Source organism: Paracoccus marinus (genome assembly GCF_007018965.1).
GTDB classification, from domain to species: Bacteria; Pseudomonadota; Alphaproteobacteria; order Rhodobacterales; family Rhodobacteraceae; genus Paracoccus; species Paracoccus marinus.
Map to the genome: position 1 here is coordinate 1 of NZ_VJYZ01000020.1, position 54047 is coordinate 54047.

57 protein-coding genes and 3 tRNA genes (1 of these 60 running past the window's edge) are annotated in these 54047 nt (G+C 70.6%); 29 read left to right on the top strand and 31 right to left on the bottom strand.

The window, feature by feature from the left end:
• Positions 1-514 precede the first annotated feature (514 nt).
• Positions 515-589 (bottom strand) — tRNA-Asn (locus tag FNF32_RS10240).
• Between the two features lie 77 nt (positions 590-666).
• Positions 667-1530, bottom strand: coding sequence for an MBL fold metallo-hydrolase (locus tag FNF32_RS10245; protein ID WP_131675365.1), 864 nt, complete (start codon positions 1528-1530; stop codon positions 667-669).
• A gap of 34 nt (positions 1531-1564) precedes the next feature.
• On the opposite strand from FNF32_RS10245, the gene FNF32_RS10250 reads away from it, so the two are divergent.
• Positions 1565-2914 (top strand): sensor histidine kinase, encoded by a 1350-nt coding sequence (locus FNF32_RS10250; protein ID WP_143796624.1) that lies wholly within the window; start codon positions 1565-1567, stop codon positions 2912-2914.
• Positions 2915-2948: 34 nt separating this feature from the next.
• On the opposite strand, the gene rnd is transcribed toward FNF32_RS10250, so the two are convergent.
• The 3 genes from rnd to FNF32_RS10265 all read right to left on the bottom strand — a co-directional run bounded on the left by rnd (position 2949) and on the right by FNF32_RS10265 (position 6244).
• Positions 2949-4136 carry a ribonuclease D gene (rnd, locus tag FNF32_RS10255; protein WP_246087776.1) on the bottom strand — a complete coding sequence of 396 codons (1188 nt, stop codon included), beginning with the start codon at positions 4134-4136 and terminating at the stop codon, positions 2949-2951.
• Positions 4137-4267: 131 nt separating this feature from the next.
• Positions 4268-5395 carry a tRNA guanosine(34) transglycosylase Tgt gene (gene tgt / locus FNF32_RS10260; protein WP_131675362.1) on the bottom strand — a complete coding sequence of 376 codons (1128 nt, stop codon included), beginning with the start codon at positions 5393-5395 and terminating at the stop codon, positions 4268-4270.
• 81 nt (positions 5396-5476) lie between these two features.
• Positions 5477-6244 (bottom strand): GNAT family N-acetyltransferase, encoded by a 768-nt coding sequence (locus FNF32_RS10265; RefSeq protein ID WP_131675361.1) that lies wholly within the window; start codon positions 6242-6244, stop codon positions 5477-5479.
• Between the two features lie 112 nt (positions 6245-6356).
• On the opposite strand from FNF32_RS10265, the gene msrB reads away from it, so the two are divergent.
• On the top strand, positions 6357-6797 hold the full coding sequence (gene msrB / locus FNF32_RS10270; protein ID WP_131675360.1) for a peptide-methionine (R)-S-oxide reductase MsrB: 441 nt from the start codon (positions 6357-6359) through the stop codon (positions 6795-6797).
• Positions 6798-6846: 49 nt separating this feature from the next.
• Here msrB and FNF32_RS10275 read toward each other — a convergent pair whose 3' ends face one another.
• Positions 6847-7311 (bottom strand): outer membrane protein assembly factor BamE, encoded by a 465-nt coding sequence (locus FNF32_RS10275; RefSeq protein ID WP_131675359.1) that lies wholly within the window; start codon positions 7309-7311, stop codon positions 6847-6849.
• Between the two features lie 178 nt (positions 7312-7489).
• Here FNF32_RS10275 and FNF32_RS10280 point away from each other — a divergent pair, with 178 nt between their 5' ends.
• From FNF32_RS10280 to FNF32_RS10295, 4 genes are all read left to right on the top strand, one after another.
• Complete coding sequence (locus FNF32_RS10280) at positions 7490-8041, top strand: YceD family protein (RefSeq protein ID WP_131675358.1); 552 nt, start codon at positions 7490-7492, stop codon at positions 8039-8041.
• A gap of 150 nt (positions 8042-8191) precedes the next feature.
• On the top strand, positions 8192-8395 hold the full coding sequence (gene rpmF, locus FNF32_RS10285; protein ID WP_131675357.1) for a 50S ribosomal protein L32: 204 nt from the start codon (positions 8192-8194) through the stop codon (positions 8393-8395).
• 102 nt (positions 8396-8497) lie between these two features.
• A complete protein-coding gene (plsX, locus tag FNF32_RS10290) occupies positions 8498-9616 on the top strand; it encodes a phosphate acyltransferase PlsX (RefSeq protein WP_185961925.1) in 1119 nt (372 codons plus the stop codon).
• Positions 9617-9639: 23 nt separating this feature from the next.
• A complete protein-coding gene (locus FNF32_RS10295; protein WP_131675366.1) occupies positions 9640-10611 on the top strand; it encodes a beta-ketoacyl-ACP synthase III in 972 nt (323 codons plus the stop codon).
• Positions 10612-10617: 6 nt separating this feature from the next.
• On the opposite strand, the gene FNF32_RS10300 is transcribed toward FNF32_RS10295, so the two are convergent.
• Entirely contained in the window at positions 10618-10884 is a 267-nt protein-coding gene (locus FNF32_RS10300) for a DksA/TraR family C4-type zinc finger protein (RefSeq protein ID WP_131675355.1), read from the bottom strand.
• A gap of 169 nt (positions 10885-11053) precedes the next feature.
• Between FNF32_RS10300 and ihfA the strand changes: the two genes are divergently transcribed.
• The 7 genes from ihfA to FNF32_RS10335 all read left to right on the top strand — a co-directional run bounded on the left by ihfA (position 11054) and on the right by FNF32_RS10335 (position 17724).
• Positions 11054-11356, top strand: coding sequence for an integration host factor subunit alpha (ihfA, locus tag FNF32_RS10305; protein ID WP_131675354.1), 303 nt, complete (start codon positions 11054-11056; stop codon positions 11354-11356).
• A gap of 2 nt (positions 11357-11358) precedes the next feature.
• Positions 11359-12075: a MerR family transcriptional regulator gene (locus FNF32_RS15640; protein WP_246087777.1), complete on the top strand. Its 717-nt coding sequence runs from the start codon at positions 11359-11361 to the stop codon at positions 12073-12075.
• Positions 12076-12197: 122 nt separating this feature from the next.
• Positions 12198-12275 (top strand) — tRNA-Pro (locus tag FNF32_RS10315).
• 100 nt (positions 12276-12375) lie between these two features.
• Positions 12376-13446: a 2'-deoxycytidine 5'-triphosphate deaminase gene (locus FNF32_RS10320; RefSeq protein WP_185961926.1), complete on the top strand. Its 1071-nt coding sequence runs from the start codon at positions 12376-12378 to the stop codon at positions 13444-13446.
• Positions 13447-13542: 96 nt separating this feature from the next.
• Positions 13543-14226 (top strand): ABC transporter ATP-binding protein, encoded by a 684-nt coding sequence (locus FNF32_RS10325; protein WP_246087778.1) that lies wholly within the window; start codon positions 13543-13545, stop codon positions 14224-14226.
• A gap of 56 nt (positions 14227-14282) precedes the next feature.
• Entirely contained in the window at positions 14283-16682 is a 2400-nt protein-coding gene (locus tag FNF32_RS10330; RefSeq protein ID WP_131674434.1) for an FtsX-like permease family protein, read from the top strand.
• On the top strand, positions 16672-17724 hold the full coding sequence (locus FNF32_RS10335) for a lipocalin-like domain-containing protein (protein ID WP_131674427.1): 1053 nt from the start codon (positions 16672-16674) through the stop codon (positions 17722-17724). Before FNF32_RS10330 ends, FNF32_RS10335 begins: the two co-directional genes overlap by 11 nt.
• Positions 17725-17754: 30 nt before the next feature.
• Here the strand turns inward: FNF32_RS10335 and FNF32_RS10340 are convergent, their stop codons facing one another.
• The 5 genes from FNF32_RS10340 to FNF32_RS10360 all read right to left on the bottom strand — a co-directional run bounded on the left by FNF32_RS10340 (position 17755) and on the right by FNF32_RS10360 (position 21644).
• Positions 17755-17976, bottom strand: a complete 222-nt coding sequence (locus FNF32_RS10340; protein ID WP_143796626.1) for a hypothetical protein — start codon at positions 17974-17976, stop codon at positions 17755-17757.
• Positions 17977-18010: 34 nt separating this feature from the next.
• Positions 18011-18718, bottom strand: coding sequence for an SMC-Scp complex subunit ScpB (gene scpB / locus FNF32_RS10345; protein ID WP_131674425.1), 708 nt, complete (start codon positions 18716-18718; stop codon positions 18011-18013).
• 10 nt (positions 18719-18728) lie between these two features.
• Positions 18729-19535: a segregation and condensation protein A gene (locus FNF32_RS10350; RefSeq protein WP_131674424.1), complete on the bottom strand. Its 807-nt coding sequence runs from the start codon at positions 19533-19535 to the stop codon at positions 18729-18731.
• A gap of 111 nt (positions 19536-19646) precedes the next feature.
• Complete coding sequence (gene rpsD, locus FNF32_RS10355) at positions 19647-20267, bottom strand: 30S ribosomal protein S4 (RefSeq protein ID WP_131674423.1); 621 nt, start codon at positions 20265-20267, stop codon at positions 19647-19649.
• A gap of 165 nt (positions 20268-20432) precedes the next feature.
• Positions 20433-21644, bottom strand: coding sequence for a multidrug effflux MFS transporter (locus tag FNF32_RS10360; protein WP_131674422.1), 1212 nt, complete (start codon positions 21642-21644; stop codon positions 20433-20435).
• A gap of 159 nt (positions 21645-21803) precedes the next feature.
• Between FNF32_RS10360 and FNF32_RS10365 the strand changes: the two genes are divergently transcribed.
• The 9 genes from FNF32_RS10365 (at position 21804) to FNF32_RS10405 (ending at position 28396) form a co-directional block, all read left to right on the top strand.
• Positions 21804-22226, top strand: coding sequence for a DUF1489 family protein (locus tag FNF32_RS10365; protein ID WP_131674421.1), 423 nt, complete (start codon positions 21804-21806; stop codon positions 22224-22226).
• Between the two features lie 42 nt (positions 22227-22268).
• Positions 22269-22342: transfer RNA gene (locus tag FNF32_RS10370), tRNA-Gly, on the top strand.
• Between the two features lie 184 nt (positions 22343-22526).
• On the top strand, positions 22527-23879 hold the full coding sequence (locus FNF32_RS10375; protein WP_131674420.1) for an Hsp70 family protein: 1353 nt from the start codon (positions 22527-22529) through the stop codon (positions 23877-23879).
• Between the two features lie 21 nt (positions 23880-23900).
• The gene (locus FNF32_RS10380) at positions 23901-24230 is read left to right on the top strand and encodes a hypothetical protein (RefSeq protein WP_131674419.1); all 330 of its coding nucleotides are present in this window, start codon (positions 23901-23903) and stop codon (positions 24228-24230) included.
• A gap of 19 nt (positions 24231-24249) precedes the next feature.
• The gene (locus FNF32_RS10385; RefSeq protein WP_143796627.1) at positions 24250-25473 is read left to right on the top strand and encodes a hypothetical protein; all 1224 of its coding nucleotides are present in this window, start codon (positions 24250-24252) and stop codon (positions 25471-25473) included.
• Between the two features lie 183 nt (positions 25474-25656).
• Positions 25657-26028: a hypothetical protein gene (locus tag FNF32_RS10390; RefSeq protein ID WP_131674417.1), complete on the top strand. Its 372-nt coding sequence runs from the start codon at positions 25657-25659 to the stop codon at positions 26026-26028.
• A 127-nt stretch (positions 26029-26155) separates the two neighbouring features.
• Positions 26156-27124: a ring-cleaving dioxygenase gene (locus FNF32_RS10395; RefSeq protein ID WP_131674416.1), complete on the top strand. Its 969-nt coding sequence runs from the start codon at positions 26156-26158 to the stop codon at positions 27122-27124.
• Between the two features lie 128 nt (positions 27125-27252).
• Positions 27253-28020, top strand: coding sequence for a sulfite exporter TauE/SafE family protein (locus FNF32_RS10400; protein WP_131674415.1), 768 nt, complete (start codon positions 27253-27255; stop codon positions 28018-28020).
• Between the two features lie 4 nt (positions 28021-28024).
• Positions 28025-28396 carry a RidA family protein gene (locus tag FNF32_RS10405; protein WP_131674414.1) on the top strand — a complete coding sequence of 124 codons (372 nt, stop codon included), beginning with the start codon at positions 28025-28027 and terminating at the stop codon, positions 28394-28396.
• Here FNF32_RS10405 and lpxB read toward each other — a convergent pair.
• The 13 genes from lpxB to pyrH form a co-directional block, all read right to left on the bottom strand.
• Positions 28380-29582: a lipid-A-disaccharide synthase gene (lpxB, locus tag FNF32_RS10410; protein WP_131674413.1), complete on the bottom strand. Its 1203-nt coding sequence runs from the start codon at positions 29580-29582 to the stop codon at positions 28380-28382. The genes FNF32_RS10405 and lpxB overlap by 17 nt on opposite strands.
• On the bottom strand, positions 29579-30412 hold the full coding sequence (locus tag FNF32_RS10415; RefSeq protein ID WP_131674412.1) for an LpxI family protein: 834 nt from the start codon (positions 30410-30412) through the stop codon (positions 29579-29581). Before FNF32_RS10415 ends, lpxB begins: the two co-directional genes overlap by 4 nt.
• A complete protein-coding gene (lpxA, locus tag FNF32_RS10420) occupies positions 30409-31194 on the bottom strand; it encodes an acyl-ACP--UDP-N-acetylglucosamine O-acyltransferase (RefSeq protein WP_131674411.1) in 786 nt (261 codons plus the stop codon). Before lpxA ends, FNF32_RS10415 begins: the two co-directional genes overlap by 4 nt.
• Positions 31187-31666, bottom strand: a complete 480-nt coding sequence (gene fabZ, locus FNF32_RS10425) for a 3-hydroxyacyl-ACP dehydratase FabZ (RefSeq protein WP_131674410.1) — start codon at positions 31664-31666, stop codon at positions 31187-31189. The genes lpxA and fabZ overlap by 8 nt, the downstream gene beginning before the upstream one ends.
• Before the next feature lie 26 nt (positions 31667-31692).
• Positions 31693-32313 carry a nicotinate-nucleotide adenylyltransferase gene (locus FNF32_RS10430; RefSeq protein ID WP_131674432.1) on the bottom strand — a complete coding sequence of 207 codons (621 nt, stop codon included), beginning with the start codon at positions 32311-32313 and terminating at the stop codon, positions 31693-31695.
• A gap of 92 nt (positions 32314-32405) precedes the next feature.
• Positions 32406-33332, bottom strand: a complete 927-nt coding sequence (locus FNF32_RS15760; RefSeq protein ID WP_131674409.1) for an OmpH/Skp family outer membrane protein — start codon at positions 33330-33332, stop codon at positions 32406-32408.
• Entirely contained in the window at positions 33332-35668 is a 2337-nt protein-coding gene (bamA, locus tag FNF32_RS10440; RefSeq protein ID WP_131674408.1) for an outer membrane protein assembly factor BamA, read from the bottom strand. The genes FNF32_RS15760 and bamA overlap by 1 nt, the downstream gene beginning before the upstream one ends.
• 98 nt (positions 35669-35766) lie before the next feature.
• Entirely contained in the window at positions 35767-37095 is a 1329-nt protein-coding gene (gene rseP, locus FNF32_RS10445) for an RIP metalloprotease RseP (RefSeq protein ID WP_131674407.1), read from the bottom strand.
• 37 nt (positions 37096-37132) lie between these two features.
• Complete coding sequence (gene dxr, locus FNF32_RS10450) at positions 37133-38308, bottom strand: 1-deoxy-D-xylulose-5-phosphate reductoisomerase (RefSeq protein ID WP_131674406.1); 1176 nt, start codon at positions 38306-38308, stop codon at positions 37133-37135.
• A 1-nt stretch (position 38309) separates the two neighbouring features.
• Positions 38310-39107, bottom strand: a complete 798-nt coding sequence (locus tag FNF32_RS10455) for a phosphatidate cytidylyltransferase (RefSeq protein WP_185961927.1) — start codon at positions 39105-39107, stop codon at positions 38310-38312.
• 35 nt (positions 39108-39142) lie between these two features.
• Positions 39143-39886 carry a polyprenyl diphosphate synthase gene (uppS, locus tag FNF32_RS10460; RefSeq protein WP_131674404.1) on the bottom strand — a complete coding sequence of 248 codons (744 nt, stop codon included), beginning with the start codon at positions 39884-39886 and terminating at the stop codon, positions 39143-39145.
• Between the two features lie 4 nt (positions 39887-39890).
• On the bottom strand, positions 39891-40454 hold the full coding sequence (gene frr, locus FNF32_RS10465) for a ribosome recycling factor (RefSeq protein WP_131674403.1): 564 nt from the start codon (positions 40452-40454) through the stop codon (positions 39891-39893).
• Between the two features lie 72 nt (positions 40455-40526).
• Positions 40527-41318: a UMP kinase gene (gene pyrH, locus FNF32_RS10470; protein ID WP_246087779.1), complete on the bottom strand. Its 792-nt coding sequence runs from the start codon at positions 41316-41318 to the stop codon at positions 40527-40529.
• An 80-nt stretch (positions 41319-41398) separates the two neighbouring features.
• Here pyrH and miaA point away from each other — a divergent pair, with 80 nt between their 5' ends.
• Entirely contained in the window at positions 41399-42325 is a 927-nt protein-coding gene (gene miaA, locus FNF32_RS10475) for a tRNA (adenosine(37)-N6)-dimethylallyltransferase MiaA (protein WP_131674402.1), read from the top strand.
• Between the two features lie 79 nt (positions 42326-42404).
• A complete protein-coding gene (locus tag FNF32_RS10480; RefSeq protein ID WP_131674401.1) occupies positions 42405-43397 on the top strand; it encodes a helix-turn-helix domain-containing protein in 993 nt (330 codons plus the stop codon).
• An 8-nt stretch (positions 43398-43405) separates the two neighbouring features.
• Here FNF32_RS10480 and FNF32_RS10485 read toward each other — a convergent pair whose 3' ends face one another.
• The 3 genes from FNF32_RS10485 to FNF32_RS15650 all read right to left on the bottom strand — a co-directional run bounded on the left by FNF32_RS10485 (position 43406) and on the right by FNF32_RS15650 (position 46613).
• Complete coding sequence (locus tag FNF32_RS10485; protein WP_131674400.1) at positions 43406-44161, bottom strand: RlmE family RNA methyltransferase; 756 nt, start codon at positions 44159-44161, stop codon at positions 43406-43408.
• 1 nt (position 44162) lies between these two features.
• Entirely contained in the window at positions 44163-45287 is a 1125-nt protein-coding gene (locus tag FNF32_RS10490) for a Ppx/GppA phosphatase family protein (protein WP_131674399.1), read from the bottom strand.
• A gap of 144 nt (positions 45288-45431) precedes the next feature.
• A complete protein-coding gene (locus tag FNF32_RS15650) occupies positions 45432-46613 on the bottom strand; it encodes a Hint domain-containing protein (protein ID WP_246087780.1) in 1182 nt (393 codons plus the stop codon).
• 290 nt (positions 46614-46903) lie between these two features.
• On the opposite strand from FNF32_RS15650, the gene FNF32_RS15325 reads away from it, so the two are divergent.
• The 5 genes from FNF32_RS15325 (at position 46904) to FNF32_RS10515 (ending at position 51680) form a co-directional block, all read left to right on the top strand.
• Positions 46904-47074 (top strand): hypothetical protein, encoded by a 171-nt coding sequence (locus tag FNF32_RS15325; protein WP_185961928.1) that lies wholly within the window; start codon positions 46904-46906, stop codon positions 47072-47074.
• Positions 47074-48255 (top strand): vWA domain-containing protein, encoded by a 1182-nt coding sequence (locus tag FNF32_RS10500; RefSeq protein WP_131674398.1) that lies wholly within the window; start codon positions 47074-47076, stop codon positions 48253-48255. The genes FNF32_RS15325 and FNF32_RS10500 overlap by 1 nt, the downstream gene beginning before the upstream one ends.
• A gap of 128 nt (positions 48256-48383) precedes the next feature.
• A complete protein-coding gene (locus tag FNF32_RS10505) occupies positions 48384-49097 on the top strand; it encodes a M48 family metallopeptidase (RefSeq protein WP_131674397.1) in 714 nt (237 codons plus the stop codon).
• A gap of 85 nt (positions 49098-49182) precedes the next feature.
• Positions 49183-50316, top strand: a complete 1134-nt coding sequence (locus tag FNF32_RS10510) for a hypothetical protein (RefSeq protein ID WP_131674429.1) — start codon at positions 49183-49185, stop codon at positions 50314-50316.
• A complete protein-coding gene (locus FNF32_RS10515) occupies positions 50313-51680 on the top strand; it encodes a cytochrome P450 (protein WP_131674396.1) in 1368 nt (455 codons plus the stop codon). The genes FNF32_RS10510 and FNF32_RS10515 overlap by 4 nt, the downstream gene beginning before the upstream one ends.
• Before the next feature lie 38 nt (positions 51681-51718).
• Here FNF32_RS10515 and FNF32_RS10520 read toward each other — a convergent pair whose 3' ends face one another.
• The 3 genes from FNF32_RS10520 to FNF32_RS10530 all read right to left on the bottom strand — a co-directional run.
• A complete protein-coding gene (locus FNF32_RS10520; RefSeq protein WP_131674395.1) occupies positions 51719-52117 on the bottom strand; it encodes a group III truncated hemoglobin in 399 nt (132 codons plus the stop codon).
• A 31-nt stretch (positions 52118-52148) separates the two neighbouring features.
• Positions 52149-53117 (bottom strand): beta-N-acetylhexosaminidase, encoded by a 969-nt coding sequence (nagZ, locus tag FNF32_RS10525; RefSeq protein ID WP_246087784.1) that lies wholly within the window; start codon positions 53115-53117, stop codon positions 52149-52151.
• 104 nt (positions 53118-53221) lie between these two features.
• Positions 53222-54047, bottom strand: the 3' portion of a protein-coding gene (locus FNF32_RS10530) for an SPOR domain-containing protein (protein WP_143796628.1). It continues 410 nt past the right edge of the window; the window shows 826 of its 1236 coding nt (coding positions 411-1236); its start codon lies off the right edge, out of view; the stop codon is at positions 53222-53224.

Consider the following 54047-nt stretch of genomic DNA (forward strand, 5'->3'; position numbering starts at 1 on the left):
CTCCGCCCCATGCCCACCCGCGGAGAATGGACCGATCAGATCAGCAGCGGCAGGAGGAGAGCGCCGTGGCGCTTACGGCTGATCCTCGAACCTCATCAGTGCAACTGGCGGCGACCCGTCACGGATCAACATAGCTTTCCATTTTCCGAGCTGAGGCGAGACATCTAGAAGCACGCGGAACCGGCCGTGATTGTCGTCCTTAAGGATCAGGCAGCGCCACTCCCATCTTGCCGAACATGGGCGTGTGTGAGGGTAAAGGCTAAAACGTGGTTGCAAGTCATCATTCCTCCAGCCGGTATCTTTGACCACCTCCTTGCGACATGTCAGATCGGCACGAACGATACTGTGCTTCAACCCACTCCCCCTTGCCCCAAGATCTTGATCTGCGCCGACTGGGAAGCGGTCACCCCATCGACCCGCGGCGCCAGCATTGGCCCGAATGTTACCCAGTCAAGGAAAAACAAAAGCCGCCCCGCGGGCGGCCTGCGTAAACCGCAGATTGTCTCGGTAATTTTGGCTCCGGCGGTAGGGATCGAACCTACGACCAATTGATTAACAGTCAACTGCTCTACCGCTGAGCTACGCCGGAACACGGGGGGCGATGTAGCACCGGGTTTCGGGGGCGTCCAGTGCCATGCGACGAAAATTTGTCACCCGGATGATGCGTCAGGCGGCGTGCCAGATCGCCGTCGAAAGCTGCGCTCCTTCCGCGCGCACGGCCCCCAGATCGCAAAGCGCGATAAGGTGGGCCAAGACGTTGCGGGCGGCGGCCGGCAGCAGTTCGGGCGGCACGTCGTAGATGCGCGCGGCAAGGCCCGCCGGGTCGTCCGGGGCGTCCCGCAGCGCGGCCATGACCTGCGCGGTGCGGGCGCGGCGGTGGGTCGCAAGTTCGGCCAGCCGCGCGGGCGGGTCCGTCACCGCCGGGCCGTGGGCCGGCAGCAGCCGCGCGGGCCCACGCGCCGCCAGCCGGTCGAGCGAGCGCAGGAAGTCGGCCAGGTCCCCCTCGGGCGGCGAGATCAGCGTCGTGGCCCAGGCCATCACCAGATCGCCGCAGAAGATCGTGTCGGTGGCGGCGAAGCTCAGATGGTTTCCCATGTGACCCGGCGTGTGGATGGCCGTCAGGCGCCACTCGGCCGTCTCGACGACCGCGCCGTCGGCAAGCACGATGTCGGGAGCGAAGTCGCGGTCCACGCCCTCGCCGCCCTCTATCCCCTGCCCCGCCAGCCGCGCCATCGTAGGCGAGCGCCCCGCGCCCGCGTCCCCGAATGCCAGCACCGGCGACCCGGTTATCCGCGAAAGCGTCCGCGCGCCGCCGCTGTGGTCAAGATGCGCGTGGGTGACGAGGATGTGGCTGATCCGCCGAGGGCCGCCCGCCGCCACAACGATCGCGTCGAGATGCGCGGGGATGTCGGGCCCGGGGTCGATCACCGCGACCTCGCGCGTGCCCAGAAGAAAGCTGTTCGTCCCCGGCCCCGTCAGGGCCGAGGGGTTGGGGGCAAGGACCACCCGCTCTTTCACCGCATCGCTCATCCGACTAGGCTAGCGGCCGGCGTGAGGGGTTGCCATGGATTTCAGCTGGCTCAAGAAGATGATGCCGAACCGGCTTTACGGGCGGGCGGCGCTGATCCTGTTCCTGCCCGTGGGCGTCGTGTCGCTGGTCGTGACGGTCATGTTCCTGCAGCGCCATTTCGAGGACGTGACGCGGCAGATGACCGACAGCATGGCCTTGGAACTGGCGCTGGTGGCGGACCTTGCCGGCGACCGCTCGCCCCGCTCGCTCGCGGCGGCGAACGCGGTCGCGGCGCCGCTGCGGATCGACCTCGCGGTCGCCGGCGGTCCGGTGCCCGAGCGGCGGACCTTCATCGACTTTTCCGGCCGCGTGGTCATCGCGCGGCTTCACGACCAGCTGCCGCAGGTCACCGGCGTCGATCTGTCCGACCTGCGCCAGGTGCGGGTGTCGCTGGCGGGGTCGGCCGCGGGCGCGCGCCCGCTGCCGGCGATGGTGATGGAGTTTCCGCGCCGCCGCGTCAGCGCCTCGAACCCGCACCAGCTTCTCGTCCTGCTGCTGGGGACGTCGCTGCTGATGACCGGCATCGCCGCGATCTTCCTGCGCAACCAGCTGCGCCCGATCCAGCGCCTCGCCCGCGCGGCCGAGGCGTTCGGGCGCGGGCGGATCGAGCCCTACCGCCCCGCCGGCGCGGTCGAGGTGCGCAGCGCTGGCGCCGCCTTCCTCGACATGCGCAACCGGATCGAGCGGCAGAACGAACAGCGTGCGCTGATGCTGTCGGGCGTGGGGCACGACCTGCGCACGCCGCTGACGCGGCTGAAGCTGGGGCTGTCGATGCTGTCGCCGGACCTGCCACCCGAGCCGGGCGAGATCGCCGACATGGAACGCGACGTGTCCGACCTCAAGCGCCTCGTAGACGCGTTCCTGGACCACGCGCGGGACGCAGCACAGGACGCGCCGGCCGAGCCGCAGCCGGCGCTGCCCTTCGTCACGGCCGTGGTGGCGGACGCCCACCGCGCGGGCCAGAACGTCACTCTGGCCGCGCTGCAGGGCGACGCCGCGGCCGAGGTGACGTTCCGCGCCGACATGCTGCGGCGCGCGCTGGAAAACCTGATCGGGAACGCCGTGCGCTACGGCTCGCGGGCCGAGGTCGAGGCGGCGATAGGCCCGCGCAGCTTCCGCATCTCGGTCGAGGATGACGGCCCCGGGATCCCGCCGGAACGGCGGGACGAGGCGATCCGCCCGTTCACGCGGCTGGACCCCTCGCGCAACCAGGACCGGGGCGGCGGCGTGGGGCTGGGGCTATCGATCGCGGCCGGCGTGGCGCGGGCGCATGGCGGCCAGTTGCGGCTGGTCGATGCGGTGCGCTCAACGGGGCTGCGGGCAGAGATCGTGATCCCGCGCTGACCGCCGGGGCGTCACGCGGCGCCGTAGCCGGTCGTCATTTGTCTTCCAGCGCCACCACGCGGATCGCGCCGCCCGCCGCCGACAGCGCGATCCTGCCTTGCGCCAGCCGGATCGCGTCCTGCCCGAACACCTCGGCCCGCCAGCCGCTGAGCGCCGGCAGGTCGCGCGCCCCGGACGCAAGCGCGTCCAGATCTGCGGACGAGGCGATCAGCCGGGGCGCCACGCCCGCCGCGTCGGCCTTGGCCTTCAGCAGCACGCGCAGCAGCTCGGACAGCGCGGCGTTGCCGGGCTTACCCTCGACCTCGACCGGGGGCTTGGGCAGGTCGGTCGTCTCGACCCCCGCCTTGACCGCGGCGAGGATGCCCTGCGCGATCTCGCCCCGCCGCGCCTCGCGCAGCAGCAGGCGCGAGCGGCCCAGATCCTCGTCGGTCAGCGGCTTGGTGGATGCCAGCTCGATCAGCGCGTCGTCCTTGTAGACGCGGCTGCGCGGCACGTCGCGGGTCTGGGCGTAGGTTTCGCGGAACTTCGCAAGCTCGCGCACGACGGCCAGGAAGCGGGGCGATCCCGACCGGGTGCGGACCCGTTCCCACGCCTCGTCGGGGCGGCTGATATAGGTCTCGGGATCGACCAGCACGCCGGCTTCTTCTGCCACCCAGGCCTCGCGCCCGGTCTTGGCAAGCTGGGCCGCGAGGTATTCGTAGATCGCGCGCAGATGCGTCACGTCGGCCAGCGCATAGGCCGCCTGCACGTCCGACAGCGGCCGGCGCGACCAGTCGGTGAAGCGCGACGACTTGTCGAGGTTGTGGCGCGCGATCCGGCGCACCAGCGTCTCGTAGCCGACCTGTTCGCCGAAACCGGCGACCATCGCCGCGATCTGGGTGTCGAACAGCGGGTCGGGAAAGACGCCCGCGTCGTGGAAGAAGATTTCCAGGTCCTGACGCGCGGCGTGGAACACCTTGACCGTCGCGGTGTGCCGGAAGAGGTCGTAAAGCGGCTCGAGCGACAGCCCGTCGGCCAGGGGGTCGATCAGGACGGCGGGCCCGCCCTCGGACTTCGGCCCGGATGCGGGCGGCAGCGCCATCTGGATCAGGCAGAGCTTGGAATAATAGGTCCGTTCGCGCAGGAACTCGGTGTCGAGCGTGACGTAGGGCTGTTCCTTGGCCAGCGCGCAGAACGCGGCGAGCTCGTCGGTGGTGGTGATCGTTCGGATGTCCTGGGACATGTATGCCTTTCGCATGGGCGGTTCGTCCGCCTTTGCGCCCCGTCTAGGCCGATTTTGGCTGGCTTGCCACAAGCCACGCGATTTTGATGAGCCCGCGTGGCAGCGGCGCGACAGGGCAAAGGCGGCCCGCGTCAGAGCGGCGGCAGGTCCCCCTGCGCGCGGCCCGCGTGAAAATCCGCCACCCAGTCGTCCAGCCGGCCCGCGGCGATCGCGTCGCGCATGCCCTGCATGATCTCCTGAAAGTAATGCAGGTTGTGCCACGTCATCAGCATCGAGGCGATGATCTCGCCCGAACGATAGACGTGGTGCAGGTAGCCGCGCGAATAACCGGTGCAGGCGGGGCAGCTGCAATCGGGATCGAGCGGCCGGGAATCGTCCGCGTGCCGCGCGTTCTTGATGTTGACGACGCCGTGGCGGGTGAACGCCTGGCCCGTGCGCCCCGACCGCGACGGCAGCACGCAGTCCATCATGTCCACGCCGCGCTGGACCGCGCCCACGATGTCGTCGGGCTTGCCGACCCCCATCAGGTAGCGCGGCCGGTCCGCGGGCAGCAGGTCCGGGGCATAGTCGAGAACCTCGAACATCGCCGCCTGCCCTTCACCCACCGCAAGGCCGCCGATGGCGTAGCCGTCAAAGCCGATCCCCCGCAGGGCGGCGGCGCTTTCCTCGCGCAGGTCGCGCAGGACGCCGCCTTGCATGATCCCGAACAGCGCGTGGCCGGGCCGGTCGCCGAACGCGTCGCGCGACCGCTGCGCCCACCGCATCGACAGGCGCATCGCCTCGGCCTGCCGTTCGGGGGTGGCGGGCAACGCGGGGCATTCGTCAAAGGCCATCACGATGTCGGACCCCAGCAGGCGCTGGATCTCCATGCTCGTTTCCGGCGACAGCATGTGCCGCGAGCCGTCCACGTGGCTGGCGAAGGTCACGCCGTCCTCGGTCAGCTTGCGAAGGCTTGCGAGGCTCATCACCTGGAACCCGCCCGAATCGGTCAGGATCGGCCGGTCCCAGTTCATGAACCGGTGCAGCCCGCCCAGCCGCGCCACCCGCTCGGCCCCGGGGCGCAGCATCAGGTGGTAGGTGTTGCCCAGCAGGATGTCGGCCCCGGTCGCGCGAACCGATTCCGGCAGCATCGCCTTGACGGTCGCGGCGGTGCCCACGGGCATGAAGGCGGGTGTCCTGATCTCCCCCCGGGGGGTGGAGATGACGCCGCCGCGCGCCTTGCCGTCGGTCGCGTTCAGGGTGAAGGAAAAGCCCGCCATTGCCAGCCTCGCAGGTGAAAGGCGGGGTCTAGGCCCGGTCGGCTGCGCGCGCAACCGGACGGCAACCGGACGGCTCGACCCTCAGCCCGCCACCGCCCGCAGCAGGCGCTTGCGCGCGGGCGGGATCGCCCGGATCTCGAGCCCGGTAAAGACGTGCAGCGTGTTCAGCTGATGGTCCACGACCGCGTGGTTGCTGACCCAGCCGCCCATCAGCAGGTAGGTCCGCAACAGGGGCGGCATCGCGGCCATGGCCCGACGCGCGTCGGGCTTGCGCCGCCTGAGCAGCCGCCCGAACCGGAACACGTCGGGCGCCTTGACCCGGGGCAGCCAGCGGCGCGGGGCGATGTGGCGCGCGCGCAGCATGGCGAATGCGTCCTCGTAATCCTGCGTCTGCGTTCCCATGAACGACGAGCAGCCGAACAGCAGTTCGACCCCGGTGTCGTCCACGTGCCGGGTCAGCGCGGCCCAGGCCACCCGCAGGATGTCGGGGTCGTGGTGTTCGGGATGGATGCAGAAGCGCCCGATCTCGGCCATCGCGCCGCGAAAGCCGCGCAGCCGCGAGAGGTTGTAGTGCCGCGCGGAATAGCTTTGCCCGATCTCGGCCCCGCTGGGCAGTTGCAGGATGCGGAAACAGGCGACCAGCGCGCCGCTGCGCTGGTCCTCGATCAGGACATGAAGGCAGCGCGTGTCGTGGTCGTCGGCATCAAGCAGCGACGCATCGGCCGCCGCCGCGCTTTCACCACCGCGATTGCCGATGAAGGCCAGCCAGCGCAGCCGTTGCGCGGCCCGCAGATCGTCGTCGCTTTCCGCGACCCGGACCCGATAGCGCCCCTTGTGAAGTCCCAGCATCGCCACCGCCCCTGCAGCCTGCCCCGCGCCCGCGCGTCGTCACGCCGCCGCGCATCTTGTCGCGGATCGTGCGCGGACTATCTTGCATTGGCAAGCAACGGGAACATGTCACATGACCGAAAAGATCACCCGAACCGACGCGGAGTGGCGCGAAATCCTCGATGCGGAGACGTATCGCGTCACCCGGCAGGCCGGGACCGAGCGCCCGTTCTCGCATGAAGGGTTTCCCAAGGGGCCGGGGCATTATGTCTGCGCCTGCTGCGAGGCGACGCTGTTCGACGGCGACCAGAAGTTCGAGAGCTTCTGCGGCTGGCCCAGCTTTTCCCGCGCGGGCGGCAAGATCGACGAGATCCGGGACGTGAGCCACGGCATGGTCCGAACCGAGGTGCGCTGCCACCGCTGCGACGCGCATCTGGGCCACGTCTTTCCCGACGGCCCGCCGCCCACCGGGCTGCGCTACTGCATCAACGGCGTGGCGATCCGGTTCGTGCCGGACGAGGTGGGAGCGTCGTCCGGGGCCGCGGCCGAGGATGCGCCGGGTCAGGCGGGCTGACGCGCCCTCCCCGGCCGTGGCACGCGGTGGCGGCCCGGGGCGGCGGTCCTCACTCGTCCGAGATGATGCTTCCCGCGTCGAAGTTGCCGAGGTTGCCGAGAAGCTGGCCGGCAAGGCTGACGGTGGTCACGCCGGTGTCGGTCACGCGGCTGGACAGGGTGACGACGCGGCCACGCTCCAGCCCGAAGCGCTCGACGTTGGACACGGTCCCGTTCGGGTCGAAGCTGATCGCCACGACCTCGCGGTTGATCTCTTGCGGCTCGAACGCGCCATATGTGCGCCAGCGCGACCCGACATAGTACCACGCCGACCCGGTCAGCAGCCCCTGTGAGCTGGGGCGACCGATCAGCCCTTCCAGATCGCCCTGCGTGGTCTGGCCGACGACGACCTGCGCCAGCTCGTCGTCGGGCGGGACGTAGCCGTGGTTGCGGTACAGCGCCGTGCAGCCCGAAAGCGCCGCGGCGGCGGGAACGGCCAGGGCAAGTGCGATGAACCGTCGCCGTGTTGTCGTCATCCGTGCCCCGTCCCCGTTCGCGCAGACTGATGCTGCATTTTTCCGCGCGATGTTGACTGCGCGGGCCACGCTTAGCAAACTCGGCCAGCCCGCTCAAGAATGTCGCAGGCGGCGCCTGTCGCCACGGTTGGACCGATCCTGGAAGCCGTGGCGAACGAACACCGAAAGGCCCTTGCCCATGTCCGCAAACGATCCTGCCCGCGACGCGTTCGCCCGCCGCCTGCGGGTGTCGCAGCTGAACCCCCGCAGCCCGACCGCGCTGGACCTGGCCCCGAACGCCGAACAGCGCGCGGGGATCGCGGGCGAACTGGGGCTGATCTCGCTGCCGGCGCTTTCGATGACGGGCACCGTCGCGCCCGCCGCGCACGGCACGTGGGAACTGTCGGCGCGGCTGACGGCGCGGGTCGTCCAGCCCTGCGTCGCGACGCTGGACCCGGTCGAGACCGCGATCTCCGAGGATGTCCACCGCATCTATTCGCCGGACGTGACCCCGCCCGATGCCGACGAGACCGAAATGCCGGACGCGGACCTCGAACCTTTGGGCCAGACCATCGACCCCGGCGCGGTGATGATCGAGGCGCTGGCGCTGGCGCTGCCCGAATACCCCCGCAGCAAGGGCGCCGACGCGGCAGCCGCCGAGGGTCCCGCGCCGGACGGGGACGGCGATGGCGATACCCGCCGCCCGTTCGCGGGACTGGCCGACCTGCTCGCCGGGAAGCCCAAGGGCTGAGGGCGCGCGCCTTCGCCTCCCCCGGCCGCAATGGCGTGAGCGCCGCCCTTTGTCCTTGCGGCGCGGGGCAATGTGCCGTATCTGCGCGGTTCGATTGCAAACACTCCGCGGGGCCCATGCGCGCGCCCCATAACTATCGAAGGTTTCGACATGGCCGTCCCACAGAACCGAGTAACCCGGTCCCGCCGCGACCAGCGCCGTTCGCACGATGCGCTGACCGCCGGCAACCCCAACGAATGCCCGAGCTGCGGCGAGCTGAAGCGCCCGCACCACGTCTGCCCGTCCTGCGGCCACTACGCCGACCGCGAAGTCGTGGCGCAAGCGACCACCGAAGTGGACGACGACGCGGCCTGAGCCGCCGCGACGCCGCTTCAGGTCGCCGGCCGCAAGGCCGGGCGACGTTGATCCGGCCCGATTTCTTCAGCTTGGCAGCGGGTTAAGATGGCCACTTCGCGCATGGCGGAACCGACCGACGGGGGCGAACGCCCTGGCAGCGTGGTCATATCCGTCGATGCGATGGGGGGCGATCGCGGCCCTGCGACCGTCGTCGCCGGCATCGCCGCGAGCGCCGACAAGAACCCCGAGATCCGGTTCATCGTCCACGGCCCCGAGCCCGAGCTGCGCCGCCTGATCGGCCGCCGCAAGGGGCTGGCCGAACGCTGCGACATCCGCCACGCGGCCGGTGTCGTGACCATGCACGACAAGCCGAGCCAGGTGATCCGCAGCGCGCAGGACACCTCGATGTGGTCGGCCATCGAATCGGTCCGCGCGGGCGAGGCCACGGTGGCCGTCAGCTGCGGCAACACCGGCGCGCTGATGGCGCTGTCGATGCTGCGCCTGCGCAAGCTGCCCGGCGTGAACCGGCCGGCGATCGCCTGCCTGTGGCCCTCGCGCAATCCGCAGGGGTTCAACGTGGTGCTGGATTGCGGCGCCGACATCCGCGCCGACGCCCCCGACCTTCTGCAATACGCGATGATGGGCGCGAGCTATGCCCGCAACGGCCTTGGGGTCGAGCGTCCGCGCGTGGGCCTGCTGAACGTGGGCACAGAGGAACACAAGGGCCGGGGCGAGCTGAAGCTGGCTCACGAGCTGATCGAGGGCGCGGCCGCGGACGGCGGCTTCGACTATGTGGGCTTCGTCGAGGGCGGCGACATCATGGGCGCGCGCGTTGATGTGATCGTCACGGACGGTTTCACCGGCAACATTGCATTGAAGACAGGGGAAGGGACGGCCAAGCTTGTGGGCGACTTCCTGAAAGAGGCGTTCGAAAACTCCGTCATGTCCAAGTTCGCAGCCCTTCTCGCCATGTCGTCGCTCAAGCGCCTGCAAAAGCGGATCGACCCGCGCCGGGTGAACGGCGGCCTGTTCCTGGGCCTGAACGGCACGGTGGTGAAGTCGCACGGCTCGGCCGACGAGACGGGGATTTCGGCGGCGATCAAGCTGGCGTTCCAGCTGGCGCGGGCGGGGTTCCAGGACCGGCTGGCCGCGCGGGTGGCGCAGGCCGCCCCCGCCGCCTCGGCGTCGCTCGCGTCCGACGCGCCGACTGGAACCGCACCGACCGGGCTCGCGTCGTGACCGCGGCCGGACAGCAGGGTTCCGTGCGGCGGGCCGTCGTTCGCGGCACCGGCCACTACCTGCCCGAGCGCGTGGTGGACAACGACTTCTTCGCGCAGACGCTGGATACCTCGGACGAATGGATCCGGTCGCGCACCGGGATCGAGCGGCGCCACTTCGCAGCCGACGACCAGCGCACGAGCGATCTCGCCATCGCCGCCGCCCGCGCGGCGCTCGACAATGCCGGGATGCAGGCGGACCAGATCGACGCGATCGTCCTTGCGACATCGACCCCCGACTTCACCTTTCCGTCCGTGGCCACGATGGTGCAGGCGGGGCTTGGCATGACGCGCGGCTTCGCGTTCGACGTGCAGGCCGTCTGCGCGGGGTTCGTGTTCGCGCTGGCGAACGCCGACGGGCTGATCCGGTCGGGCCAGGCCGACCGGGTGCTGGTGATCGGGGCCGAAACCTTCAGCCGCATCATGGACTGGACCGACCGCGGCACCTGCGTCCTGTTCGGCGACGGCGCGGGCGCGGTGGTGCTTGAGGTCGCGGACGGCGACGGCAGCAGCGACGACCGCGGCATCCTTTCCACCGACCTCAACAGCGACGGCCGCTACAAGGACCTGCTGCACGTCGATGGCGGCGTCGGCTCGACCGGGACCGCCGGCGTCCTGCGGATGCAGGGCAACCTCGTCTTCCGCCACGCCGTCGAAAAGCTTGCCGACACCGCGCATCGCGCGCTCGACAAGGCGGGGCTGGATTCGGACGACGTAGACTGGCTGGTGCCGCATCAGGCGAACCTGCGCATCATCTCGGCCACCGCGCAGAAGATGCAGCTGCCGATGGAAAAGGTCGTGCTGACCGTGGCCGACCACGGCAACACCTCGGCCGCGTCGATCCCGCTGGCGCTGTCGGTCGCGGACCGGCAGGGCAAGTTCCAGGAAGGCGACGTGGTCGTGGCCGAGGGCATTGGCGGCGGGCTCAGCTGGGGCAGCGTCGTCCTGCGCTGGTAGGGGCGCCTATTTCAGCTGACTGTCCTTCGATCCGCGCCGGTTGATCCCGCCCGCAGGCGCACGCCGCTTGTCCTGCTCGCTCGCGCAGTCCAGGCACACCCTCACGCCTGGCAACGCCGCGCGACGCGGCTCGGGGATCGGCTCGCCGCATTCGGCGCAGTCGCGCAGGCTTTCGCCCGCGGGCTGCCTGCGCCGCGCGCGGGCCAGCGCCTCTTGCGTGCTCACCTCGATCTGGTCGTTCACGGCGCCGTCCTGCGCCCATCCGCCAGCCATGTCACACCTCATCATTGCTTCACGCATAGGTGGTGACGACGCGTAAGCTTTCCAAGCGGTGCGGGAAATCGCTGCAATATCAGCGTGCGCCGGAACGATGCGGCGGGTGGTGCCGTTGACTCGCGCAGGGCCAACCCTCATGCTGCCTCCATTCGAAAGGCAATTTTTTATGAGTGAGAAGACAGTCACCCGCATGGATCTGGCCGAATCCGTCTTCCGCGAGGTGGGCCTGTCCCGCCACGAATCCGCGCAGATGGTGGAAAGCGTGCTGGATCATATTTCCGACGCGCTGGTCCGGGGCGAACAGGTCAAGATCTCGTCGTTCGGCACGTTTTCCGTCCGCGACAAGAACGAGCGGATCGGCCGCAACCCCAAGACCGGGGAAGAGGTGCCGATCACGCCGCGCCGCGTCCTGTCATTCCGCCCCTCGCACCTGATGAAGGAACGCGTGGCGGCCGGAAACAAACGCTAGGCATGCAAAAGGCCCCCGACGCCTTCCGTTCGATCGGAGAGGTGGCCCAGCTCGTCGGCGTCGCGCCGCACGTGCTGCGATACTGGGAAGCGCAGTTTCCCCAACTGTCGCCCGTCAAGCGCGCCGACGGCCGCCGGTATTACCGGCCCGAGGACGTGCAGCTTGCCGCCGGCCTGTGCGAGGTCATGCGCGAGGAAGGTCTGACCATCCGCGGCGCCAAGCGGCTGATCGCGATGGACCGCGGCGCGGCGCTGCGCCAGCGGGGCGAACGGCGCCTGGGGGAACAGATCGGCGGTACGCGGACGCCGAAGCCGCGATCCTCGCGCAAGACACAAGACAAGACACCCGACAAGGCGGCGGGCAAGCTGCCCGCCAAGGCGGCGAAACCCGCCGCGCCCTTGCCGCTGGCCGGTGCGACGGCCGCCGGACCCCCCACGGTGACGGCGACGGCCACGGCGGCGGGCACGGGCAAGCCCGCGGCAGCCGACGCGCCCCGCCGCGCGCGGCCGGACGCCCCCGCCCGCGCCCACACGGCACCCCCTCCGCAGTCGTCCGCGCGTGACCTGCCCCTGTTCACCCTGCCGGGCGACGATCCGCCCGCGTGGTCATGGCTCGCGCGCCTGACCGCCACCGCGAGCCACCTGCGCAGCCGCGCCCAGTCCCTGCCGCCCGAGGCGCGGCCGCTTGTCGCCCGCCTGCGCGCCGCGCGGACGCGCTGAGGGGCGCGCGGGTCGCCCCTGCCCCGCGCGGCAAATGCACCCGGCCATCCCGGCGGCCGCGCGACATTTTCCGGACGCGTCCCCTTGTGCAGCGCAAAGGCTTCGATCTATATGGCCGGCGTCGGGCCGTGGCGCAGTCTGGTTAGCGCGTCCGTCTGGGGGGCGGAAGGCCGCGAGTTCGAATCTCGCCGGCCCGACCATCATGAAACCGCCCGCCCCCGTTGGCGGGCGGTTTCATCGTTCAGGGTTCGCCCGGACGAGCTTTCCCGCACCGGGAACACGGTGGGAATGAGGGGGATCATGGCCGGCGTTCTTCCTGACCGCGACCTTCGTCGCCTGATCGACGCGGGCGCCATTCGCGCCGACGTTCCGTTCACCGAAGGCCAGGTCCAGCCCGCAAGCCTCGACCTCAGGCTCGGCACGACCGCGTGGCGCGTGCGCGCGTCGTTCCTGTCGGGCAAGGGCCGCACGGTGGCGGAACGCCTGCCGGGGTTCGAGATGCACCGGATGGACCTCAGCGGGGGCGCGGTTCTGGAAAAGGGCTGCGTCTATCTGGTCCCGCTGGCCGAACGGATCGCGCTGCCCCAAGGGGTCGAAGGGGTCGCCAACGCCAAGTCCTCGACCGGGCGGCTGGACCTGCTGACCCGCCTCGTCACCGACGACGGGACCGAGTTCGACCGCCTGCCCGAAGGCTATGACGGCCCGCTTTACGCCGAGATCTGCCCGCGCAGCTTTTCCGTCCTCGTCCGCCCGGGCATGCGCCTTAACCAGCTGCGGCTGCGGGCCGGACACGCCGTGCTGGACGACGTCGAGCTTGCGGCGCTTCACGCCCGCACCCCGCTGGTGGGCGGGGCGCCGCCGCTGATCGACGGGGGCCTGGGCTTTTCGGTCGATCTGCAGCCCGCGACGGGCGATCTCGTCGGCTACCGCGCCCGGCCGCATACCGGCGTCGTGGACCTTGACCGGATCGCCGCCTACGACGCGCGCGATTTCTGGGATCCGCTGCATTCGACCGACGGGCGGCTGATCCTCGATCCCGGCGCCTTCTACATTCTCGTCAGCCGCGAGGCGGTGACGATCCCGCCCGACCACGCCGCCGAGATGTCGCCCTATCTCGCCATGGTGGGGGAGTTCCGGGTTCACTACGCGGGCTTCTTCGACCCCGGCTTCGGCCATGGCGCGGCCGGCACGGGCGCGCGCGGCGTTCTCGAGGTGCGCTGTCACGAGGCGCCGTTCGCGCTGGAACACGGGCAGGTCGTGGGACGCCTGATCTACGAACGGATGCAGTCCGCGCCCGAGCGGCTTTACGGCACCGGGATCGCGTCGAACTATCAGGGACAGGGGCTGAAGCTCGCCAAGCAGTTCCGCTGACGCGGGGCAGCGGACGCGGATACAGCGGTCTTGGGCGCTTTCCATCGCCGCCGTTCCACGCCACGATGCGCCGTTATCAGCAAAGGCCGCCCGCACGTGAACGACGCATCCCCCGCCCTGGCCGAGATCGCCCACGCGCGCGGCATCCACAAGACCTATCACACGCCGGGCGGCGAGGTTCCGGTGCTGCGCGGCGTGGACCTGTCGGTGCGCCGGGGCGAAAGCGTGGCGATCACAGGCGAATCCGGCAGCGGGAAAAGCACCCTCCTGCACCTGATCGGCGGCCTCGATGCGCCCGACGACGGCGCGCTGTCGGTGCTGGGCACCGACCTGCGCGCGGCCGACGACACGGCCCGCGCGACGCTGCGCCGCAACGGCATCGGCATGATCTTCCAACAGTTCAACCTGATCCCGTCGCTCGACGTACGCGCGAATCTCGGGTTCCAGGCCCGGCTCGCCGGCCGGTTCGACGCCGCGCGGGCCGAGACGCTGGCCCGCGATCTGGGCCTCTCCGCGCTTCTGGGCCGCTACCCCGAACAGCTTTCGGGCGGCCAGCAGCAGCGCGTGGCGATCGGCCGCGCGCTTGCCGGGAACCCGCCCTTGGTGCTGGCCGACGAGCCGACCGGCAATCTTGACGAGGCGACGGGCGACGCGGTGGCGCAGCTGATGCTGGCGCTGGTGCGGCAGCGGGGCAGCGCGCTGGTCCTTGTGACCCACTCCGCGCGGCTGGCGGATCTGTGCGACCGCCGGGTCCACCTGCGCGCCGGGCGGCTCGCGTGACGACGGGGCGGCTCGCGCGCTGGCGGCTGGTGCTGGGGGCGCTGGTGTCCCACTGGATGCGGCGGCCGCTTCAACTGGCGATGCTGCTGGCGGGGCTGATGCTGGCGACCGCGCTGTGGTCCGGGGTGCAGGCCGTCAACGCCGAGGCGCGGGCGAGCTATGCCACCGCCGCCGATCGGCTGGGCACGGGCGCCCTGCCCCGGCTGGAGCCGGCAGGGGGGCAGGCGCTGACGACCGCCGACTTCGTGGCGCTGCGGCGCGCCGGCTGGCAGGTGTCGCCGGTGGTCGAGGGGCGGCTGCGGAACGGCACCGCGCGCGTGTCGCTGCTGGGGATCGAGCCGGTGACGCGGCTGGGCCTGACGCCCGCAGCAAACGACGGCGGGGATGCCAGCGCCGGGCCGGGTCCGCAGGCGGACCTCGGCGCCTTCATCACCCCGCCCGGTCAGGGCTACGCCACGGCCGCCACCGCGCGGGCGCTGGACGGGGCCGACCTGCGCGGGCTCGCCATCGTCATCGACGCCGATGCGCCGCCGAACACGCTGATCGTGGACGTGGGCATCGCGCAAGGGCTTTTGGGGATGGGCGAGAACCTGACGGCGCTCGTCGCCGCGACGGCGCAGCCGCCCGGCGCGCCGCCGCTCGACCGGATCGCGCCGCATCTCACCCTCAGCGACCCGCAGGCCGGATCGGCCGCCGATCCCGCCGCGCTGACCGACAGCTTCCACCTGAACCTGACCGCCTTCGCGCTTCTCAGCTTCATCGTCGGGCTGTTCATCACCCAGTCGGCCGTCGGCCTCGCGTTCGAGCAGCGCGGGGGCGTGCTGCGGACCCTGCGCGCGCTCGGCGTGCCCCGGGCCGAGGTGCTGGCGTTGATGGCCGCCGAACTGGCGGTCGCGGCCCTTGTCGCGGGGGCGGCGGGGATCGTGCTGGGCTGGGCGATGGCGGCGGCGCTGATGCCCGGGGTCGCCGCGACCCTGTCGGGGCTATACGGCGCGGATGTCGCCGGATCGCTGCAACTGCGGCCCGGCTGGGTGCTGTCGGGGCTGGGGATGGCGCTGGCGGGCACCGCGCTTGCGGGTGCGCGCGGCCTGATTCAGACGGCGCGGATGCCGCTGCTGGCGGCCGGGATGGCGGCGCCCTGGGCGCAGGCGACCGCGCGCGGCCTGCGGCTGCAGGTGATCGCCGCGGGCGTGCTGGTGCTGGCGCTACCCCTCTGCCTCGCAGTGGGAGGCCTGGTCGGCGGCTTCGCGGCGCTTGCCTGCGGGCTTCTGGCGGCCGCGCTGGTGCTGCCTGCGGTCCTCGACGCTGTACTGCGGCTTGCGGCGACGCGGGCGCGGGGCGTCCTCACCGGCTGGTTCGTCGCGGACACGCGCCAGCAGCTTGGCGGACTGTCGCTCGCGCTCATGGCGCTGATGCTGGCGCTGGCCGCGAATATCGGTGTCGGCACCATGGTCGGCAGCTTCCGGTCCACCTTCACCGGCTGGCTGGACCAGCGCCTGTCGGCCGAGCTTTACGTCACCGCGCGGACCGAGGATGAGGGCCGCGCCATCCGCGACTGGCTGGCCACCCGCGCCGACGCGATCCTGCCGATCTGGAACGCCGAGGCGAGCCTTGCGGGCCAGCCCGGCCGCATCTACGGCGTCGCGGATGATCCGACCTACCGCGACAACTGGCCGCTTCTGGCGGCGGCGCCCGGCTTGTGGGACAGCCTTGCCGAAGGGCGCGCGGTGCTGGTGAACGAGCAGCTGTCGCGGCGCGCGGGGCTGGATATCGGCGACCGCATCGACCTGCCGGGCGGGGCGCTGCCGATCGCGGGCGTCTATTCCGATTACGGTAACCCCAGCCCGCAGGTGATGATGGGGCTGGACGACTTCGGCCACCGCTTTCCCGACGCGCCCCGGCTTTATCAGGCGGTCAGGGTCGCGCCCGACCGGGCGGGTGCGCTGGCGGCCGGGCTCGCCGACCGCTTCGACCTGCCCGCCAGCGCCATCGTGGACCAGTCGCAGGCCAAGCGGGTGTCGCTGCAGATCTTCGAGCGGACCTTTGCCGTGACGGCGGCGCTGAACGTGCTGACGCTCGCGGTGGCCGGGATCGCGCTGCTGACCGGGCTGCTGACGCTCGCGTCGATCCGGCTGCCGCAGCTGGCGCCGGTCTGGGCCGCGGGCATCCCGCGCAGGCGGCTGGCGCGGCTGGACCTGCTGCGGACGCTGCTGCTTGCGGTCGCCACGGGCGCGTTCGCGGTGCCGGTGGGCCTGGGGCTTGCGTGGATGCTGCTGGCGGTCGTCAATGTCGAGGCGTTCGGCTGGCGCCTGCCGATGGATGTCTCGGTCCCGCTGCTCGCGCGGCTCGGCGCGGCCTCGGTCCTGACCGCGCTGGCGGCGGGAGCGCTGCCGGCCCTGCGGCTCGCGCGGATCACGCCGGGGCAGCTGTTGAGGGTGTTTGCCGATGAACGCTAGACGCGCGGGCCTTGTCGCGGCGCTGCTGCTGGCCGCCCTGCCCGGCGCGGCGCAGGAACGCGGCTTTGCCGGTCTGGGCGGCGACAACGCGGGCTACGCCCTGCCCGACCGGGCGCGCGGCCTGACCTTTCCGCGCGACCACGGCGCGCACGAAGATTTCCGCATCGAATGGTGGTACCTGACCGCGAACCTGCGCGGCGAGGACGGGCGCGACTACGGCGTCCAGTGGACGCTGTTCCGGTCGGCGCTCGCGCCCGAAGGGCCGCTTCAGGGATGGGCCGCGCCGCAGGCGTGGATGGCCCACGCCGCCGCCACCTCGCCCGACGGGCACCACTTTGCCGAACGGTTCGGACGCGGCGGCATCGGCCAGGCGGGCGTGACGGCCGCGCCGTTCGCGGCGTGGATCGACGACTGGCAGATGGCGGCGCCCGAAGGTGCCGCCGGAATCGACCGGCTGCGCGTCACGGCGCGGGGTGGCGATTTCGGCTATGACCTTTCCGCGACCGCCCACGGACCGCTGGTTGCGCACGGGCAGAACGGCTTCTCGGTCAAGAGCGCGAGCGGCCAGGCAAGCCACTACTACAGCCAGCCCTTCTACGACATCGAGGGGACGCTGGCCCTGCCGGGGGGCGAGGTGAAGGTGGCGGGTCAGGCGTGGCTTGACCGGGAATGGTCGTCGCAACCGCTGGACCGAAGCCAGCGGGGGTGGGACTGGATCGCGCTGCACCTGGATGACGGGCGCAAGCTGATGGCGGCGCAGGTGCGCGGCGACGCGCCGTTTCTGTTCGGAAGCCTGATCGCCCCGGACGGGACGGTGCAGCCGCTGCGTCAGGGCGACCTGATGCTGGACGCCGGACGCGGCTCGCCGCCGACACGCTGGCGGGTGCGGGTCCCCGGCGCGGGGATCGACGTGACGATCGACGCGGTGAACCCCGACAGCGGCATGGCGACCAGCGTGCCTTATTGGGAAGGACCGGTCACGGTCGAGGGGTCGTCCAGGGGGCGCGGCTATCTCGAAATGACCGGCTATCCCGCGCGCTGAGGCGTATCCGGGCCAAGCGCGCCCTTGGGATCAGCGGCCGAGACGGCGGGTGATCTGCGCGGCCTGGCGCGCGCGCTTGGCGGTCTGGCGCATGTTCTTGGCCTGCTTCTTCGACGCAGGCGTCGGCTTGCCGGCAGCGGTCTTGCCGCCGGTGCGCTTCGACGCGTAGTCGATGCCCTTGTTCATGCCCCAGTTCATCGCCCGGCGCGTGACCATGCGGGCGAACATGCCGAATATCTGGTTCAGGTTCATCGTGATCCCCAAGGAAAGGCGGCCGCTTTCGCGGTCAATCGTCATCGAACAGGTCGCCGGACAGCCCGGCGTCGCGGTTTCCGCCCCCCTGCCCGTCTGTGTCATCGTCCCCCATATCAGAGCCTGCGCCCCCCGGCGCAAGGGGCAGTCCGGCCGCCGCCGGGCGCGCATCCAGCAGACCGGCCGCGCGCAGTTCCGACAGGCCCGGCAGGTCGCGGGTGCTTTCCAGTCCGAAGTGATCGAGAAATCCGTCGGTGACCACGAAGGTCACCGGCCGGCCGGGGCTTTGCCGGCGGCGGCCGACGCGGACCCAGCCGATCTCGATCAGCTGGTCCAGCGTGCCACGGCTGACCGCGACGCCACGGATTTCCTCGATCTCGGTGCGGGTGACGGGCTGGTGATAGGCGACGATGGCAAGCGTCTCGGTCGCCGCGCGCGACAGGCGGCGCTGTTCGACCGTGTGGTGCTGCATCAGAAAGCCCAGGTCGCCCGCTGTGCGGAAAGCAAAGGCGTCGCCCACCCGGACCAGTTCGACCCCGCGTCCGGCGTAGCGGCGGCGAAGCGACGCCACCGCCTCGGCCGGGTCGCAGCCTGCGGGCATGCGGGCGGCAAGGTCGGCGATCCGCAAGGGCTCGGTCGCGGCGAACAGAAGCGCCTCGGCCATGCGTTCCTGCTGGTCGAGGGGCGGGGGCGGAAAGGCGTGAGGCCCGCCGGTGGTGGCGTCGGTCGTGGCGTCTATCATGGCGCGTCGGTCATGGCCCGCGCCGACGGATGGCGATCGGCGCGAAGCTGCCTTCCTGCCTGATCTGCACCCGCCCCTGCTTGGCGAGTTCCAGCGAGGCGGCAAAGGTCGCCGCCGTGGCCGAGCGGCGGCGGGCGGCCGACGCGTCCCACCCGTCGGGCATGAAATCGGCAAGGTCGGTCCAGCCGCCGGCAAAGCCGATCAGCCCGCGCATCCGCTCCAGCGCCTGTTCCATCGTGTAGATGTCGCGCCGGTCCAAGGCGTAGGGGCGGAACTCGTCACGGGTCTTCACCCGGGCATAGGCCCGCATCAGGTCGATCAGCCCCGCCTGCCATTCCACCCGCCTGACCCGCAGCGTGGGATCGGGATCGCCCCGGCGGAAGCGGTGGGCATCCAGCCGGTCGCGCGCCATCAGCTGCGCCGCCGCCTGCCGCATCGCGGCCAGTCGTTCCAGCTGGAACGCGAGATGCGCGGCCATGTCGAGCGCCGACGGCCCTTCGGCCTGCGGATCGGGGGGCAAGAACAGGCGCGATTTCAGGAACGCGAGCCACGCGGCCATCACGAGGTAATCCGCCGCCAGCTCGATCCTGAGCGTCCGCGCCTGCTCGACAAAGGCGAGGTACTGTTCCGCCAGCGCCAGCACGCTGATCTGCATCAGGTCCACCTTCTGCGTCCGCGCGAGCGTCAGCAGCAGGTCCAGCGGCCCGTCGTACCCCGGCACGTCCACGATCAGCGCCTCGTCCTCGGCCGGCGCCGGAACGGGCGCGGGATGGGGATCGGGCGCGGGCACGGGGTTCAGATGCGGGGGATGTTTCATCGGCAAAGCGTCCGCCAAGGCGGCGGACCTGTCAACGCCGCGCGAGGCGCGGCGGAACGAAAAGGGCCGCCCCGAAGGACGGCCCCGCCGCAAAATCGAACCCTGAAGGGATCAGTTCTGCGCGTAGTATTCGACGACCAGGTTCGGTTCCATCTGGACCGCGTAGGGCACGTCGCCCAGGGCCGGGGTCCGCACGAAGGTCGCGGTCATCTTGTTGTGGTCGACTTCCAGGTAGTCGGGGACGTCCCGCTCGGCCAGGCCGACCGATTCCAGCACGATCGCCAGCTGGCGCGACTTGTCGCGGACCGAAACCACGTCGCCTTCCTTGACGCGGTAGGACGCGATGTTCACGCGCTGGCCGTTCACCTGCACGTGGCCGTGGTTCACGAACTGGCGCGCGGCGAAGATGGTCGGGACGAACTTGGCGCGGTAGACCACCGCGTCCAGACGACGCTCCAGCAGGCCGACCAGCATCTCGCCGGTATCGCCGCGCAGACGCTCGGCCTCGGCATAGATGCGGCGGAACTGCTTTTCGGTCAGGTCGCCGTAGTAGCCCTTGAGCTTCTGCTTGGCGCGCAGCTGGGTGCCGAAGTCGCTGAGCTTGTTCTTGCGGCGCTGGCCGTGCTGGCCGGGGCCGTATTCACGCTTGTTCACCGGGGACTTGGCGCGGCCCCAGATGTTTTCGCCCATGCGGCGGTCGATCTTGTACTTGGCAGCGGTGCGTTTGGTCATCGCTGATCTCCTTCGTTTCGCAGTGTGAAGGGCGTTGTCCTTTGCGTTGCCCGTATGGACGGGCGCGGCCGACAGGTCTCCCCTTGCGGGGTCCACCAACACCAATGGAAGCGGCGCTTATAGCCGCGGTCGCGCGGGTGTCAATGACCCCCGCGCGAAGGATTTTCAGTGCATCATCCGGCCCATCAGCAGCCAGGCCAGGGTCGAGCAGACGAAGGCCGCCGCCGCGACCGGCATCGCCGTGCCGTCGAACGCGAGTCCTACCGGGGCCGCGATCACCACCGCCAGCAGCGTGGACACCGCCGACACCACCGACGCGGTCATGCCCGCGATGTGGCCCTTGCGCTGCATGGCGAGCGCATTGAGGTTCCCGAAGGTCAGGCCCGCCATCATGAACAGGCTGACCGCCCACAGGAAGAACGCGGGGAACCGAAGGGCGGGCGGCAGCACGTCGGTCCAGAGCGCCAGCATGAACAGCCCCGACACGATGATCTGCATCGCATAGGCGCCGCGCGCGATCCGCCGCATCCCCAGCCGCATGACCAGCCGCGCGTTGATGAACGTGCCGAGCGCGGCCAGCAGGGCCATCACCGCGAACCACAGCGGGAACTGCTCGCCCGTGCCGTAGGTGTCCGCGAACAGCTGCTGGGCCGACGACAGCAGCGCGAACATCTGCCCGAACCCCAGCGAGATCACGACCGTGCACAGGACGATCTCACGGTCCGACAGCACTTCGCGCGCCCCGGCCCACAGCGTGCCGAACTCCAGCGGCCGGCGGGCGGCTTGCGGCAGCGTCTCGACCTGGCGCAGCATGAACCACGCAAAGCCGGTCGCGCCGAACAGCAGGAAGCCGCCGAACACGCCCTGCCACCCCATGAAGTGGATGAACGCGAGCCCGATCGAGGGCGCCACCGCCGGCACGATCATGAACACCATCATGATGAAGCTGGTGATGCGCGCCATCTCGCGCCCCTCGTACATGTCGCGCACCAGCGCGGTGCCGACGATGCGCGGGCCGGCCGCGCCCAGGCCCTGGACGAACCGGATCACCAGCAGCGTCTCGAGCGAATGCGCGAACAGCGCCGCGGCCGCGGCGGCGAGGTAGATGCCGAACCCGATCGCCATCGCGGGCTTTCGTCCGATCGCGTCCGAAATCGGCCCCGCGAACAGCGTGCCAAGCCCCATCCCCGCGACGAAGCTGGTCAGGATCAGCTGGGCGCGGTTCACGTCATCGGGCGACAGCTCCGCCGCGATCTGGGGCAGCGCGGGCAGCATGGCGTCGATGGAAAAGGCGACGGTGGCGAACAGGAAAGCGAGCAGCGCGATAAGCTCGCCCTGCGGCAGCCGCCGGGCGGCCGTAGCGGTAAAGGTGGACATGCGGGATTCCTTTCAGGCAAGACCTACGTGCTGCGACGGACTGCCGCAAGGCGGCGCCCGGGGCTGCGAAGGGCCCGAGGAGAAAGCGGCCGACGCACCCGCCTCACGTGTCGCGCGCGAACCCTGTTAACCTTCTCGACGCCTCCCTATATCGGCCGCATGACAGCCTCTTTGCACATGATGAAGCTGTGCGTCGGCGCCAGCGGCCCTGACGAACTTGCCCGCTGGCAGCGCGACCGCTTTGGCGGCGCGCCCGCGCAGCACGTGACCCGGATGTGGCCCAAGCGCTGCGACGAGCTGCTGGCGGGCGGGTCGATCTTCTGGGTATTCAAGGGCACCATGCTGGCCCGTCAGCGCCTGATCGGGTTCGAGGAACGCAGGGGCGAGGACGGCATCACCCGCTGCGCGCTGATGCTGGACCCCGTCCTGGTCCCGGTCGCCGCAGTCCCCCGCCGCCCGTTCCAGGGCTGGCGCTATCTCAAGCCGTCGGAGGCCCCGCCCGACATGCCCGCCCACCGCGCGACCGAAGCGGCCCTGCCCCCCGCCCTCGCCCGCGAACTGGCGGCCATGGGTCTGCTGTGACCGCTTGACCGGGCCCGGCCGGCACGGTATCGCCGGACACACGCGGGTGTAGCTCAATGGTAGAGCAGAAGCTTCCCAAGCTTACGACGAGGGTTCGATTCCCTTCACCCGCTCCAATCCATCATCGCTCCCGTGCCGCGCGTCGTGCGATGGGCCGCATCGCTCACGGCGTGCGGCACCGGCCGAAACCTGCCGTTTCAAGATGCCGGCTGCCGCGAGGCATTGCGGAACAGGGCCTTCTACCGCATCAAATGCGTGCATTGCAGCCGACGCCATTTCAAGCACGCAGGAGCCGCGGCCATGGCCTGCCTCGGGATCGATCTGGGAACCAGCAACTCGCTGATCGCCGTCTTTGATGATGACGGGCCGCGGCTTCTGCCGAACGCGCTTGGCGAATATCTGACCCCGTCGGTCGTGGGCCTCGCCGACGACAACCAGACGCTTCTGGTCGGCAAGCCCGCGAAGATGCGGCTGGTGCGCCACCCCTCCCTCACGGCTGCGCGGTTCAAGCGTCTGATGGGCACCCCCAAGCAGATCAGGCTGGGGCGCCGCAGCTACAGCGCCGTCGAGCTGTCGGCAATGGTGCTGAAATCGCTCAAGGCGGATGCCGAGGCGGCGCTGGGGTGCGCGGTGACCGACGTCGTGATCTCGGTGCCCGCCTATTTCAACGCGCTTCAGCGCCAGGCCACCAAGGACGCAGCCGAGATTGCCGGGCTGACCGTCCAGCGCCTGATCAACGAGCCGACGGCAGCGGCGCTGGCCTCCGGAGTCCAGAACCGCGACGAGGAAAGCAGCTTCGTCGTTCTTGATCTCGGTGGCGGCACCTTCGACGTGTCGATCCTCGAGATGTTCGAGGGCGTGATGGAGGTCCGCGCGAGCTCGGGCGACGCGTTCCTGGGCGGCGACGACTTCACCGAGGCGCTTGCCCGCCACGCCGCGACGAAGGCCGGGATCGACTGGTCCCGACTCGACCCCGCGGGGCTCGAGGCACTTCTTGCGTTGGCCGAGGACGCGAAGCGGCGGCTGGCTGCCGGCCGCAGCGTCACCGGCCGGGCGGCGGTCGGTGGACGCGAAGTCGAGCTGACGATTTCGGACGACGAGTTCGCGGCGCTGACGGAGCCCCTGCTGGAGCGCATGCGCCGCCCGATCGAGGCCAGCTTCTACGATTCGGGGTTGTCGGCCGATCAGGTGGACCGGGTCATTCTGGTCGGCGGCGCGACCCGCATGGCGGCGGTGCGCTCGCTTGCCGCGCGCGTCTTCCGCCAGCTGCCCGACGGCCGCGTGGATCCCGACCACGCCGTCGCGCTTGGCGCCGCGGTGCAGGCCGGGCTCGTGTCGAAACACCAGGGCTTGCGCGACGTGGTCATGACCGACCTCGCGCCCTTCTCGCTTGGCATCGACACGGCCAGAAGGATCAGCGGAAAGCGTTACTCGACAAACCGTTTCGAACCCCTGATCGAACGCAACACCCTGCTGCCCGCAAGCCGCGCAGAAACGTTCGTGACGATCGCGGACAATCAAAGCGAATTCGCCATGCAGATCTTTCAGGGCGAATCCGCGATCGCGTCCGAAAACATCAAGCTTGGCGACCTTTTCGTCTATCTGCCGCGCGGACCGGCGGGGCAAGAGGCGGTGAACGTGCGTTTCACCTAGGATCCCAGCGGGCTGCTGGCGGTGGACGCGACGGTCCTGTCAACCAACCGCACGTTCTCGAACGTGATCGACAACCTCGCATCCGCCATGCCGGCCGCAGAAAAGGCGAAGCGCCTGAAGGAGATGGAGGCGCTCAAGCTCGACGTCCGCGAGCAGGCCGAGAACGTGACCCTGCTCGAGACCCTGAAGCACCTTCACGAAGTGCTTCTTGGCAACGACCGGCTGCTTCTGGCGCGGCTCTTGGATGAGTTCGACAGCGCGCTGGCATGCCAGGACCCCCGGGTGATCGCCGCCGAGCGGACGCGTGTTTCCGAACTGGCCCGCCAGATCCAGGAAAACTATGTCCGGTAGCGGCGTGTCGTTCAGCCACATGGGCGAGATCTGGTCCGAGCTGGGGCTGGACGAGCCGGCCGAAAGCGCGCGCGACGTGCGTCGGGCCTATGCGCGCCGCTTGAAGGCGGCCGGTCCCGACCAGTCTGCCGAGGACTTCCAGCGACTGCGCGATGCCTATGAACTGGCCCTGAGGCTGACGGACGACGATGAGCCAAGGCGGCGCGTGAGCGTCGTCCCCGCCGCCGCCCTGGATGGCCCGGCCGCTCCGCCACGCCCGACCTATCGCAAGGCGCGAAGCGGCGGCAGCACCGCGCCTCAGGACGCGACCGACGCCGGCGCGCGGGTGCCCGCATACTCAGCTCCGCCACCGGATGACGATACCGAACCGCACGACGATGCGAACCCGGAACCGCCGATCTCAGTGGCCGCGCCCTGGCTCGGCGAAGCGCAAGGGTCCATTGCGCAGGAACCCGGGCAGGCGCACCCGCGCGAAGGCGCGAACGAGCTTGACCGGCAGCCCCCTCCGGACGAGGCGACCGATGCCCTTTCGGCGGACCATTCCGCCCCGTTGCCCTCGCGCCGCTTCACCGCAGCCCCCGCCCCGACACCCTGGGGCGGAGCGGCACCCGAAGCGATCCTGCCCCGGATCGACAGTCTGTTGCGGTCGCGCGTGTACGATCCCGAGGCATGGCGGCCCATCTTGGCCAGCGTCGCGCTGGAGGATCGGTTGGTCCGCGACCGGGCGGAAGCGATGATGGTGGCGCATCTCTCCGAGGTTCGGCCGCCTGCCGAATGGGTGCGGCTGATCGACCAGCGGTTCGGCTGGCGCAGCGACTTCGTGGGGTTCCGCCGCCGCTTCCCTGACGCGGTGGAATATCTCGACAGGATCGACCCGGCTTCGGCGCCGATGCGACCGGCCGGTGTCCAATCGGGTATCCGCCCGGCATTCATTTGGATCTTCGCGGGCATCCTGGCGGCCACGCTCTACATCGGAAACGTAGGCGAAGTTTTCGTGCTTGAAGCGTTTGGCGCAGCAATGTTCTTCGCCGTGATGGTGACGGCTGTTCAGGTCGTATTCCTTCGATTCCTGCTGTCGCTCATGTCGGTTGTGGTGCGCTACTTGCCCATCGTCGTCCGCAAACGTGTATCGAGGCTGAGACTGTGGTGGGCGCGTCCGATCCGGGGGCAGGAAAAGCTGGCCGTCTTCGCCTGCGCCCACGTGGCGCTTGTCTTTGTGGTTGCGCTTTACCTGCTGTTCTAGGTGCTGACCGGGATGCAAGCGTGGTGCCGGGCTCTTTCCCCGGACACCCGTGGTCCCATGACCCCGGCAACATTCCGCCTGTACATCCCCCTCCTCCCCGCCGCGCAGGTTTACATCCGCGCACCCGCCCCCAAAGTCGGCCCTGCCCGTATCGCGGGGCGGTTCACCGACAAGGGATTCATCATGAGGCGATTTCTTCTGCAGGCGGTCTGCTGCGTGCTTCTGGTGCCCGGCACCGGCGCGGCGCTGGCGGGTACCGAAAACGCGGCCGGGTGCGAGGTCGTGGCGCCGATGATCGCGCAGATCGTGCGGCTGCGCGCCGGCGGCTACGACCAGGCGCAGGCCGCCGACTACATGGGCAAGTCGCTGACCAAGTTCATGTCGCAGTTGCCGGCAATGCCCGACGCGGACCGCAAGGAGATGCAGCGGCTGCTGGTGTTCTCGGTCGAGCAGGGGATCCGCAACGCCTACGCCATGCCGATGAGCGATCCGTTCTTCTCGCTCGACGGCAAGGCGCTGGATACCGAGGTCTACAAGGAATGCCTCAAGGCGTGAGCCGAGGGTAAAGGCGCGGGCGAAGCGCCCGGTGTTCGGAATTGTCGAACGCCACGATCCGCTTCGTACCCGTTTTCCCGAAGGCTGGCAGACCCCATCTCTGGCGTCAGCAGAAGGGAGACCCGCCATGGACCTTACCGGTATCCACCACCTGACCGCCGTCACGGCCGACGCCAGCGGCACCGACCGCTTTTATCGCCAGGTCATGGGGATGCGGCGCGTCAAGAAGACCGTCAATCAGGACGACACCTCGTCCTATCACCTGTTCTACGCCGATGGCGCGGGCAGCGCCGGGACCGACCTTACCTTCTTCGACTGGCCCACGGGCCGCGAACGGCGCGGCACGCGGTCGGTCAGCCGCACCGGGCTCAGGATCGACCCGGCAAGCCTTGACTACTGGGCCGCGCGCCTGCGCGAGGCTGGCGTCGAGGCGACCCCGATCCGCGAGGTGAACGGCCGCGCCACGCTGGATTTCGAGGATCCCGAGGGGCAGCGCCTGCGCCTGACCGCCGACGCTGGCCATGGGGCTTCCGCCCGTCCCTGGGACCGCAGCCCGGTTCCGGCGCAGCACCAGATCCTTGGGCTGGGGCCGATCACGATGGCCGTCCGCGACCTCGCGCCCACGCGCGCGGTGCTGACCGACGTCATGAACATGCGCGAGACGGCGGAATATGCCGATCCCGACGCGGGTGCGGATGGCACGGCGGCGGGTGCCCGCGTCCACGTCTTCGAGATGGGTCCGGGCGAAACTGCGGCCGAGCTGCACGTTTCGGTGCAACCTAGCCAGGCCTCTGCGGCGCAGGGCGCGGGCGGGGTTCACCACGTCGCCTTCCGCGTGCCCGACGCACCGTCGCTGCTGGCATGGTCCCGCCGGGTGGCCGATCACGGGATGCGCACCACGGGCGAGATCGACCGGTTCTATTTCCGCAGCCTCTATTTCCGCGAACCCGGCGGCGTGCTGTTCGAACTCGCCACCGACGGGCCTGGCTTCGCGCAGGACGAGCCGGCCGGGACGATGGGCGAGGCGCTGTCCCTGCCCCCGCAGCTTGAACCCCGGCGCGCCGAGATCGAGGCGCAGCTGAAACCCATCGACTGACGCCTGCCGCTACCCCCGGCAGCGCTTGCAACGGCGCGGCCGGGCCGCAGCGTCCGCCGCCGACCCCTCTGGCGGCCCGGCGCGGCTCGCCTATGGTGCAGGCGGATGCAGCGCTGAAGGGATGGCGGATGGACTACGACTGGGTCGCCTTGCTCACGATGGTCGGGGCGGGTTTCGTGGGCGGAATGCTCAACGCCGTCGCGGGCGGGGGGACGTTCATCACCTTTCCCGCCCTCGTGTTCGTGGGCCTGCCCCCGGTCACGGCAAACGCCAGCACCACGGTCGCGGCGTTGCCCGGCTATCTCGCCTCGGCGATCGGGTTCCGCCGCGATCTGGCGCGGGTGGACCGGCGGCAGGTCGTGCGGCTGACCGTGCTGACCGCGCTCGGGGGCGCGCTCGGGTCGGTCCTGCTGCTGGTTTCGTCGAACGACGCCTTCTCGGCCGTGGTGCCGTTCCTGCTGCTTGCCGCGACGCTGGTGTTCGTGTTCAGCGCGCAGGTCCGCCGCTTCGCCTCGCGCTTTCGCGGCGGCGTCACAGCTTTCGGCGCAGGCAGCATGATCCCGGTCGCGATCTATGGCGGCTATTTCAACGGCGGCCTGGGCATCATCCTGCTGGCGCTGTTTTCGCTCTGGGGAATGACCGACCTGCACGCGATGAACGGCCTCAAGACCTGGCTGAGCTTCGCGCTTGCGACCATCTCCGCCCTGATCTTCGCCGCCGGGGGCGAGGTCGCCTGGCCCGAGGCGCTGTTGATGAGCGTGGGCACCGTCACCGGCGGCTATCTGGGCGCGCCGATCGCGCGGCTGATCCCGATGCCGGCGCTTCGGGCCTTGATCGCCGTGGTGGGCTTCGGCATGACGGCGGTGTTCTTCTGGCGATATGTGAACGGAGCATAGGCACATGGCAGACAACACGGCGGCAGCGCGGACCGAGATCACGCGGATCGAATGCGGCGACCGGATGAGCATGGCGGTAGTCGCGAACGGCACCGTCTATCTGGCGGGCCAGGTCGGCGCGCCGGGCGAATCCGTGGCCGCGCAGACCCGCGCCGTCCTGGTCGAGGTGGACCGCCTGCTTGCCGCCGCAGGCACCGACAAGACCCGCATCCTTTATGCCCAGATCTGGCTTGCCGACATGGCCGACTTTGCCGAGATGAACGGCGTGTGGGACGCATGGGTCGCCAAGGGCCACGCCCCCGCCCGCGCCACCGGCGAGGCGAAGCTCGCCACGCCCGACTACAAGGTCGAGATCATCGTCACAGCGGCGCTCTGATCGCGCCCAGAACGGAACGGGCCGCCCGCAAGCCGGGCGGCTCGCCCCCGCGGCCAAGCCGGTCCATCGTCAGGTCCATCGCCGCGATCTGGGCCGCGCGCGCCGCGTCATCCTGAAACAGCTTCGCCAGCGCGTCGGCCATCGGTCCCGGCCTGCATCTGGCGCCCAGGTATTCGGGCACCGCGCGCGTTTCGCTCACAAGGTTCACCAGCGTCACCGTATCGGTCCGCAGCATCCAGCCGATCAGCGCCCGGCTGACCGGGGCCATGTCGTAGCCGATCACCATCGGCACCCGGTTCGCCGCGAGTTCCAGGCTGACGGTCCCCGACGCGGCCAGCGCGATGTCGGCCGCGGCAAAGGCGGACAGCTTTTCGGCCGCATCCTCGACCAGCACAGGCACGGTGGGCCAGCCCTGCGCCATGTCGGCGATCTGTGCGGCCACCCCCGGCACCGTCGGCAGGGCGACCCGCATGCCGGGCACGCGGTCGCGCAACAGCGCCAGCGTCCGGCCGAAGCGGGGGCCGAGGCGCGCGATCTCGCCCCGCCGCGATCCGGGCAGGCACAAGACCAGCGGCGCGTCGGGCGCGATGCCGTGGCGGGCGCGGAACCGGGCGGCGGCGGGCGGGGTCGCGCGGGGTTCGGCGACGACGGGGTGGCCCACGAAATCGCAGGTCATCCCGGCCGCGCGCATCAAGGGCGGCTCGAACGGCAGGATCGCCAGCACGTGATCGATCGACCGGGCCATCTTGGCGGCCCGGCCCGGCCGCCACGCCCAGACCGAGGGCGCGACGTAGTGGATCGTGCGGATCGACGGGTCCGCCGTGCGCACCAGCCGCGCGACCCGCAGCCCGAAGTCGGGGCTGTCGATGGTGACGAGCGCGTCAGGCTTCCAGTCCAGCACCGCCTGCGCGGTTTCGGCGATCCGGCGCTTCAACGCGCGGTATTTCGGCAGCACCTCCCAGATGCCCATCAGGCTCAGCTCGGCCATCGGAAAGCGGCTTTCCAGCCCGTGCGCGGTCATCTGGGGCCCGCCGATGCCGCGAAACTGGGTGAGGGGGTCGAGGTCGCGCAGCCCCCCCATCAGCGCGCCGCCCAACCGATCGCCCGAGGGCTCGCCCGCCACCACGAAGATGCGCGGCGCGGCGGCTGGAGGGGCGGCAGGGGCATCGGGTTCGGGCGCGGTCATGGGCGCGCCCACAGGAACAACCCGGCCCCTTTCGCGGCGGCAACGGCGGCGGCGCGGTCCAGCACAATGACGCCCCCCGCTTCCCATGCGATGCCGGACAGGCCCGCGCGGGCCGCGGCCTCGATCGTCGCGGGCCCAAGCGTCGGCAGGTCGATCCGGCGGTCCTGCCCGGGCTTCGGCGCCTTGTAGAAGACCCCGCCCGCGCCACCGGGGCCCGCAGCCCCCGCCCGGTGCCGGGCCACGAAATCCAGCATCGCGTCGGTGCCGGGCAGCGTCTCGACCGCCACGCACAGCGCGCTTGCCACCACGGCGCCCTGCCCCAGATCCAGCGGTCCGAGCGCGGCCAGGATCTCGGCCGCGCGGTCGGCGTCGCGGCGGTCGGCGTCGGTCGGGTCGCCCGCCAGCACCCCCGCGCCGGGGACGAGGTCCGGCAGTAGGTCCTGCACGCCGACGACGGCTAGTCCCCAATCCTCGAAGATCGCGATCACCTCGCGCAGCGCGCCGTCGTCGCCGGACTGCATCGCGTTCAGGATGCGCGGCAGCAGCGCGGCGGTGCGCTGGTCGAACAGTTCCGGGTCGAGGCGCGGCCTGCGGACCGCGCCCGCGAACACGACCCGCCCGACCCCCTCGTCCACCAGCCGGTCGAGCAGCGGCACAAGCCGTTCCAGCCGGAACGGCTCAACCGCGAGGCCGTCGGGGACGAACCCTTCAAGGGCAAAGACGCGCGGTTCGGCGCCCACGTCACGCAGCGCGGCGACCACCACCGCCGCCAGCGATCCCTGCCCCGCGATCACGACCGTGCGGGCGGGCGTCTTGCCGGTGACGGTCATGCCTGCGGCGTCAGAAAGCTGCGCTCGGACGGCGCGAGGATGAAGTCGAGCACCTCGCGTTCCATCGCCGACACGCGGCCGACGGCGCGTTCGCGCGCGGTCTCGCGCAGCGATCCGCCCGACAGCGCGGCGAGCAGCTGGCGCAGCGCCAGCACGTCGGCGCGGCCCGCCCCGCGGCGCTTGAGGCCGATGAGGTTCAGCCCGTCCACCTGCCCGCGCGGCCCCTGCACCAACGCATGGGGCAGAACGTCGGCCGTCACCATCGTGACCGCGCCGATCATCGCCCCTCGGCCGATCCGCACGAACTGGTGAATGCCTGACAACCCGCCCACGATCACCTCGTCCTCGATCACGCAATGGCCCGCGACGGCCACGTTGTTGACCAGGATGACGTTGTTGCCCACGCGGCAATCATGCGCGATGTGGCTGCCCGCCATGAACAGCCCGTCATCGCCGACGACCGTCTCGCCCCCGCCGCCCTCGGTCCCGGGGTTGATGGTCACGTATTCGCGGATGCGGTTGCGCGCCCCGATCCGCAGGACCGTGCGCTCGCCCCGGAACTTGAGGTCCTGAGGCGCCTCGCCGATGCAGGCAAACGGGAAGATCGTCGTGCCGGCCCCGATCCGGGTGTCGCCGGTGACGACGACATGGCTTTTCAGGACCACGCCCTCGTCCAGTCGCACCTGCGCGCCGACATGGCAGAACGGCCCCACCTCGACGCCCGCGCCCAGCACCGCGCCGGGCTCGACGACCGCAGAGGGGTGGACCGATCCCTCAACCATTCGCCGGAAGGTCCATCATCGCGGTGAAATCCGCCTCGGCGCACAGCTTGTCACCCACCATCCCCCGGCCGCGGAAGCGCCAGATGCGGCCGCCCGCGCGGGTGATGTCGATGTGCAGCTCAAGCACGTCGCCGGGGACGACCATGCTGCGGAACTTGCAGTTGTCGATCGCCATGAAATACGTGAGCAGGTTGCGGTCCGCCACGTCCAGCGTGACGCCGACGAGGACGGCGGCGGTCTGGGCCATCGCCTCGACCACCAGGACGCCGGGCATGATCGGCGCGTTCGGGAAGTGGCCGGGGAAATGCGGCTCGTTCGCAGTCACGTTCTTGATGCCCACCGCCGACGTCCCGGGCACGATGTCGCGCACCTTGTCCACCAGCAGGAACGGATAGCGGTGCGGGATGATCCGCTTGATCAGGGCAAGGTCGGCCTCGGTATGTGGGGCAGGCGTGCGCTCGGTGGCGGCCATCGGTTCCTCCGGTTTTCGACCAGCTATCAAACGGGGGGCGCGCTTGGCAAGCTTGCCCCGCCTGCGGGCGGGTGGCGCGGCGCGCCTGACCGCCGGGCGGCACGGATCGCGGCCGACGACACGGGCGACATCGGCACGTCGATCAGCACCCAAGCGGGCGGCTTGCAGTCGGCCAGCAGCGCCGCGCGGGCCTGCGGCAGGCGGTGGCGTTCCAGCGCGTGCGCGGCGTGCGAGAACCGCGCGGGCAGGCGCGATCCGGGCCGGGCGATGACGCCGATGGGGACGCGGGCCGCGATCTCGCGCCAGCGTTCCCAGCGGTCGAACTGGACCAGGTTGTCGGACCCCATCAGCCAGACGAAGCGCACGCCCGGCCAGCCATGCTGCATCGCGGCCAGCGTGTCGGCGGTCTTGCGGGTGCCCAGCCGCGTCTCAAGGTCGGTGACGACGACGCGGGGATCGTCGAGGATCGCGCGCGCGGCGGCGATGCGTTCGGCGATGGGCGCGGGTCCATGCGCCTTGAGCGGATTGCCGGGCGTGACCAGCCACCAGATGCGGTCAAGCCGGAACCGCCGCAGCGCCAGTTCGCTGATCTGGACATGAGCCTTGTGCGGGGGATCGAACGATCCGCCAAGCAGGCCGATCCGCATGCCGGGCAGGCCCACGGGCAGCCCCGCGCGCGATCCTGGCGCCTTTGGCGGTCCCGAGCGGAAGCGGTGGCCGCGCGACAGCACGGACCCGGTCAGTTCCCCGCACCCGGGGCTGCGGGCGCGCCCGACGGCGCGGACAGATCGGGCGGGATCGGCGCGGATGGAGAGGTTGCGGCATCAGGCGCAGGCTGGCCTGCCGGAGTGTCCCCCGGCTGGCCCCCCGGCTGGGCAGGCGGCTGGCCCTCCGGCTGGGCAGGCGGCTGGCCCCCCGGCTGGGCAGGCGGCGTGAACGGATCGATCCCGCCCGCGTCCCCCTCGGTGGGACCGGCCCCTGGCGCGGCTTCGGTGCCCGCCGGTTGCCGGGGCACGACGGTGGGCGGCTGAACCTTGCCCGCGCCGTCGCCGATCTCGCCGTTCAGGCGCGACACGGCGGCGTCGGTGATGTCGATCGCCTCGGCCGACAGAAGGACGGTGCGGGGGTCCAGCACCACCACCGCGCCGCGTTCGCGCATCAGCGCGCCGATCACCGGGATTGCGGCGGCGAAGAACGTGCTGCGCTCGGCGTCCGACAGCGCCGCGACCTCCAGCGAGGCCGCCTCGCGTTCGCGCCGCAAGGTCGTCACCCGCTCGTCGAAGGCGGCGGCTCGGGCGCGGAAATCCTCGGCCGGAAGCGTCGCGCGCTGATCGGTCAGCGCCGCCTCTTCGGCCGACAGTTCCTTGACCAGCCGGTCGTTTTCCGCCTCGAGCGCGCGCAGCCGCTCGGCCACCAGCGCCTCGGCCCGCTTGCCCCATGCGGACCGGCTGTAAAGCTGTTCCTGGTCCACGGTGACGATCGCCTTGGACATCGCCGCACCGTTCGTCGGTGAAGGTGAAGTCGGTGCAGGTGAGGTGAGGGATGGTGAGGCAGGCGCAGGCGAGCCCGCCCCCGCCGCGTCCGCCCCCGGCGCCTGTTGCGCCAGCGCGCCGATCGGCGCGAGGCTTGCCAGCAGCGCGGCCCGGATCAGCAGCCGCGCCGCCATCAGAACCGCGTGGACAGCGTCAGGTCGAACGCCTGTTCCTCGTCATAGTCCTCTTTCTGGACCGCCTTGGCGAGGTTGAAGCGCAGCGGCCCGACCGGCGTGGTCCAGAACAGCGACACGCCGACCGCCGCGCGGACGCGCATGGTGTCGTCCACTTCGACGCCGTAGGCGCCGGTCGTCTCGTCAAGGCCCCAGACCGAGCCCGCGTCGGCGAACAGCCCCGCGTCGATCCCGTATTCCTCGGGCAGCCCCAGCGGGAAGCGCGCCTCGGCGCGGGCGGCCCAGTAGAAGTTGCCCCCCAGCGCGTCCTCGTTCGGGGCGGCCAGGTCGCGCGGACCATAGCCGTTCGGCTTGAAGCCGCGGACCTTGTTGTTGCCGGTGAAGCGGTCGGTGATCCGGCTCACGTCGTCTTCCAGCATGTGAACCGCGCCGCCCTCGACCTCGGCCAGCAAGGTCACGTTGCGCCGCCACGCGGTGCTTTCGACGCCCGCGATCAGCGTGGTCGTGACCGAGTTCACGTCGCCGCCCAAGCCCGCGAAGTCCTGCGCGAGGTCCAGCTTGTAGCTGGTCAGCGGATCAAGCCCGGTGCGGCGGGTGTCATAGCTGTAGTTGTAGCCTAGGGACGACGACAGGCGCGGCCCCTGCTCGAAGTAGAGGATCGGCGACGACCCATCCAGCTCACCCGTCTCGGGATCGACCTCGATCGGGTCCACGTCCTTCAGCTCGTCCTGTTCCAGACGGTAGCGCAGCTCGACCCGGCCGTTCTCGCTGACGGGGAACTCGATCCCGGTCAGGAACCCCGCCCCTTCGGTGTTGTAGTCCGAGTTCAGGCGGTCGGTGGTCTGGTACCAGGCCGAGAACCGCGCGCGAAGATCGCGGTCGAGGAACGCGGGTTCCACGAAGTCGAAGGCGAAGTTCTGCGAGCCATCGGTGGTGGACAGGCTCAGCCCGACCTCTTGCCCGCGGCCCAGGAAGTTGCGTTCCTGCAGCGCGACGTTCAGGCCGACGCCGGCGGACGCGCCGTAGCTTGCGCCAAACGACAGGCTGCCGGTCGGCTGCTCCTCGACGTTCACGTCCACGATCACCTCTTGCGGCGAGGTGCCGGGGCGGCTTTCGACCTGCGCGTCGGCGAAGTAGCCGAGCGCGCGGATGCGTTCGGCCGCGTTCCTGATCTCGCGCGGGTTGAAGGGGTCGCCTTCGACGGTGCGGAACTGACGCCGAATCACCTGGTCCAGCGTGGTCGTGTTGCCCTCGATGTCGATCCGCTCGACGAAGATGCGGGGGCCGCGGGTCAGCGCGAAGGTCAGGCCCAGCGACTGGTTGCGCTCGTTCTTGACGACGCGCGGCTCGATGCTGATGAAGTCGAGGCCCTGCTGGATGGCGACGGTTTCCATGCGGCGGATCGTGTTCTCGACCGCTTGCGGGCTGTAGACCTCGCCGGGGCGGACGCGGTTCTGGGCCGCGAACGGGGCGGCATCGACGCCCGGCACTTCGCTGATCGTGTCCACCTGCGCGAAGGTGTAGCGCGGCCCCTCGTAGATGTCGTAGGTGACGAAGAACGCGTCACGTTCGCGGCTGATTTCCGGGGCGACGGCGCTGACGCGGAAGTCGGCGTAGCCGCGCGAGCGGTAGAAGTCGATCAGCAGCTGCTGGTCAAGCTGCTGGCGTTCGGGGGCATAGGTATCGCGCTGGATGAAGGTCCGCAGCAGGCCCGCCTGCTTGGTCTGCAGGACGTTGCGCAGCTGGCGGTCGGAAAACGCGCGGTTGCCGGTAAAGCCGATCCGCTCGATCTCGGTCACGTCGCCTTCGCGGATCTCGAACACCAGATCGACCTGGTTCTGGCCGCGCCGGATCACGCGGGGATCGACGCGGGCGGCCAGGCGGCCGCCGGCGGCGTAGGCGGCGGCGATCAGCTGCGCGTCCTGTTCAGTCTGCGCGGGCGACAGCACCCGGTTCGCGCGCGAACTGACGATCTCGGCCAGGTCCTCGTCCTTGAGGCGGCGGTTCCCCTCGAAGCTGATGACGCGGATGGTCGGGTATTCGGACACGCGGATGACAAGCGTGCCGCCCTGCGGCACCAGCTCGACGGTCTCGAACAGGCCCGACTGCTGCAGGCGCTGCTGCGCCTCGTTCAGGTCACCGGCGCTCAGATCCTGGCCACGGTCGATGCCGGCGGTGGACAGGATTGTTGCGGACTCGATCCGCTGCGATCCCTCGATCTGTACGTTGCTGAAGGTATAGGCCATCGCCGGTGCCGGCACCGCGACCAGCGCGGGCGCAAGCGCCAGCACCGAAACCAGCGCCGCCGCGCCCCTGCCGAAAGTCCGTTTGGTCATGGCCGCCCCTCATGCATCCGCCGTGCGCGGGGTTCCCCCGTCGCAATTGCGGCGATGGTTAATCACCGCCGCGCGCGCTGTCAAAACAAAGCCCTCGGTCAGCGGCACAGAATGTCGTTGGAGAGACCGAAAATCATCAGTGACAGCACCGCCGCCAGCCCGATCGAGGTCAGGATGCGCAGCGCGCGGGGCGACGGCGGGCGGCCGGTCACCGCCTCCCACGTGAAGAAGGCGAGATGGCCGCCGTCAAGGACCGGGACCGGCAGGATATTGAGAAACCCGATCGCCGCCGACAGGACGCCGATCCACAGCACGAAGCTGGTGAACCCGGTGGTGGCCGCCTGCCCGGTGCTTTCGGCGATCGAGATGGCCCCGCCCAGGTTGCAGCTGCCGATCTGCCCCGACAGCATCGCCCACAGCCCCGACACCGAGCCGACGATGATCGACCAGGTCTGGGCGATGCCGGTGCGCAGCGCCTCGAACGGGCCGGGCGCGCGGGTCGCGGGGGTGAAGTAGCCGCTGTCACCCGTGACGCCGATCAGCCATCGCTTCTCGTAGCCGTCGGCGGTGGGCAGGTCCTGCCGCTTGGGCACAAGGGTATAATCGGCCTCGCCCGCGCCGGGCCGCCAGACGCGCAGAAGGATCGCGCCGCCGTTCGCCGCCTCGACCCGCTGGCGCAGTTCGTCGAAGCGGAAGACGGGCGTGCCGTCGATGGCCCGGATCACGTCGCCGGGCCGAAGCCCCGCGCCGGATGCGGCGCTGCGCGGGGCCACGCCCGCGATCAGGGGCGGCGCGGGATGGGGGCCGCGGACCGTGACCTCGGCCCCGTCGCGGCGCACTGTCCAGTCGAAGGCCGCCGCCGCGGGCAGGTCGCGCCCGGCGCTGAACAGCGCGGGCCAGTCGGGGACGGGGCGGCCGTCGATCGACAGGATCTCGTCGCCCGGCCGCAATTCGTTGACGATGCCGGGCGGGGTCGGTGCGACCTCGCCCACCTGAACGCGGTCGACGGCCACGCCCTGAATTGCGATCACGGCCGCGAAGATCACGGTCGACAGGATGAAGTTCGCAAGCGGCCCCGCCGCGACGGTGGCGAAGCGCCCCCACAGCGGCGCGCCTTCGAGGGTCTGGCGCCGCAGGGCGGGATCGACGGGGCGTCCGGGACCCGCGCTTGCGGCGTCCGCATCGCCCAGGAACCGGACGTAGCCCCCCAGCGGGATCGCGGCCACCTGCCACAGCGTTCCGCGCCGGTCGCGCCGCGACCAGAGCCGCGGGCCGAAGCCCAGCGAGAACACCTCGGCCCGGATCCCCGACCAGCGGCCGACGATATAGTGGCCGTATTCGTGGACACCGACGATGATCGACAGGGCCACGACGAAGGCGACGATGGTCCAGGCAACGCCGCCCAGCTGGCTGATGATGTCGATCATTGTCGTGCCTTTCCGGGCCGTCGCCTGAAATTCGCCGTCAGCCCCTGCGGGCGGCCCAGTCGCCCGCGTCGCGGCGCGCGGCCCGGTCCCAGGCCAGCACGGCGTCCAGATCGCCGGGACTGTCGCCGAAATGGGGACGCCCGGCGGCGATGTCCAGCGCATGCTCGACCGCCGGGGCCATGTCGGCAAAGCCGATCCGCCCGGCCATGAAGTCGTCGAGCGCCTGTTCCTTGGCCGCGTTCAGCACCGCGCCCGCCGCGCCGCCCTGCGCGATCACCTCGCGCGCAAGCCGCAGCGCGGGCCAGCGCACCTCGTCCGGGGCGCGGAAGGTCAGCTGCCCCAGCGCGGCAAGGTCCAGCGCCGCGACCGGCAGCGCAGCGCGATCGGGCCAGTGCAGCGCGTGGCCGATCGCGTGGCGCATGTCGGGCGGACCCATATGGGCGAGCGTTGCCCCGTCGCAGTACGTGACCATGGCGTGGACGATGGATTCGGGATGCACGAGGACCCGGATGCGGTCGCTGGAGAGCCCGAAGAACTCGTGCGCTTCAATGACTTCCAGCGCCTTGTTGAACATGCTTGCGCTGTCGATGGTGATCCGCTGGCCCATCGACCAGTTCGGGTGGCACGACGCCTCGGCCACCGTCGCGCTCGCCAGCCGTTCCAGCGGCCAGTCGCGGAACGCCCCGCCCGACGCGGTGATCGTCACACGCTCGACGCCGTCGAGCTTGCCGCATCCAAGACATTGAAAGACGGCGGAATGTTCGGAATCGACCGGCAGGATCGCGGACCCGCTGGCGCGCGCCTTGCCCATCAGCAGCGGCCCGGCGGCGACCAAGCTTTCCTTGTTCGCCAGCGCCAGTGTGCCGCCCCGTTCCACCACCCGCAGCCCCGGCATCAGGCCCGCCGTGCCCACGATCGCGGACAGCGACCAGTCCGACGGCATCCGCGCCGCCTCGTCGATCGCGACCTCGCCCGCCGCCGCCCTTGTGCCCGACCCCGCCAGCGCGTCCCGCAAGCCGCCCAGCAGGCTTTCGTCGGCGATGACGGCGACCTCGGCCCGCAGCGCGCGCGCCATCTCGGCCAGCCGCGCGACGTTGCGGCCGCCGGTCAGGGCGATGGTGCGGTAGGCGTCGGGGCCGCCCGCCCGCATCAGCAGGTCGAACGCGCTTTCGCCGACCGATCCGGTCGCGCCGAAGATCGACAGGGTTTTCATGTCAGCTCCCCAGCCGCGGGATCAGCGGCGCAAAGACAAGCGCGACGAGGAACGCGGCCGTCAGCGCGTCGAAGCGGTCCATGACGCCGCCGTGGCCCGGGATCAGGTCCGAGCTGTCCTTGATGCCCGTGCGCCGCTTCAGCGCGCTTTCGGCGATGTCGCCCATCTGCCCGGCAAAGGCCAGCAGCGGCGCCACCGGCAGCATCCACCAGCTGCCATAGCCCGCCGCGATGAACAGGACCGCCAGCACCACCGCGCCGATCCAGCCGGCGAGCGTCCCACTCCACGTCTTGTTGGGGCTGATGGCGGGCCAGAACTTCGGCCCGCCAAGCGCCTTGCCCACGAAATAGCCCAGCACGTCCGACTGCACGGCGGTCACGGCGATCCACAGCGCGACCGCCAGCCCTGCATCCTCGCGCACCTGCAGAAGCGACAGGCAGGCGAGGAAGAACGACAGCGCGAACGCCACGAACTTGCCGCGATGCGCGGGATTGGTGCCGCGCCAGCCGATGACGACCGGAACGGCGACCAGCAGGACGGCGTATTCGAACGGATAGAACGACACGAACAGGAAGATCAGCGCCGACATCAGCGCCAGCAGCCTCGAGCGGCGCGAGGCGGGGCTGGAATAGCGCTGCGACGCGGTGATCCGGGTCAGTTCCCACATCAGCCCGGCGATCAGGACGGCCGCGCCCACGTGCAGCGGCAGGTGCCCCACGACCAGCACGACGACGCCCACGACGGCGACCATCAGCCCCGAACCGAAGCGCTGGGTCAGGTCCGCCCACCGTCCCGCCACCCGTCCCTGCGCTGGCGGGGGCCGAAGGCTCCGCCTCATGCGGCGCCGAAGCGGCGGTCGCGCATGCCGAAGCGGTCGAGGATCGCGCCAAGGTGGTCGGGGGTGAAGTCCGGCCACAGCGTCGGCGTGAATTCGTACTCGGCATAGGCGGACTGGAACGGCAGGAAGTTCGAGATCCGCGTCTCGCCCGAGGTGCGGATCACCAGGTCCGGGTCGGGGTGGCCTGCGGTGTCGAGGCAGGCGGCCAGATCGGCCTCGGTCGGGGCCGCGATCTCGCCCGCGGCGATCTTTGCGGCAAGGCGGCCGGTTGCGCGCGCAAGCTCGGCCCGGCCGCCATAGTTGATGGCGACGGTCAGGTTCAGGCGCGAGTTGCCGGCGGTCTGGACCTCGATCGTGTCCATGAGATTGCGCAGCTTCTTGTCCAGCGGTCCGCGGTCTCCGATGAAGCGCATCCGCACCCCCTCGGCCGCCATCACGTCCGCCTCGCGCTTGATGTAGCGCGCGAAGATGCCCATCAGGCCCAGCACCTCGGCCGTCGAACGCTTCCAGTTCTCGGTCGAGAATGCGTAGATCGTCAGCCAGTTGACGCCCATGTCGGGGCAGGCGTGGACGACCTGCTTGACCCGCTCGGCGCCCTTGCGGTGCCCGACGAGGCGGGGCCAGCCGCGCTCGGTCGCCCAGCGGCCGTTTCCGTCCATGATGATGGCGACGTGGCGCGGGCGCGGAACCCCGGCCGTGCCCGCGGGATCTGCGGTCAGTTCGGATGCGGGAACGGCCATCGTCCTAGACCTGCATGATTTCGGCTTGCTTGGATTCAAGCGCCTTGTCTACCTCGGCGATCATCTTGTCGGTCAGGTCCTGCACGGCGGTTTCCCAGAACTTCTGGTCGTCCTCGGCCATGCCCGAAGACTTCGCCTTCTTGATCTGGTCCATGCCGTCGCGGCGGACGTTGCGGATGGCGACGCGCGCGCTTTCCGAATACTGGGCGGCGACCTTGGTCAGCTCGCGCCGGCGTTCCTCGTTCAGTTCCGGGATCGGCAGCATGATGATGGTGCCGTTCAGCTGCGGGTTGATGCCGAGGCCGCTTTCGCGGATCGCCTTTTCGACCTTGCCGACCAGCGCCTTGTCCCAGACGTTGATCGTGACCATCCGCGGCTCGGGGACGTTGACGGTGCCGACCTGGTTGATCGGCGTGGGCGAGCCGTAGGCGTCCACCATCACCGGATCGATCATCGAGGCCGAGGCGCGGCCGGTGCGCAGCGACTGGAACTCGTGCCGCAGGCTGTCCATCGCGCCCTTCATGCGACGTTCAAGATCGTCGGTGTCGATTTCGATGTCGTCCGCCATCACTGCTGCCTTCTGCCCGTCTTTCGCGTGTTCCAGCGCTAATAGCCAAAGCCCCGCGCCAGTGCAAAGGATTCAGCCATGCACCCGCGTATAAGTGCCCGTGCCGTCCAGGATCGACCGGAACCCGCCCGGCTCGTCCAGCGAGAAGACGATGATCGGCAGGTCGTTGTCGCGGGCAAGCGCAATGGCCGATGCGTCCATAACGCCCAGGTGCTTTTGCAGCACCTCGTCGTAGGTCACGGTGTCGTAGCGGGTGGCGTCGGCGTGCTTGACCGGGTCGCGGTCATAGACGCCGTCCACCTTGGTCCCCTTGAAGATCGCCTCGCAGTTCATTTCGGATGCGCGCAGCGTCGCGGCAGTGTCGGTCGTGAAATACGGGTTGCCGGTGCCGGCCGCGAAGATGCAGATGCGCTTCTTTTCCAGGTGCCGCACGGCGCGGCGGCGGATATAGGGCTCGGCCACCTCGTCCATGCGGATCGCGCTGATGACCCGCGTGTGGATGTTCTTGGCCTCGAGCGCGGCCTGCATGGCAAGCGCGTTCATGACGGTCGCGAGCATCCCCATGTAGTCGGCGGTCGTACGTTCCATCCCCTGCGCGGACCCCTGCAGGCCGCGGAAGATGTTGCCGCCGCCGATCACCATGCAGATCTCGACCCCGGTGCGGTGGACCGCTTCGACCTCGTCGGCGATGCGCGCGACGGTCGGCGGGTGCAGGCCGAAGCCCTGATCGCCCATCAGCGCCTCGCCCGAGATCTTCAGCAGCACGCGATTGTAGCCGCTGCGCGCAGGGCCGGGCTGGCCCGACTGGCCGGACCGGGTGGAGGCAAGGCCGTCATCGGGGGTTGTCGCTGTCGCTTCGGTCATCTGGTCCCCGCATTCGTGCCGGCTGTTTCGCTGCCGGGGAAAATGTCCCAAATGGGCTGCATGTTCAACCGGAAGCTCCGATGTCCGCAGTCCAGGTCCCCGCCAGCCCGCACCCGATCCGGCTTTCCGGCGACCTGCCGCCGATCGACCCCGCGCGGCATGTGGTGATCGCGGGGCCGACCGCATCGGGAAAGTCGGCGCTGGCGCTGGCCATCGCGCAGGCGCAGGGCGGCGTCGTGGTCAACGCCGACGCGCTGCAGGTCTGGTCGTGCTGGCGCGTCCTGACCGCGCGCCCGGACGCGGACGATGAGGCGGCGGCGCCGCACGCGCTTTACGGCCACGTCGCGCCGGGGCGCAGCTATTCGGTCGGCGACTGGCTGGCCGAGGTGGCGGCGCTTCTGAGCGGGGGCGAGCGGCTGATCGTGGCGGGCGGGACCGGGCTTTACCTGTCCAGCCTGACGCGCGGGCTTGCGGTCATCCCGCCGGTCGGCCCCGACGTCCGCGCCCGCGCCGACGCATGGATGGCGCAAGGCGGGCTGGAAGCGATGGCCCGCGCGCTCGACCCCCGCACCCGCGACGGGCTTGACCTGCAGAACCCCGCCCGCGTCCAGCGCGCGTGGGAGGTGCTGGAGGCGACGGGACGCGGCCTTGCCGAATGGCAGGCCGACACCCCCGCCCCGCTGATCGCACCCGGCGACGCGACCCGGCTGGTGCTGAACGCCGACCGCGACGCGCTGGCGGACCGGATCGCGCGGCGGTTCGACGCCATGCTCGCGCAAGGCGCGCTGGACGAGGTCGCGGCGATGCTGCCGCACTGGCGGGAAGGCGCGCAGTGGACCCACGCGATCGGCGCGCCGGAACTTGCGGCGCATCTGTCCGGCGGGTCGAGCCTAGACGCGGCGCGCGAGCAGGCGGTGATCGCCACGCGCCAATACGCGAAGTCGCAGCGGATCTGGTTCAGGAACCGGATGCGGGACTGGGATCACGTCGCCGTCCGGTTGAAATGACTGGCGGAATTACTGGAACGTTCACGCGTCGTTAACGTTTGTTGATCACAGTCGCTTTCGCGCTGAACGACAGGACCCGATGCTGAACCCCGACCCGCATCTTCTCGACGAGAACCGGCTGCCGTGCCCGGTGCCCGGTAGGGTGGACGACGGTTCGGCGTCGGCCCAATCCGTGTTTCCGGCCCCTAGCCTTCCCGCGATCCCCGACCGTGCCGCGCAACCGCCCGCGGTCGCCTATTCCGGCTTGACGGCCCATGTCCTCGACGGGTTGCGGGTGGTTCCGCTCGCAAGCTTCTGGTGGGGCGGCACCGGTGTCACACGGCGGCCGCGGGTCCGCAGCGACCACGTCCTGATGCTGGTCGATCAGGGCGGCGTGCGGATCGACCTGCCGCGTTCGGGCCAGTCCTGCGGTGCGGGGCAGCTGGTGTTCGTGCCGGCGGGCAGCGCGTTCGCGGTGCAGCCTGCGGCCGACGCGCAGGGCGCCGTCCTGCGGATCCCGTCGGCCCTGACGCGCGACCTGACCCCCGCGCTGCCCACGCAGCTGCTGGCCGGCCACTTCTCGGCCGATCTGCGGGCCGAACTCGGCGCGCATCTGTCCGCGATCCAGCGCGACGGCGGGCTGCCGGTCGCGAGCGCCCGGCAGGCGGCCGACGCGCGGCTGCGCCTGCTGTCGATCCTGCTGCAGCGGGGCGATCTTTTCAGCCAGCCGCAGGATACGCGCACCAGCGTCACGCCGCTGCAGAACGGGTCCAAGCGGATCATGCGCGACTTCATCGACCTTGCCGGGCGCGAGCTTGGCCGTGGCCGGACGCTGTCGGACCTGGCCCAGGCGATCGGCGTGAACCGCGTCGATCTTGACGCGGCCTGCCAGGCGCAGCGCGGGCAAACCGCGCTCGAGATGCTGTACGACCTGCGGTTCGAGGGGGCGATGGCGCTGCTGCGGGGCACCCATGACAGTCTGGGCAGCATCGCCACGCGCATGGGATATACCGGCGTCGCGCATCTCAACCGCGCCTTCGTGGCCGCGACCGGCCGCCCGGCCGAAAGCTTCCGCGCGCCGGGCCGGGCCTGAGGGCCGCGTCAGTCCTCGTCGCTGCCCGATGGCTCGGGTTTGCCCCGGAAGCCCTGCGCCACCACGAACTTCTCGGACGAATCCGCCCGGCTCGCCGGGGGTTTCACGTTCGCCACCTTGTCGAAGTTCTGCTTGAGCAGCGTCTGCAGGCTCAGCTCTGCCCCGCCCGCCAGCACCTTGGCCACGAACGTCCCGCCGGGGGTCAGCACGTCGAAGGCAAAGGCCGCCGCCGCCTCGACCAGCGCGACGATGCGGATGTGGTCAGTGCCCTTGTGGCCCGACGAGGCCGCCGCCATGTCCGACATCACCACGTCGGCGGGACCGCCCAGCCATGCCTTGACCTTGGCGTCGGCGTCGTCGGACAGGAAGTCCAGCTGGTGCAGTTCCGCCCCTGCGATCGGGTCGATCTCTTGCAGATCGACGCCCAGCACGGTGCCCTGCTTGCCGCCGCGTTCCCCCAGCGCGTTCACCCGCGCGACCGCCACCTGCGACCACCCGCCCGGCGCCGCGCCAAGGTCCACCACCCGCGCGCCGGGCACGAGGAAGCCGTATTTCTTGTCCAGTTCAAGGATCTTGTAGGCCGCGCGCCCTCGATACCCCTCGCGCTTGGCACGGGCCACGTAGGGATCGTTCAGCTGCCGTTCCAGCCACAGGGTCGAGGACAGCTTGCGCCCCTTGGCCGACTTCACGCGGACCCGCAGGTCGCGCTGCCCGCGGCCCGAACTTTTCCGCGCCCGGTCGCCGGGCTTCTTTCCTTCGGTCATCTCATGCCACCCCGTTCACCCCTTCGGGCGTCAGCACGCCATCGCGCACCATCTGGGCGTAAAGCAACCCCTCGCGTAGCCCGCGGTCCGCAACCGACAGGCGGTTGGTGGGCCAGACCCGCATCAGCGTCTGCAGGATGGCGGCCCCGGACATGATGAGCGCGTGCCGCTCGCGGCCGATCCGCGGGTCCGCCCGCCGCCCCTCGGGGCCGAGCGCGAGGTAGTCGCGGATCACCTTGTCGATCTGGGGCGAGGTCATCGTCAGCCCGTCCACCTTGGTCCGGTCATAGCGCTTGAGGCCCAGAAAACTGGCCGCGACCGTCGTGACCGTGCCCGAGGTGCCAATGATCTGGAAGTTTTCGCCCGCGCGCCCCTCGGTCGCGTAGGGGACGAAGTCGGCCAGCATCTCCTCGAAATGCCAGCTCATCAGGGCGAAGCGGCCCTGGTCGTCCTCGACATCGGCGAATTGGTCGCGCAGCGTGGCGACGCCCAGCGGCACGCTGATCCAGTCCACCACGCGCGCGGCGCCCGGCTGCGGGTTCCCGAACCCGTCCCCCAGCGCCATGATGGCGCGCGGGCGTTCGGCCGGCTCGACCCCGCTCACGTCGATCCAGACCAGCTCGGTCGAGCCGCCGCCGATGTCCACGATCAAAAGCTGTTCCGTCCGCAGGCTGACCAGCGGCGCGCACGAGATGACGGCTAGCCGCGCCTCTTCCTCGGGCTGGATGATCTCGATCGGAAGGCCGGTCTCGCGCCGGATCGTCCGCATGAAGTCGCGGCTGTTGCGGGCGCGCCTGCACGCCTCGGTCGCGACAAGCCGCATCCGCGCGACGCCGTGCTTTTCCAGCTTGCGCCGGCAGACCTGCAATGCGTGGACGGTGCGCGCCATCGACTGGCGCGACAGGCGGCCCGACGCTTCCAGCCCCTGCCCCAGCTGGACAGGTTTGGAAAAGCTGTCGATCACCTGGAACTGATTGCCCGTCGGACGGGCGATCAGCATCCGGCAACTGTTCGTGCCCAGATCGAGAGCCGCGTAGAGCGTGCTTTCGTCGGGTTGGCGGGCGGCGGAAGGCTCGACCGATGGATCCGGGAACGCGTCCGCACCCGCGGGACGCTTGGGCGTCATGGCAACGCCCTCCGATTTCAAGTTGACTCGAACGTAATCCCCGGCCCTTGGGCGTTCAAGTCCCGATCCCTTGTGGCGTCGAAACCTCGCGTCAACGAAACAGGGGGGCAAACGCCCCCCCGACATGCAAACGCCCGAACGAGGTTACTGCATCGCGACGCCCGCATGGCGCTGAGCGAGCCCCCGCGCGGCGCGCCCGGGCAGGAACGGCCGCGCGCCGCTTTCGGGCAGGCCATCCGCGATTTCCGGGAACAGCGTCATGATCTCGCGCAGCGAGGCGTCGGGCAGCGCCGCCAGCGCCTGTTCGCCCAAAAACAGCGACTCGGTCTGCGCGCCCTCGGACCAGATCACCTCGTGGCGATCGAAGAGAACGTGGTGATAGGACACCGAGGTGATGTCGGCCGCAATCTCGATCCCCTCGACCGCCAGCAGGTGCTTGGCGGCGACCAGAACCTCGTCCTGCCCCGACAGTTCGCGCGCGAGGTCCGACCTGACCATGACGCGGTGCTGCGGCGATACCATCAGGTCACGCTCGGGCAGACCCGCCCCCAGCGCGCCCGCGCCGATGCGGATCGGCAGCAGCGCCGAAGACGCGGCCAGATCGACCGCGTCGAGCGTCCGTGCCCCGACCCAGCGCACCGGCTGCATCCCGTGATCCACCGTCTGCACCAGGTCGCCCGGTCGGATGTCCTCGACCGGGCGCAGGCCGTCCGCCGTCAGGATGCGCGTGCCGCCGGCAAAGCAGGGCACGAAGTGGATCTGCGGCCGGTGCGTGTCGAGGTTGTTGTTGAACGGATTCAGCTCGGCCAGGTTGGTGATCTTGAGCGACTTGATCGGACCGGCGGTGAGCGCATCGTTCTTGCCGTCGAGATTGGGGACCAGGAAGGTGCGGCCCAGATCGTCCTGCATGACGGTGACGAGCGCGTTCTTGCACTGGCTGCCATCGAGATAGGTGATCGTGGCGCGGTACTGCGTCACGCCGTCGAAGTTGAAGTTGTCGTCGGTCTTGCCGGTGCCGGTGACAGGCAGGGGGCGGTCGGTGGTGAACGTCTCGAACCCCTTGCGGTCGAAGATGCCGTTTTCCCCGAACAGCCGGCCGTCGTGGTTGGTGTCGTTCGCGGTGACGGTGACGATGCCGTTCGTCAGCGGATCGGCGACGCTGCCGAAGGTCTTGCCCAGCAGGGTAAAGCTCGTCTCGGTGCCGGGCAGCCCCTCGAAGCGGTCGATGTACTGGCTGGAGTCCACGTCGCCAAGATAGATGGCCTGGAACTGGTTGGCGCAGGCGGCGCCATCCGACGGAATCGTCGGCTTCGGCGAATTGGTCATGATCGGTCCTCGTCAACAAACAGCCAAAAACAGCGGCACGCCGAAGATACCGCGCAACCGCTGCGTTTGCATCGGGATCGCTAAAATCCTAACTTAAAACATAGTGTTGCAGGATTACCCTCAACCCTTGCGGGCAGCAGGCCCGTGATTTCCGACGTCACATCAATGTCCTCGCCACCCGGTTGAGTCCGCGGCGATCAATCGGGAATTGATCGGTCCGGGGCCGCTTGCGGCCCGTGGGCGCAAGCCATAGATCAACCGCACCGCCCTACCCGGCGGCGGAGCTTCGCATGATCATCGCAGCCGCCCTCGTCCTCGGCGCCCTTCTGGGCGATTACCGCGCCCGCAAGGCGGGGGGCCGGCGCGCCGACCGCATCCAGTACGCCGCCGCCCATGCGCTCGCCTTCGCGCTGCTGGGCCTGTTCCTGTCCATCGCGCTGGACCGCGCGATGCGCGGCTGATGTTCCGCCCCTTCCTGGGATCGCTGCGCCGGCACGGCGTGCCCGTCAGCCTGCGGGAATGGCTGGATCTGATGGGGGCGATGCAGGCGGGCGTCGCCGGCTGGTCGGTCGAGGAGTTCCACACCGTCGCCCGCGCCATCCTCGTCAAGGACGAACGCCATATCGACCGCTTCGACCGCGCCTTCGCCGAAGCTTTCGCGGGGCTTGAGACAGTCCCGGTCGAAGCCTTGGTCGAACAGGCGGACCTGCCCCGGGAGTGGTTGGAAAAGCTGGCCGAGAAGCTGCTGACCGACGAGGAAAAGGCGCAGATCGAAGGCGCGGGCAGTTTCGAGGCGCTGATGAACAAGCTGCGCGAGCGTCTGGCCGAACAGCAGGGCCGCCACCAGGGCGGCAACAGGTGGATCGGCACCGCCGGCACCTCGCCCTTCGGCGCTTACGGCTACAATCCCGAAGGCGTCCGCATCGGCCAGGCGACCAGCCGCCACCGCCGCGCCGCGAAGGTCTGGGACAGGCGCGAGTTCCGCGACTTCGACGACCAGGTCGAACTGGGCACCCGCAACATCAAGGTCGCGCTGAAGCGCCTGCGCCAGTGGGCCCGCCACGGGGCCGCGGACGAGCTGGACCTGCCGGCCACGATCCGCGCCACCGCCGATCACGGCTATATCGACGTCCAGACCCGGCCGGAACGGCGCAACGCGGTCAAGGTGCTGCTGTTTCTCGACGTGGGCGGCAGCATGGACGACCACATCCGGGTGGTGGACGAGCTGTTCTCGGCCGCCCGGGCCGAGTTCCGGCAAATGAAGCACTTCTACTTCCACAACTGCCTTTACGAGGGCGTGTGGCAGGACAACCGCCGCCGCTGGGACGCGCAGACCCCGACCTGGGACGTGCTGCACACCTATGGGCGCGATCACAAATGCATCTTCGTGGGCGACGCCTCGATGTCGCCCTACGAGATCGCGGCGCCGGGCGGCGCCAGCGAACACTGGAACGCCGAGCCGGGCGAGCTGTGGTTGCGCCGCGCCTGCGCGACCTGGCCCGACCACGTCTGGCTCAACCCGGTCCCCGAACAGCACTGGGGCTACACGCCGTCGATCGGCATGGTCGGCAGCGTGTTCGAAAACCGGATGATGCCGCTCACCCTCGACGGCCTCACCCGCGCGATGAGGCTTCTTGGCTGAGGGCATCTTCTGTCTCCATCCATCCCGGGGTGAGGGGCCATCGGCCCCGAGGGGCAGCGCCCCTTCCTTTCCGCCCTCCGCCGCAACCCCGGATTGACGCGCCCCGCGCCCGACCCCAGATTGCCGCCATGCTGAAGCTTCTCCCGATCCTGCTGCTGATCGCGTACTGCGCCGCGGTGTGGTTCTTTTCGGCGTGGCGGCTGAAGCAGGACCTGACCCGCAAGTCCACGCCGCTCGACCACCCCCGGCTGGTGCCGATGCTCGCGCGGCTGGGCGAGGCGCTGGACCTGCCGCCGATCCGCGCGCATGTCTACCATGTCGAGGCGATCAACGGCCTCGCCGCCCCCGACGGGCGGATCTTCCTGACCGCGGGTTTCCTGCGCAAGCTCGACGCGGACGAGGTCACGGCCGAGGAACTGGCGTCGGTCATCGCCCACGAGCTGGGGCACGTGGCGCATGGCCACGCGCGACGGCGGATGCTGGATTTCGCGGGCCAGAACGTGATCCGCACGGTCCTTGGCGGCACACTCGGGCGGTTCGTTCCGGGGATCGGGCCGTGGATCGCGAACATGGTGGCCAACATGGTCGCGGCCGGGCTGTCGCGGAACGACGAATACCAGGACGACGCCTATGCGGCGGCGCTGATGACCAAGGCGGGGTTCGGCACCGGGCCGCAGACCGACCTGCTCGCGCGGCTCGAACACCTGGCCGCCGGTGGCACGCCCGGGGCCAAGGGCGATGCGGCGCCCCGCGGGGGCATCGCCTGGCTTGCGTCCCACCCGCCCACGCACCGGCGCATCGCGGCGATCCGCGCCCTCGACGCGCGCTGGCACCGGGCGTGAGGGATCGGGCGTGACGGACCGGGCGACACCCGAATGCGGCGCGCCGTTCCGCCGCAAGGTCCTTTACATCCCCGGCTACGACCCCATGCCCCCGCGCCGCTACCGCGAGCTTTACCGCCGCGAGGGGGCCGAGCAGGCGCGGATCGCGGGCTACCATCTGACCATCGGTCCGCGCCGCGACGGCACCTCCTTCGGCTGGACGGTGCAAGGCGACTTCGCCGGCCGCCGGACCGAGACCGAGTTCGAGGTGCTGGTCTGGGCCGACCTCGTGCAGGCGTCGATGGGCCGGTCGATCGCGGCGACCTACTGGCAACTCGCGCGGACCGCCTGGGCCTATCTCGCATCCGGCGCGTTGATCCGCCTGATGCGGCTGCGGCGGGGGCCAGTGCTGGCGGCGCTGTATCCCGTGGCGATGTTGCTGGCGCAGGGGTTGGCTGCGCTGGCGCTCGGTGCGCTGACGTTCCGGGTGGCCGCGCTGGCGCTGCCGGGCTGGGCCGCGGCGGTTCCCGCGCTCGCCGTCGGGTGGGCGGTGCTGGCGGCGTTCGAGCGGCATGACAACCGGCTGTTCGCCTATTACCTCATGCATGACTATGCCTTCTCGGCCCGGCACGGCGGCGCTTACCCCGCCATGCTCGAGGCGCGGATCGCGGCCTTCGCGGACCGCGTTGCCCGCGCGCTGCAAGGCGATGCCGATGAGGTGCTGGTCGTCGGCCATTCCTCCGGCGCCTGTCTCGCAGTATCGGTGCTGGCCGATCTGGTCAGGTCCGGGCGGGCACACGCGGACGGCAGGCTCGCGCTTCTGACGCTGGGCCACGTGGTGCCGATGGTGGCGTCCCTGCCCCGCGCGGACCGGCTGCGCGCCGATCTGGGCTATCTCGCGACGCGGCCCGAGGTCGACTGGGTGGACGTGACCGCGCCCGGCGACGCCTGCTGCTTTGCGCTCTGCGATCCGGTGGCGGTCGCGGGCCAGCACCCGGCCGCGCGGCGCGGGCCGCTGGTCCTGTCGGCCGCGTTCAGCCGGACTCTGTCCCCCGAACGCCAGCAGGCGCTGAAAGGGCGCTGGTTCCGGCTGCACTTCCAGTATCTCTGCGCCTTCGACCGGCCGGGTCCCTACGATTACTTCGCGATCACCGCGGGTCCGCTCAGCCTGTCGCAGCGGTTTGCGGGCCGCAGCCATTCGCCCGCACGCATCACCCGCAGCGCGGTGTCCGCCCGATGATCCCGCCCAAGCCCGCCTCGTCCGACAGGCGCGGCACCGTTGCGGGCCTCGCGCGCGGGTTCCGGCGCGACCTTCTGTCGGCCCTGCCCGCGAAGCTTTACCGCGCCTGGATGGCCGAGTTCCGCAGCCCGCTGATCCGCACCGCGCTGTGCAACGATCCCGCGCTGGTCAGGCTGGTGCTCCAGGACCGCCCCCAGGACTTCCCGAAATCGGCGCGGCTCGCGCGCGGTCTCGCCCCGCTTCTGGGCCGGTCGGTGTTCGTCACGAACGGCGAGGAATGGGCCTTTCAGCGCCGGATCATCGACCCCGCGTTCGAGCGCGGGCGCCTGCGCGAGACCTTTCCCGCGATCCACGACGCCTCGGTCGCGGCGGTCCGGCGGCTCGAGGCGCGGGCGGCGGGCGGCCCGGTCGAGATCGACATCGAGCCCGAGGCGAGCCACGCCGCCGCCGACGTGATCTTCCGCACGCTCTTCACCCTTCCGATCGAACACCGCACGGCGGCGCAGGTCTTTGCCGCCTTCCGCGCCCATCAGGACGCGCAGCCGATCGTGAACCTTGCCGCGATCCTGCCGTGGCCGCGCTGGTTGTCGCCCCCGCATTCGCGCCGCACGCGCGCGACCGCGCGGACGATCCGGCGGCTGATCGCGGACCTTGTCGGCGCGCGCGCGGCGGCGATCGCGGCGGGTACCGCGCCGGGCGACCTCGCCACCAAGATCATGACGACCGCCGATCCGGTGACGGGCCGCCGCTTTACCCCGGCTGAAATGGTGGACCAGGTCGCGATCTTCTTTCTGGCCGGGCACGAGACGTCGGCCAGCGCGCTGTCATGGTCGCTGTGGTTGCTGGCCGCCGCGCCCGAGTGGCAGGACCGCGTCGCGGCCGAGGCGCGCGAGGTTCTGGCGGCAGGCCCCGTCGACCTTGCAGCGGTGTCGCGGCTGCCCGTCGCCCGCGCGGTCTTCCGCGAGGCGATGCGGCTTTATCCGCCGGTGCCGATGGTGGTGCGCGAGACGACCCGGCCCGAGCGGCTGCGAGACCGCGACCTGCCGCGCGGTACCCAGGTGATCCTGTCGCCCTGGCACCTGCACCGGCACGAGCGGCTGTGGGCCGACCCCGACGCCTTCGATCCGGCCCGCTGGGACAGCGAAGCGGGCCGGGCCAGCGCGCGCGATGCGTATATCCCTTTCAGCGCCGGGCAGCGGGTCTGCCCCGGCGCGGGCTTCGCCATGATCGAGGGGCCGCTGATGCTGGCGCTGATCGTGGCGGCGCTGCGGATCGGACGCGGCGCGGCGGACCCGGTGCCGGTCGCGCGGCTGACCGTGCGCGGCCGCGACGGGATCCGGCTGCGGCTGTCGCTGCGCGACTAGCGCAGGACGATTGGTTTAAGGCTGGTGGCGCAGGGAGACTAGCGCAGGATCGGGGGACCGCCCGGGGTGCGGGTCTGGACCGCCATCCGCAGCCCCGCCCCGATCCGGTGCGCCAGCGCGGACCAAGCCTGCGCGCTGTCCCTGGGCAGGGTCCGGGCGAGCGTTGCGTCGAACAGCATCAGCCACGGCTCGAAATGCGCGGGCGTCACGTCGCCCGCGCCGCGATGGACCAGCGTCGGGTTGCCGTCATAGCCCCGTTCGGCCAGGATCGCGTTGCGCCAGAACGCCGCAATCCGCGCCTCGTGCGCGGGCCAGTCCGCGACGTGGCGGGCAAAGATCGGGGCCAGCACCTCGTGCCGGCGGACGGCGCCGTAAAAGACGCGCACGACCTCGTCGATCTGCTCGGGCGTGACGGGAAAGCGGGGCGGGATCGTCATGCGCCGAACCTGGCGTCGCGCGGGCGGCCGTTCAAGCCCTTGCGGCGACAACCGCGTCCAGTTCGGCGCGCAGCGCACGCGGGTCGGCGTCGTCGGCCGGACGGCGGCGGGCAAGCGCCGCCTCGGCCCGGCGGGCGGCGGCCGGGGTCATGCGGCCGGCGGCGGCCACCACCTCGGCGAACTCGGCGCGGGTCGCGTTGCAGTGCAGGACCAGATCGCAGCCCGCGGCGATGGCGGCTGCCGCGCGCTGGCCGGGCGTGCCCTCAAGCGCGTTCATCCCGATGTCGTCGGTCATCAGCAGCCCGCCGAAGCCGATCCGGTCGCGGATCAGGGCGATGGCGGCGGCGGACGCCGTGGCGGGGCGGTCGTCCAGCTGCGTCAGCCGGATATGCGCGGTCATCCCCATCGGCAGGTCCGCCAGGGCCCGAAACGGGGCGAAGTCGGTCCGGTCCAGTTCGTCCAGGCTCACGTCCAGCACCGGGGTGTCGTGGTGGCTGTCGACGCGGGTGCGGCCGTGGCCCGGCATGTGCTTGACGACCGGCAGAACGCCCGCGGCGATCAGCCCGTCCGCTGCCGCGCGGCCCATGCGCGCGACGGTGCCGGGGTCGGTGCCGAAGCAGCGGTTGCGCAGGAACGGGTGGGTGCCGTCCTGCGCCAGATCGAGGCAGGGCGCGGCGTCGCAGTCGATGCCCGCCGCGCGCAGTTCCTGCCCCAGCAGACGATAGCGCAGTTCGACCGCGCGGGCGCCGTCGGCGGCGCTGTCCTGGGCCGAGGGCCAGTCGGTCCAGTGCGGCGCGCAAAGGCGCTGGACCCGCCCGCCTTCCTGATCGGTCATCACGATGGCGTCGCGCCCGACGCCGTCGCGCAGGTCGCCGGTCAGGCGGCGCAGCTGGTCGGGGCTGTCCACGTTCCGCGCGAACAGGATGAACCCCCACGGGTCCGCGTCGCGCAGGAACGCGCGCTCGTCCGCGCCCAGCGTCAGCCCCTCGACGCCCAGGATGGTCGCGCCATGAACCGGTGCGCTTGCAGGCGCGTTTGCAGGCGATGACGCCCCGTCGCGGGGCGACGAGGCGTTGCGGTGGCGTGGCAGATCGGCAGGCGTCGTCACTTGGCGACGGCCGGGATGCAGTCGCCGCCCGCCTCAATCAGCGCGGCGCAGAACTTTCGCGCGTCGTCGCGGCCCGCGAAGCCTGCCACGCGCAGCCGCCAGAAGGTGCGGCCGCCCGCCTCGTGCTTCTGCACCACCGGCGACTTGCCGGCGAAAAGCGAGCTGTAGCGACCCGACACCCGGTCCCATTCCGCCCCGGCGATGGCGTCGCTGTCGAACGCCCCGATCTGCACCAGCGCGGCCCCCGAGGCGACGCTGGCGGACTTGACGGCGGCGGCGGGTTCGGCAGCGGGTTCGGCGTTAAGTTCGGAGGCGGGCGCTTCGGCAGGCGCGGTGGCGGCGGCGGCTTCTGGCGCGGCCACGGCCGCAGCTGCCGCGATCGCGGTGCGGCGCGGACGGGGGGCCGGGCGCGGCGATGCGGCCAGCGCCCCGGGCGCGGCCTCGGCCCCGGCCTCAGCCAGCGCCTCGGTGATCGCGGTGCCTTGCGCGCGTTCGCCGGCGAGATCCGTCACCGCCTCGTTCACCGGCGCCTCGGCCGCCGGCGCGTTCGACAGCACCGCGACATCGGTCGCGACCATGTCGGCAGCCCCGGCTTCGGCCGATTCCAGCGCCGCGTCGGCGGCCGCCTGCGCGGCGCGGGCGGCGTCCGCGTCGGACATGGCGACCACGTCGCGGGCGTTCGGATCGGCGGGTATTTCCTCGGTCAGCGCGGTCGGCCGGGCGGTCGCGCCCAGCTTGCCCATCGCGACGTCGTCGGCGGTCAGCGAGACCGGGCCGGGCGCGATCGCGACCTCGGACACACGGCGCTGCTCGGTCCCGGCG

What these genes read in the sequence shown, in the direction of transcription:
- FNF32_RS10245 (WP_131675365.1), bottom strand. Translation starts at nt 1,530, where the DNA reads ATGAGCGATGCGGTGAAAGAGCGGGTGGTCCTTGCCCCCAACCCCTCG.
- FNF32_RS10250 (WP_143796624.1), top strand. Translation starts at nt 1,565, where the DNA reads ATGGATTTCAGCTGGCTCAAGAAGATGATGCCGAACCGGCTTTACGGG.
- rnd (WP_246087776.1), bottom strand. Translation starts at nt 4,136, where the DNA reads ATGTCCCAGGACATCCGAACGATCACCACCACCGACGAGCTCGCCGCG.
- tgt (WP_131675362.1), bottom strand. Translation starts at nt 5,395, where the DNA reads ATGGCGGGCTTTTCCTTCACCCTGAACGCGACCGACGGCAAGGCGCGC.
- FNF32_RS10265 (WP_131675361.1), bottom strand. Translation starts at nt 6,244, where the DNA reads ATGCTGGGACTTCACAAGGGGCGCTATCGGGTCCGGGTCGCGGAAAGC.
- msrB (WP_131675360.1), top strand. Translation starts at nt 6,357, where the DNA reads ATGACCGAAAAGATCACCCGAACCGACGCGGAGTGGCGCGAAATCCTC.
- FNF32_RS10275 (WP_131675359.1), bottom strand. Translation starts at nt 7,311, where the DNA reads ATGACGACAACACGGCGACGGTTCATCGCACTTGCCCTGGCCGTTCCC.
- FNF32_RS10280 (WP_131675358.1), top strand. Translation starts at nt 7,490, where the DNA reads ATGTCCGCAAACGATCCTGCCCGCGACGCGTTCGCCCGCCGCCTGCGG.
- rpmF (WP_131675357.1), top strand. Translation starts at nt 8,192, where the DNA reads ATGGCCGTCCCACAGAACCGAGTAACCCGGTCCCGCCGCGACCAGCGC.
- plsX (WP_185961925.1), top strand. Translation starts at nt 8,498, where the DNA reads ATGGCGGAACCGACCGACGGGGGCGAACGCCCTGGCAGCGTGGTCATA.
- FNF32_RS10300 (WP_131675355.1), bottom strand. Translation starts at nt 10,884, where the DNA reads ATGGCTGGCGGATGGGCGCAGGACGGCGCCGTGAACGACCAGATCGAG.
- ihfA (WP_131675354.1), top strand. Translation starts at nt 11,054, where the DNA reads ATGAGTGAGAAGACAGTCACCCGCATGGATCTGGCCGAATCCGTCTTC.
- FNF32_RS15640 (WP_246087777.1), top strand. Translation starts at nt 11,359, where the DNA reads ATGCAAAAGGCCCCCGACGCCTTCCGTTCGATCGGAGAGGTGGCCCAG.
- FNF32_RS10320 (WP_185961926.1), top strand. Translation starts at nt 12,376, where the DNA reads ATGGCCGGCGTTCTTCCTGACCGCGACCTTCGTCGCCTGATCGACGCG.
- FNF32_RS10330 (WP_131674434.1), top strand. Translation starts at nt 14,283, where the DNA reads ATGCGGCGGCCGCTTCAACTGGCGATGCTGCTGGCGGGGCTGATGCTG.
- FNF32_RS10335 (WP_131674427.1), top strand. Translation starts at nt 16,672, where the DNA reads ATGAACGCTAGACGCGCGGGCCTTGTCGCGGCGCTGCTGCTGGCCGCC.
- FNF32_RS10340 (WP_143796626.1), bottom strand. Translation starts at nt 17,976, where the DNA reads ATGAACCTGAACCAGATATTCGGCATGTTCGCCCGCATGGTCACGCGC.
- scpB (WP_131674425.1), bottom strand. Translation starts at nt 18,718, where the DNA reads ATGATAGACGCCACGACCGACGCCACCACCGGCGGGCCTCACGCCTTT.
- FNF32_RS10350 (WP_131674424.1), bottom strand. Translation starts at nt 19,535, where the DNA reads ATGAAACATCCCCCGCATCTGAACCCCGTGCCCGCGCCCGATCCCCAT.
- rpsD (WP_131674423.1), bottom strand. Translation starts at nt 20,267, where the DNA reads ATGACCAAACGCACCGCTGCCAAGTACAAGATCGACCGCCGCATGGGC.
- FNF32_RS10360 (WP_131674422.1), bottom strand. Translation starts at nt 21,644, where the DNA reads ATGTCCACCTTTACCGCTACGGCCGCCCGGCGGCTGCCGCAGGGCGAG.
- FNF32_RS10365 (WP_131674421.1), top strand. Translation starts at nt 21,804, where the DNA reads ATGACAGCCTCTTTGCACATGATGAAGCTGTGCGTCGGCGCCAGCGGC.
- FNF32_RS10375 (WP_131674420.1), top strand. Translation starts at nt 22,527, where the DNA reads ATGGCCTGCCTCGGGATCGATCTGGGAACCAGCAACTCGCTGATCGCC.
- FNF32_RS10385 (WP_143796627.1), top strand. Translation starts at nt 24,250, where the DNA reads ATGGGCGAGATCTGGTCCGAGCTGGGGCTGGACGAGCCGGCCGAAAGC.
- FNF32_RS10390 (WP_131674417.1), top strand. Translation starts at nt 25,657, where the DNA reads ATGAGGCGATTTCTTCTGCAGGCGGTCTGCTGCGTGCTTCTGGTGCCC.
- FNF32_RS10395 (WP_131674416.1), top strand. Translation starts at nt 26,156, where the DNA reads ATGGACCTTACCGGTATCCACCACCTGACCGCCGTCACGGCCGACGCC.
- FNF32_RS10400 (WP_131674415.1), top strand. Translation starts at nt 27,253, where the DNA reads ATGGACTACGACTGGGTCGCCTTGCTCACGATGGTCGGGGCGGGTTTC.
- FNF32_RS10405 (WP_131674414.1), top strand. Translation starts at nt 28,025, where the DNA reads ATGGCAGACAACACGGCGGCAGCGCGGACCGAGATCACGCGGATCGAA.
- lpxB (WP_131674413.1), bottom strand. Translation starts at nt 29,582, where the DNA reads ATGACCGCGCCCGAACCCGATGCCCCTGCCGCCCCTCCAGCCGCCGCG.
- FNF32_RS10415 (WP_131674412.1), bottom strand. Translation starts at nt 30,412, where the DNA reads ATGACCGTCACCGGCAAGACGCCCGCCCGCACGGTCGTGATCGCGGGG.
- lpxA (WP_131674411.1), bottom strand. Translation starts at nt 31,194, where the DNA reads ATGGTTGAGGGATCGGTCCACCCCTCTGCGGTCGTCGAGCCCGGCGCG.
- fabZ (WP_131674410.1), bottom strand. Translation starts at nt 31,666, where the DNA reads ATGGCCGCCACCGAGCGCACGCCTGCCCCACATACCGAGGCCGACCTT.
- FNF32_RS10430 (WP_131674432.1), bottom strand. Translation starts at nt 32,313, where the DNA reads ATGCGGATCGGCCTGCTTGGCGGATCGTTCGATCCCCCGCACAAGGCT.
- FNF32_RS15760 (WP_131674409.1), bottom strand. Translation starts at nt 33,332, where the DNA reads ATGGCGGCGCGGCTGCTGATCCGGGCCGCGCTGCTGGCAAGCCTCGCG.
- bamA (WP_131674408.1), bottom strand. Translation starts at nt 35,668, where the DNA reads ATGACCAAACGGACTTTCGGCAGGGGCGCGGCGGCGCTGGTTTCGGTG.
- rseP (WP_131674407.1), bottom strand. Translation starts at nt 37,095, where the DNA reads ATGATCGACATCATCAGCCAGCTGGGCGGCGTTGCCTGGACCATCGTC.
- dxr (WP_131674406.1), bottom strand. Translation starts at nt 38,308, where the DNA reads ATGAAAACCCTGTCGATCTTCGGCGCGACCGGATCGGTCGGCGAAAGC.
- uppS (WP_131674404.1), bottom strand. Translation starts at nt 39,886, where the DNA reads ATGGCCGTTCCCGCATCCGAACTGACCGCAGATCCCGCGGGCACGGCC.
- frr (WP_131674403.1), bottom strand. Translation starts at nt 40,454, where the DNA reads ATGGCGGACGACATCGAAATCGACACCGACGATCTTGAACGTCGCATG.
- pyrH (WP_246087779.1), bottom strand. Translation starts at nt 41,318, where the DNA reads ATGACCGAAGCGACAGCGACAACCCCCGATGACGGCCTTGCCTCCACC.
- miaA (WP_131674402.1), top strand. Translation starts at nt 41,399, where the DNA reads ATGTCCGCAGTCCAGGTCCCCGCCAGCCCGCACCCGATCCGGCTTTCC.
- FNF32_RS10480 (WP_131674401.1), top strand. Translation starts at nt 42,405, where the DNA reads ATGCTGAACCCCGACCCGCATCTTCTCGACGAGAACCGGCTGCCGTGC.
- FNF32_RS10485 (WP_131674400.1), bottom strand. Translation starts at nt 44,161, where the DNA reads ATGACCGAAGGAAAGAAGCCCGGCGACCGGGCGCGGAAAAGTTCGGGC.
- FNF32_RS10490 (WP_131674399.1), bottom strand. Translation starts at nt 45,287, where the DNA reads ATGACGCCCAAGCGTCCCGCGGGTGCGGACGCGTTCCCGGATCCATCG.
- FNF32_RS15650 (WP_246087780.1), bottom strand. Translation starts at nt 46,613, where the DNA reads ATGACCAATTCGCCGAAGCCGACGATTCCGTCGGATGGCGCCGCCTGC.
- FNF32_RS15325 (WP_185961928.1), top strand. Translation starts at nt 46,904, where the DNA reads ATGATCATCGCAGCCGCCCTCGTCCTCGGCGCCCTTCTGGGCGATTAC.
- FNF32_RS10500 (WP_131674398.1), top strand. Translation starts at nt 47,074, where the DNA reads ATGTTCCGCCCCTTCCTGGGATCGCTGCGCCGGCACGGCGTGCCCGTC.
- FNF32_RS10505 (WP_131674397.1), top strand. Translation starts at nt 48,384, where the DNA reads ATGCTGAAGCTTCTCCCGATCCTGCTGCTGATCGCGTACTGCGCCGCG.
- FNF32_RS10510 (WP_131674429.1), top strand. Translation starts at nt 49,183, where the DNA reads ATGCCCCCGCGCCGCTACCGCGAGCTTTACCGCCGCGAGGGGGCCGAG.
- FNF32_RS10515 (WP_131674396.1), top strand. Translation starts at nt 50,313, where the DNA reads ATGATCCCGCCCAAGCCCGCCTCGTCCGACAGGCGCGGCACCGTTGCG.
- FNF32_RS10520 (WP_131674395.1), bottom strand. Translation starts at nt 52,117, where the DNA reads ATGACGATCCCGCCCCGCTTTCCCGTCACGCCCGAGCAGATCGACGAG.